Genomic DNA, 56,969 nt, shown 5'->3' with positions numbered 1-56,969 from the left:
GTCTAAGCCAAAGGCTTCCGAGTCCATCGGAAGCAATACCCCTCGGGCGCGCCGGGTCACTCAAGGTTAACACCGACCGCCAAACTGTCACATCGTCGCATTAGCGATATCCCCAGAGAACTCTGGGGAGACAGCGTCATGGCGACGATGGCAGAGACTCGGGTGTCTTCGAGACCCGATCTTGAAAAGGGTCTGGGAACAGCCGGGGGAATTGGTTTCGGCGCCGCAGTGCTCGCGGCGATCCTGTTCGTGGCATACAGCGTCTATACGGATGCGGCGGCGGCCGGCGTTCAGGCGCGCGCTGTGCTGCCGTTCGTGATGCTGTTCATCGCGCTGCTGATCGCGCTCGGCTTCGAGTTCGTCAACGGCTTCCACGACACGGCCAACGCCGTCGCCACGGTGATCTACACCAATTCGATGCCGGCCCATATCGCGGTGGTGTGGTCGGGCTTCTTCAACTTCCTCGGCGTTCTGCTGTCGACCGGCGCGGTGGCGTTCGGCATCGTCTCGCTGCTGCCGGTGGAGCTGATCCTCCAGGTGGGATCGGACGCCGGCTTCGCGATGGTCTTCTCGCTGCTGATCGCAGCGATCATCTGGAACCTCGCGACCTGGTATCTCGGCATCCCCTCCTCCAGCTCGCACACGCTGATCGGCTCGATCATCGGCGTGGGCGTCGCCAACGCCCTGCTGCACGGGCGCGGCGGCACGTCGGGCGTCGAATGGGGCCAGGCGCAGAATATCGGCTATGCGCTGCTGTTCTCGCCGCTGATCGGCTTCTTCCTGTCCGCGCTGCTCTTCTTCGTGGCGCGCGTGACGATCAAGAACAAGGCGCTCTACAGCGAGCCCAAGGACGGCCTGCCGCCGCCGTGGTGGATTCGCCTGCTGCTGGTCTTCACCTGCACGGGCGTCAGCTTCGCGCACGGATCGAACGACGGCCAGAAGGGCATGGGCCTCATCATGCTGATCCTGATCGGCACGGTGCCCACCGCCTATGCGCTCAACCGCGCGGTGCCGGCGCATTACGAAGCGCAGTTCCACACCAGCTCGCTGAACGCCCAGAAGGCGTTGACCGCCCATAACGGCGGCGTCGGCCCGGCGACGGATGCCCGCGCGGCCGTGACCAGCTTCATCGCCAACAAGACGCAGACGCCGGACACCGTCCCGTCGCTCGCCGCGCTCATCGGCGACATCGATCGTCAGGTGAGCAGCTACGGCACGATCGCGCACGTACCGGGCACGCAGTCCAAGAACATGCGCAACGACATGTATCTGGCATCCGAGGCGATCAAGCGCGTCTCCGCGAACAAGAGCGCGGGCTTCAGCGAGGCGGAAGGCAAGGCGCTGACCGACTATAAGGGCTCGCTCGACAAGGCGACGCGCTTCATCCCGACCTGGGTGAAGATCGCGGTGGCCTTCGCGCTTGGCCTCGGCACGATGATCGGCTGGAAGCGGATCGTGGTGACGGTGGGCGAGAAGATCGGCAAGTCGCACCTCACCTATGCACAGGGCGCCTCGGCCGAGCTGGTGGCGATGGCGACGATCGGGCTTGCAGACTCCTTCGGTCTGCCGGTGTCGACCACCCACGTCCTGTCCTCGGGCGTGGCGGGGACGATGGCGGCGAACCGCTCCGGCCTCCAGATGTCGACGATCCGCAATCTGGTGCTGGCTTGGGTGCTGACGCTGCCGGTGTCGATCCTGCTGGCGGGCACCCTCTATGTGATCCTGTCGCAGATTTTCTGAACCGGCGACATCGGACGAAAAGAAAGGGGCGGTGGTCGAAACCACTGCCCCTTTTTCGTGCGCCTTATTCGGCCAGCTTGCTAGTGCCCTCGATCGCGAACGTCGCGGAGGCGCCGGCCGCACCGGTGCCCGGCTGGCCACCACCGACCGTCAGCGTGTAGCCGCCGGCCGCAACCACCCGATCGCCTGCTTCCGTCACGCTCGACAGGTCGCGCGGCGAGAGATCGAAATGGACCTTCCTGCTCTCGCCCGGCGCAAGGTGGACGCGGGTGAAGCCGCGCATCGCCCGGATCGGCGCGCCCGACACCTTCGGGAAGCCGAGATAGAGCTGCACCACCTCGTCGCCCGCCACCGTGCCGGCATTGCGCACCGTCGCATCGACACCGAGCGTGCCGCCCGCCTTGAGCTTCGCCGTCGACAGCTTCGGCGCCGCATAAGCGAAGCGCGTGTAGCTGAGGCCATGGCCGAAGGCGTAAAGCGGCTTGCCCGCGAAATAGCGATAGGTCCGGCCCTTCATCGCATAATCGTCGAAGGGCGGAAGCTCGCCGACGCCGGTGTAGAAGGTCACCGGCAGGCGGCCGGACGGGTTGTTCACGCCCGCCAGCGTCTGGCCGATCGCGGCGCCGCCCTGCTCGCCCGGATACCAGGCGTCGAGGATCGCATCGACATTCGCCGCCGCCCAGTTCACCGACAGCGCCGAGCCGTTCATGAGCACCAGCGCCATCGGCTTGCCGGTCGCCTTCACCGCCTTGAGAAGGTTTTCCTCATCAGCCGGCATGTCGAGGCTGGTGCGGTCGCCACCCTGGAAACCGGGGACGTCGACCTTCATCTCCTCGCCTTCCAGCGCGGAGCTGATGCCCGCCACCGCGATCACGAGGTCGGCCGTCTTCGCCGCCGCCACAGCGCGGTTGAGCGGATCCTGCACCACCGGGTTCCACACCAGCCGCATCACCGGCCCCTTGCCCGGCGCCTGATCGATCCGGATCGCGTAGCGATGGCCCTTCTCGACGTGCATCGTCTTCATCTGCGGCTTGCGCTGCTGGGCGTCGTTTTCGACCATCAGCGTACCGTCGACCCAGAGCTTCGCATTCGGGCCGCCGATGCCGATCTCATACTCGCCGGTCTCGGGCGCAGTGATGAAGCCCGTCCAGCGCGACGACAGGGTCTCGCTGTCGAGCACCGGCGCCATGTCGCCGTCGAGATTGACGATGGCGTCCGTGCGCGTGACCTGCGGGGCGCCAGCAAAATCGGGCTTGGCCCAGAACTCGGCCTTCAGCCCCGGCTGGCCATCCAGCCCGCTGAGCGCGGTGGCCGGGATGGTGGTGGCGGCGCGCAGGAAATTGGTGCCCGGTTCGTAGACGATCTTCGCATTCGGGAAGGCGGCGCGGATGCCGTCCAGCGCCGTCACCGGATGGATCGGCTGGCCGTTATAATTGCCGAGCAGCACGTCCACCTGATCGGCCAGCGGGCCGATCACGGCGATCGTCTTCACCGAAGGCTTCACCGGCAGCACGCCGTTGTTCTTGAGCAGCACCATCGACTCGTTGGCGAGCTTCAGCGCCAGCGCGCGATGGGCGGGCGAGTTGAGCTGATCGTCCGACACCTGCGCATAGGGCACGCTGGCAGGCGGATCGAACATGCCGAGCCGCATCCGTGCGGTGAACAGCCGGCGCAGCGTGGTGTCCACCTCCTGCTGCGTCACGAGGCCCTGCGTCATGGCGTCCTGATAGAGCTGATAGAGCGCCGGGCCGCCCGGCGTGCCGGAGAAGCTGTTGCAGTCATTGTCGACGCCATGCTTCAGCGAGACGGCGGCCGCCTCGGCCAGCGTCTTTGTGAAGTGATGTCCACGCTGGATGTCGGCGATGGCGTCGCAGTCCGACACGACATAGCCGGTGAAGCCCCAGCGATCGCGGAGCTGGTCGGTCAGCAGGAAGTCGCTGGCGCAGGCCGGCTGCCCGTTGATGCGGTTGTAGGCGCACATCACCGAGGCGACCTTGCCCTCCGTCACCAGCTCGCGGAAGGCGGGGAGATAGGTGTCCTCCTGGTCATGCTTGCTGACCGTCACGTCCGCCTCGTGGCGGGTCGATTCCGGCCCGCTGTGGACGGCGAAGTGCTTGGCGGTGGCGATCACGCGGTAATAGCGCGGATCGTCGCCCTGCATCCCCTGCACGAAGGCGGTGCCCATCTTGCCGGTGAGATAGGGATCCTCGCCATAGGTCTCCTGCCCCCGCCCCCAGCGCGGATCGCGGAAGATGTTGATGTTGGGCGACCAGAAATCGAGGCCCTGATAGATATGATGCTCGCCGCCCGCGCGCTCGACGATGTTGAACTTGACGCGCGCCTCGGTGCCGATGGCGACGCCCATCTCCTTGATCGCGGCCGGATCGAAGGTGGCCGCGAGGCCCACCGGCTCGGGGAAGACGGTCGCGTAGCCGTTGCGCGCGACGCCGTGCAGCGCCTCGCTCCACCAGTTGTACGCCGGCACGCCGAGCCTCGGGATCGCGCGCGACTGGTTGCTGAGCTGCGACGCCTTCTCCTCCGGCGTCATGCGGGAAATGAGATCGTCGACCCGCTTCTCCACCGGCAGCGAGGGATCGAGCCAGGGTGCCTTCGCCACCCCCTGCGCATCGGCCGCTCCGGCACAGGCCAGCAGCGACAATGTCGTCAGGAAAGAAGACCCCAGTAACGAACGGCGCATCGCCACCTCCCCTTGTTGATATGCGTCAGGCCATCGACGAGGGAGACCGGATCGCGGTGTCGCGATCGGCGGGTGCGTTCGCCCGGTCCGTTGGGACGCCCATGGCCCCCTCTCCACACGTCTGTTAGCGTTATCATGACCTGCATAGGCCGATCCGGCCGCCGGGGGCAAGTCGCTGCGTGTCAGGGCTTCAGCCGATAGCCCGTGCGGAATATCCAGACGAGCAGCCCGAGGCACAGGCCGATGAACAGCAGGGTGAAGAGCAGGCTCTTCTCCACGCCCACGTCGCCCAGCCCGTAGAAGCTCCAGCGGAAGCCGCTGACCAGATAGACGACGGGGTTGAACAGGCTCACCGTCCTCCACGGCTGGGGCAGCATGTCGATCGAATAGAAGGCCCCGCCGAGGAAGGTGAGCGGCGTGATGACCAGCGACGGCACGATCGCGAGCTGCTCGAAATTCTCCGCCCAGATGCCGATGATGAAGCCGAACAGCGCGAAGGCGATGGCCGTCAGCACGAGGAAGGCGATCATCCAGAACGGATGCAGGATCTCCAGATGGACGAAGAAGGTAGCGGTCACGAGGATGATGAGCGCGAGGATGATCGACTTGGTCGCCGCCGCGCCGACATAAGCGAGCACCGCCTCCCCCGGCGAGATCGGCGCGGAGAGGATCTCGAACACCGTCCGCGTGAATTTCGGGAAGTAGATGGCGATGGACGCGTTGGAGATGCTCTGCGTCAGCAGCGACAGCATCACGAGCCCCGGCACGATGAACGCGCCATACCCCACACCGCCGACATGCTGCATCCGCGACCCGATCGCCCCCCCGAACACGATGAAATAGAGCGCCGTGGTGATCACCGGCGTGGCGATGCTCTGCCAGACGGTGCGCACCATGCGCGCCATCTCCGTGCGGTAGAGCGACCAGACGCCGATCGCGTTGAAGCCCCGTGCGCTCATGCCTGCTGCTCCACGAGGCCGACGAAGATGTCTTCCAGCGAACTCCGGCTGGTGTCGAGATCGGAGAAGCCGATGCCCAGTTCGTCCAGTCGCTTGAGCAGAGCCGGCATTCCATTGTCCTCCGCGTGGCTGTCGAAGCTGTAGACGAGCTTGTTGCCCCCGTCCGCCAGCTCCAGCGGCCAGTCGGCGAGCGCTGGCGGCACGGTTTCCAGCGGGTCCGGGAGCGAGAGGGTGAGCTGGCGCTTGCCGAGCTTGTGCATCAGGTCTTCGGTCCGTTCGACTAGCAGCAGGCGGCCCTTGTCGATCACGCCCACGCGGTCGGCCATCTCCTCGGCCTCCTCGATATAATGGGTGGTGAGGATGATGGTGACGCCCTTGGCGCGCATCTTGCGGACGAGCGCCCACATGTCGCGCCGGAGCGAGACGTCCACACCGGCGGTCGGCTCGTCGAGGAAGAGGATGTCGGGCTCGTGGCTCAGCGCCTTGGCGATCATCACGCGACGCTTCATGCCGCCGGACAGCTCGATCACCTTGGCGTCGCGCTTGTCCCAGAGCGACAGGTCGCGGAGCAACTGCTCCAGATAGGCGGGGTCGGCGGAGCGGCCGAACAGCCCCCGGCTCAGCCGCACCGAGTTCCACACCGTCATGAAGATATCGAGCGATATCTCCTGCGGCACCAGCCCGATCATCGAGCGCGCAGCGCGATAGTCGCGGCGGATATCATGCCCGTCGACCAGCGCCTCGCCCCCGCTCGCCGTCACCGTGCCGCACACGATGCTGATGAGCGTCGTCTTGCCGGCGCCGTTCGGCCCCAGCAGGGCGAAGATCTCGCCTTTCTCGATATCCAGATCGGTGGGCTGGAGCGCGACATGCCCCGTCCGATAGGTCTTGGCGAGCCCCTTCAACGAGATGATCGGCATGATGTCTTCCGGGCAGCGATGAACGTGACGGCGCCGAACCTAGGCGGGCTTGCAGGCCTCGAACAACCGATTTCGCGCGGATCACCGCCGACGGGCATCCGATCCCATCTTTCCAGACCTCCGCTCAGCCTTTATGGCTCGCGGCCGGAAGCGGGCATCGCCCGCCTCCATCGATCGCGACGGTGCCCCTCGGGGCTTAATAGGGAACATGGTGCGGGCTTCTCCCAACTCCATGGCTGTCCCTGCAACTGTAAGCGGCGAGCGAGACGCATGAGACCTGCCCCCACGGCAGGTCGGCCACTGGAGCCCGCTCCGGGAAGGTATGCGCCGAGCGACGACCCGTGAGCCAGGAGACCTGCCGCCGCAAGGGTCGCTCCGCCTTGATCCAGGGAGAGATCGGGGCTCGGTTTTCCGCATGAGCGACGGATAGGGCGGCTGCGGCCGCGGGGTATGCGGCGATGGCCGCCTGCCCGCCGTGCGACATGTGGAAGGCGAAGACATGCGAGACCCATCCCTGCCCCCCTTCGCGACGGCCGATCGGCATGGGGTGCGCGGCTGGTGCCCCACCGCATGGCGGCCGATGGAGGCAGGCGACGGCTGGCTGATGCGCCTCCGCCCGCCCTTCGGCCGGCTCGGCCACGCGCAGGCCCTTGCGCTGCATGACGCGGCCACCCGGTTCGGAAACGGCCGGATCGACCTCACCAATCGCGGGGCGCTCCAGCTCAGGGGCGTGACGGAAGCCCTCTGGCGGCCACTGATCGAGCAACTCGTCGCGGCCGGTCTCGTGGACCCGATCCCCGAGCGGGATGCACGGCGTGCCATTCTTCTGGTGCCTGACTGGCGGACGGGCGACGACACGCACCGGATCGCGTCCGCGCTGCTGGCGCGCATCGACGAACTGCCCGATCTGCCGGCGAAAATGGGCATAGCCATCGATGCCGGGCCTGCGCCCGCGCTGTCGGGCACGCCGGCGGACTTTCGCATCGAGCGCGGCACCGGCGGCGGGCTTATCCTGCGGGCCGAGGGGCACGCGGAGGGGCTTCCCATCGATGTGGACGGAGCGGTCGACGCGCTGGTGACGCTCGCCCACTGGTTCGTCGCGACGGGCGGGCATCGCTCCGGCCGCATGGCGCGCCACGCCACGCCCCTGCCGGGCATGGACGCGCTGGTCGCGCCGCTCCCGCCTCGCTCGCGCGCCGAGACGATCCGGGCAGCGGACGGCGCTTTCCGCGGCGCGCCCTTCGGTGAGCTGGAGGCCGGACGGCTGGCATCCTTGTTGTCGGACGGCGATGCCCGGGCCATCCGCCTGACGCCCTGGCGCGGCGTGATCCTGGAGGGCGCCCGGCCCGGCGCGGAGCCGAGCCCCGATCCAGACGACCCGCTGCTGAGGGTCGACGCCTGCCCCGGCCGGCCGGCCTGCCCGCAGGCGACCGTCGCAACCCGCGCGATCGCCCGGCGGCTGGCGCCGCATGTCGAGGGTCGCCTCCATGTCTCGGGATGCGCCAAGGGCTGCGCCTGTCCCGGCGAGGCGGACCTCGTCCTCACTGGCTGCAACGGCCGCTTCGACCTCGCGCATCACGCACGCGCCGGCGGACCGCCCTTCCGCGAGGGGCTGACACCCGACCAGATCTTCGCTCTCCTCGGAGCTTCCTGATGCCCTATGCCTATGAAACCGACGGCGCCGCCATCTACCGCCAGTCGTTCCGCACCATCCGGACGGAGGCCGATCTCAGCGACTTCTCGGGCACGGAGGAGCGGGTCGCCGTCCGCATGATCCACGCTGCCGGCATGGTGGAGCTGGCGGCGCATATCCGTTTCTCCCCCGGCTTCGCGGAGGCGGCGATCGCCGCACTGGAGGGCGGTGCGCCGATCCTCTGCGACGCGCGGATGGTGTCGGAGGGCATCACCCGCGCGCGCCTGCCTGCCGGCAATCCGATCCTCTGCACGCTGAACGACCCGCAGGTGCCCGAACTGGCACACGCGCTCGGCACCACGCGCTCCGCTGCCGCCATCGAGCTGTGGCGGCCGCATCTGGCGGGTGCACTGGCCGCGATCGGGAACGCGCCGACCGCCCTTTTCCATCTGCTCACCATGCTGGAAGACCCCGCCTGCCCGCGTCCGGCGGCGATCATCGGCTGTCCCGTGGGTTTCGTCGGCGCCGCGGAATCGAAGGACGCGCTGTGGGAGGCGCTCCCCGTCCCGAGATGCATCGTCGCCGGACGGCTCGGCGGGAGCGCGATCACCGTCGCCGCCGTCAACGCACTGGCGAGTCCCGCCGAATGAGCGTGGGCACCATCCACGGCGTCGGGCTGGGGCCGGGCGCGCAGGACCTCATGAGCGTCCGCGCGGACCGCCTCATCCGGGGCGCACGCCACATCGCCTATTTCCGCAAGGCCGGGCGGCAGGGTCATGCCCGCCGGATCGTCGAGGGCATGCTGCGTCCCGAGGCGATCGAGTTCCCCATGGACTATCCGGTGACGACGGAAATCCCCTTCAGCGATCCACGCTACGCCGCCCTGCTTTCCGCCTTCTATGCGGACTGCACGGCGCATCTCTCCGCGCTGGCCGCCACGGGCGAGGACGTGGTGGTGCTGTGCGAGGGCGATCCCTTCTTCTACGGTTCCTTCATGCACCTCCACAGCCGGCTGGCGGGCGTGGCGCCCGTCAGGGTGGTGCCCGGCATCACCGGCCTGTCCGGCGCCTGGACGGCCAGCGGCACGCCGATCGGCTGGGGGGATGACGTGCTGTCCGTCGTGATGGCGACGCTGCCCGAGGAGGAGCTTGTCCGCCGCATCCGCGACGCCGACGCGCTGGCGGTGATGAAGATCGGCCGCAACCTCCCCAAGCTCCGCCGCGCGGTGGAGGCGGCGGGGAAGCGGGATGCCGCCTGGCTGATCGAATATGCGACGATGGCGGAAGAGCGCGTGACCCCGCTGGCCGAGGCGGATGCGGTCACCGCCTATTTCTCGATCCTGCTGATCCACGGACAGGGGCGACGGCCGTGAGTGGCTGGGTCGCGGTCGCGGGGCTCGGCCCCGGCGGCGAAGCGCTGATCACGCTGGAGGTCTCCGCCGCGCTGGCGGAGGCGACCGATATCGTCGGCTACGGCCCCTATGCGGCGCGCGTGGCGCCGCGCGAGGGGCTGGCGCTCCATGCTTCGGACAATCGCGTGGAGCTGGAACGTGCGGCCTTCGCGCTCGGCCTCGCGGCAGAGGGCCGGCGTGTGGTGGTGGTATCCTCGGGCGACCCGGGGGTGTTCGCCATGGCTTCGGCCCTGTTCGAGGCGCTGGAGGCCGGCCCCGCCGGCTGGCGCGCGCTCGATATCCGCGTCCTGCCGGGCATCACCGCGATGCTCGCCGCCGCCGCGCGGGCCGGCGCGCCGCTGGGCCACGATTTCTGCGCGATCAACCTCTCGGACAATCTGAAGCCCTGGCCGCTGATCGAGCGGCGCCTGAGACTGGCGGCGCAAGCGGATTTCGCCATGGCCTTCTACAACCCCCGCTCCCGCGCCCGGCCGGAGGGGTTCGCCCGCGCCCTCTCCGTGCTGCGCGAGGAATGCGGGGATGCCCGCCTCGTCCTCTTCGCCCGCGCCGTCTCGACGCCGGAGGAGACGCTCCGCATCGTGCCGCTGGGCGAAGCGACCGCCGAGATGGCGGATATGCGCACGATGGTGATCGTCGGCTCCAGCCGCACGCGTCTGATCGAGCGGCCGGGGGCGCCGATCCTCTACACGCCGAGGTCGGCCGAATGATCCAGCCAGCCGAGCACTGCGCCGACATCATGGACGATCCGCGCCGCCGGCATCCGCGGGCGATCGATCAGCATCACGGGCAGGCCGAGCGTGCGGGCCGCGATCAGCTTCGCTTCCGCTCCACTGCCGCCTGCATTCTTGCACAGCAGCAGATCGGTCGCCTGCTCGCGCATCAGATGAAGATCGCCCTCGACAGTGAACGGCCCCCGATCGACGACGAGCGTGTGGCGCGGCAACGCCGGCGGAACCTCCGGCGCACCCACGAAGCGGAGCAGATAATGATGCTGCGGCTGGGCGGCGAAGGCCTCGACATGCATCCGCCCCAGCGCCAGCATCACGCGACGCGGCGGGCCCGCCAGCGCGCCGACGGCGGCAGCGAGGTCGGGCACGGAGGTCCAGCGATCACCCTCGGCAGGCGCCCATGCTGGCCGCGTCAGGAGGATGTGCCGCACGCCCGTCTCGCGCGCGGCCGCAGCCGCGTTGGCGCTGATCGTCGCCGCGAAGGGATGGGTCGCATCCACAAGATGCGTGATCCGCTCCCGCCGCAGGAAATCCGCCAATCCGTCCGCCCCGCCGAAGCCGCCGATACGAACCGGCACCGGCTGCGCGCGCGGCCGCTCGGTGCGCCCGGCATAGCTCAGCAGCGCGCGATCGCCCCGTTCGGCGAGGGCGGCTGCCAGCGCGCTCGCCTCCGTGGTCCCTCCCAGGATGAGGATGTTGCGAATGCCCGTGTCTCCTGACGGTCCGTGGCTCACCATCGTCGGCATCGGCGAGGACGGCGTCGACGGCCTCTCCCGCACAGCATGCGAGGCGTTGGAGCGGGCTGTGTTCGTCATGGGCGCCCCTCGCCATCTGGCGCTGTTGCCGCCTCTTACGGCCGCGCTTCACCCCTGGCCAGCGCCTTTCGAGGACGGCATCCCCGCCCTGCTGGCGCGACGCGGGCAGCCGTCGGTGATGCTCGCCTCGGGCGATCCCTTCTGGTTCGGAGCGGGCACAACCATCACGCGTCATCTCGATCGGGCGGAATGGGTCGCCCACCCCGCCCTCTCCACTTTCGCGCTCGCCGCCGCGCATCTCGGCTGGCCGCTGGCCGAAACGGAGTGCCACGGCCTCCACGCGGCCCCCCTCACGCGGCTGCGTCGGAGCTTCGCGCCGGGACGACGCGCCATCGTGCTGGTGCGCGACGGCGCGTCAGTCGGCGCGCTGGCGGACTATCTGCGGGCGGAGGGTTTCGGAGCCTCGGAACTCCATGTGATGGAGGCACTGGGCGGCCACCGCGAGCGGGTGCGCGCCGCCACGGCCGAGACGCTGGCATTCGATGATATCCCCCACCCTGTCGCCGTCGGCATCGCCTTCGCGGGCGGAGGCGATGTGATGCCGCACACATCGGGGCTGGCGGACGACTGGTTCGAGCATGATCACCAAATCTCCAAGCGCCCCGTCCGCGCGTTGACGCTCTCCGCCCTCGCGCCACGTCCCGGCGAGATGCTGTGGGATATCGGCACCGGGTCGGGATCGATCGCGATCGAATGGCTGCTCGCCCATCCCTCGACCCAAGCGATCGGCATCGAAGCCGACCCCACGCGTGCCGACCGCGCACGCTCCAATGCGACGCGGCTGGGTGTCGATCGGCTCCGGCTGATCCAGGCGCGCGCGCCGGATGGCCTCGCGGACCTGCCGAAGCCGGATGCGATCTTCATAGGCGGCGGCCTCCGCGAGGCTTTGCTCGAAACGCTCTGGACGATGTCGGCGCCCGGAACGCGGCTGGTGGCCAATGCCGTCACGCTGGAATCCGAAGCCTTGCTGGCCTCCTGGCAGACCCGCAAAGGCGGAGAGCTGCTGCGCATCGAACTGGCCACGGCGGCTCCGCTCGGGACGAGGCGCGGATGGCGATCCTCCTACCCCATCACACAGTGGAGCGTGACACTGTGATCGTCGCCGGTTTCGGCTATCGCTCGGGCGCGGACCTTGCTTCCTTGCGCGACGCGCTGGCGATGGCGTCGGCACAGACAAGGCCTGTCGACGCGCTGGCCGGCCCACGCTCCAAGGCGTCGCTTCTCGCCCGGCTGGCTGAGGCGCTCGCCCTTCCCTTGATCGTGCTTGAGCCGGAGGCGCTCGCCGGCATGGCGACGCCCACCCGCTCCGCCGCCAGCCTTGCCGCCCATGGCACCGGCAGCGTCGCCGAAGCGTCCGCGCTGGTGGCAGCCGGAGCCGGCGCACGGCTGCTCACCCCCCGTCACATCTCGCCGGATCGCCTGGCGACATGCGCGCTTGCCGAAGGATTCCCCGCATGACCGTCCATTTCATCGGCGCCGGCCCAGGCGCGCCCGACCTCCTGACGCTGCGGGGCCGGGATCTCATCGCGCAGTCGCCCGTCTGCCTCTATGCCGGATCGCTGGTGCCCGAGGCCGTGCTTGGCCATTGCCCGCCCGGCGCGCGGATCGTGAACACGGCCCCCCTGACGCTCGACGAGATCATCGCGCTCTGCCGTGAGGCCGATCACGCCGGACAGGACGTCGCGCGCCTCCATTCGGGCGACCTCTCGGTCTGGTCCGCAATGGGCGAGCAGATCCGGCGGCTCCGCGCGGAGGGTATCGCCTTCACGGTGACGCCGGGCGTCCCCTCCTTCGCGGCCGCGGCGGCGACGCTGGGCGCGGAGCTGACGCTGCCCGAGCTGGCGCAGTCCGTCGTCCTCACCCGCACGCCCGGCCGCGCCAGCACCATGCCGCCGCGGGAAACGCTCGCCGCCTTCGGCACGACCGGCGCGACGCTCGCCATCCACCTTTCCATTCACAATCTCGCGCAGGTCGTGCGCGATCTCCTGCCTGTCTATGGCGCGGAGTGCCCGGTCGCGATCGTCTGGCGCGCAAGCTGGCCCGACGAGCGGGTCGTCCGCGCCACGCTCGGCACCGTGGAGGCTGTCTGCGCCGAGGCCAGCGCGCCGGAACGCACGGCGCTGATCCTCGTCGGACACGTGCTCGGCGCGGAGGGATTTGCCGAGAGCAGCCTCTACGCGCCCGGCTACGATCGCCGGTTCCGCCCGGCGACGGCAGGCTCGCGCTTCGCCGGATCGTCGGAATGACCGGACTGGTCATCGCGGCGCCGCGATCCGGCTCGGGCAAGACGATGGTGTCGCTCGGGCTGATGCGGGCATTCACGCGCGCGGGCCTTCGGGTGCAGCCCTTCAAGACCGGCCCTGACTATATCGACACGGCCTTCCACGCCGCCGCCTGCGGACAGATGGCCTTCAACCTCGACGGATGGGCGATGGGAGGCGACATCCTCGATGCGATCGCGGGACGCGCGGGCGACGTGGACCTCGCGATCGCGGAAGGCGCCATGGGTTTGTTCGACGGCGCCGCCGCACCCGGAGAGACAGGCCGCGGCGCGACCGCCGACATCGCCGCCCATCTCGGCTGGCCCGTGCTGCTGGTGATGGACGTCTCCGGCCAGAGCCAGTCCGCCGCCGCCGTCGCGTATGGCCTGCGGAGCTTCCGCCCGGACGTCCACGTCGTGGGCGTCATCCTCAACAAGGTCGCGAGCGAACGGCATGAGCGCCTGATCCGCGGCGCGATGGAGCATGCCGGCATCGCCGTGCTGGGCGCCATTCCCCGTCTGCCCGACGTCCGGCTGCCGGAGCGGCATCTCGGGCTCATGCAGGCCGCCGAGCATCCCGATCTCGACCATTGGCTCGACCGGTTCGCAGACGTCGTGACTGCCCATGTCGATCTGCCGGCCGTCCGGGCCCTCGCGCGTCCCGGACGCCAGAAAGCCGCGCCGCCGCTCCGCTGCACGCCGCCCGGACAGCGGATCGCGCTGGCGCAGGATGTCGCCTTCTCCTTCACTTATGCGCATCTGCTGGAAGGCTGGCGCGCGGCAGGAGCGGAAATCCTGCCCTTCTCGCCATTGGCCGACGAAGCGCCGGCGCAGGATGCGGATATCGTCTGGCTGCCCGGCGGCTATCCCGAGCTTCATGCCGGCCGCATCGCCGCCGCGTCACGCTTCCTCACGGGGCTGCGCGATCATGCCATGCGCAAGCCGATCCATGGCGAGTGCGGCGGCTATATGACGCTCGGCGCCGCGCTCGTCGATGCGGGAGGTGAAGTCCATCGGATGGCGGGGCTGCTGGGGCTCGTCTCCAGCCATGCGGAGCGCCGCCTTCACCTCGGCTACAGGACGGCACGCCTTCATGCTCCGGTCGGTGCGATCCCCGGCAGCACCGTGCTGCGCGGGCATGAGTTCCGCTATGCCCGCATCGTCGAGCAGCCTGACGAGCCCCTTGCCGACGTCATCGACGCAGAGGGGCGGGCTGTCTCCGCCAGTGGCTCCCGGCGAGGCCATGTCACCGGCACCTTCTTCCACCTCGTCGCGACAGGAGGAGCCCCGGCATGATCCGGCTTGCGCTCGTCGGCATCGGTACGGGCAATCCCGATCACCTCACGCTCGCCGCGATCAAGGCGATGAATGCGGCCGACCTCATCCTGCTTCCGCGCAAGGAAGATGCGAAATCGGATCTGCTGGACCTACGCCGGACGATCTGCGCCGAACTACTGACCGGCCCCGCCCGCGTGGTGGAATTCGACATGCCCGAGCGCGCCGCGACGCTCCCCTATCTCGAAGCCGTGGATGCCTGGCACGACGCCATCGCCGCGATCTGGATGCGGGAGATCGGACGGCATCTGCCTGAGGGAGGATCGGTCGCCCTGCTCGTCTGGGGCGATCCCTCGCTCTACGACAGCAGCCTGCGTATCTCGACCCGTCTGGGGGCCGCCGAAGTCCAGGTCGTGCCGGGCATCACCAGCATCCAGGCGCTGACTGCAGCCCACGGCATCTGCCTCAACGAGCTGGCCCGGCCGGTGCTCATCACCACCGGACGGTGGCTACACGAACAAGGCTGGCCCGACGGAACGGACAGCGTCGTCGTGATGCTCGACGGGGGCTGTGCCTTTCAGCGCCTCACGGCCGAGGGGATATCGATCTGGTGGGGGGCTTATCTCGCCATGCCGCAGGAGGCGTTGATCCACGGGCCTCTTGCCACGGCGGGCCCCGAGATCGTGGCGCGCCGGGCCGAGCTTCGGCAGACGCACGGCTGGATCATGGACACCTACCTGCTACGCCGGGCGCAAGCCGCCCCTAGTCTCGACGCATCCACCTCGTAGCGAACACGCCGGCCGCCAGCACCGCGACCGCCGCCCCGATCCACGGGAGGGCGTCGACGAGCGCCTGCGTCCGCGCACGCCGCCTGAGGATCGCTTGCTCCGCCGCCTCGTCATAACCCGACGAGGGAGCCGGTTCATTCGATCCGGCATGGACTTGCGACGGCGTGTCCGACGTCGGGAAACTCTCGTCGAGGCCGATATCGAGCTTGGCGTCCTCGTTCGAGGGATCGGCCTTGAGCGCACCATGGCTGTCCGCATCCAGCGCTTCCCGGACATCGCCGAGCGCGCCATGTTCGTCCCTGTCGGTGCCGCGAGGCGAATGCTTGTCGACCATAACGACTCCTCCTGCGCTCATAACCGATGGCCAGCCAGCCCCGTTCCCGCGCCGCCACGCCGCCGGAGGAGGATATCTCACGGACTGCCGCTTTTCCGGGCCGGCTATCGCTTCTCCGCCTGATCGAGGCTGGAGGCCAGCATCGTCGCCACGATCGTCCAGTTCGGGTGCCGCACCGATCCGCCAGAGACCGCCTCGGCCTGTCCGCGATCGCAGGGTGTGGAAAGCGCAGTGCTCACAAGGCCTCGCCGTGAAACATGTCGAGCCCCTGCGATAGCTTTTTCCCGACCGGCTCAAAAGCGATCCGGGGAACTCCCCTGCGCATGGTCGCTTCTGGTCACATGACGAAGCACCAAAGCGTCGACGAAGCGCGCGCACGGCTCGCCATCGTCGATCCGCGCGCCGCCGCCCGGAGCGCGGGGCTGGTCCATGTCAGCGACGATCAGCCGGGGATCGGCCGCCGCCGATCGGGCAAGGGTTTCAGCTACAGGGATGCGGAGGGGAAGCTCATCCGCGATCCCGAGGTGCTGGCGCGCATCCGCAAGCTCGCCATTCCGCCCGCCTATACCGACGTGTGGATATGCCCCCGACCGAACGGGCATCTCCAGGCTACCGGACGCGACGCGCGGGGCCGGAAACAATATCGTTATCACCCCTCCTTCCGTGAGGTTCGCGAGAACGCGAAATATGAGCATATGCTGGAGTTCGCGGCCGCCCTTCCCTCGCTGCGCAGGCAGGTGGCCGCCGACATGGCGCGTGCCGGCCTGCCCCGCGAGAAGGTTCTCGCCACGGTCGTCCACCTGCTCGAAACAACAATGATCCGCGTCGGCAACGCGGATTACGCGCGACGGAACCGAAGCTACGGCCTGACCACGCTCAGATCGCGCCATGTGGATGTCGAGCCGGGCGGCGCAAAACTGCGGTTCGCGTTCAAGGGCAAGAGCGGCCGGTTCTGGCGCGTCACCCTGCGCAACCGGCGGCTGGCGAAGATCGTGCGGGCCATTCAGGAGCTGCCCGGCCAACATCTTTTCCAATATCTCGATGAAGAGGGTGCCCGCCACGATGTCGGCTCGGAGGATGTGAACGACTATCTGCGGGAGATCAGCGGAACATCCATCACGGCCAAGGACTTCCGCACCTGGGCCGGCACGGTTCTGGCCGCGACGGCTCTTTCCAGATGCGAGACCTGCGAGAGCCTTGTCGCCGCGAAGCAGAACATACGCGACGTGATCGCGCAGATCGCGGCCGAGCTGGGCAATACGCCGACCATATGCCGGAAATGCTACATCCATCCTCACGTCCTGGACGCCTATCTGGCGGCCGAGACGATACTGCGGGCTCCTTCCAAGAAGGCTCCGAAGGCCAAAGAGGGGATTTTCATGACGGCGGAAGAAGAAGCCGTCATCGCCTTCCTCCGGCGGAAACATGGCGCGTGATCGAACGCTAATCTACATCAAGAAGACCTCGCGGGCTTTGCGATATCAGAGGTCGATGGCCGACATCCCCACCACCTCGCAATTTGGGCTTTGCTCCACCGGCAAAGACTGCGAAGCAGCTTCTCGGGCGAATGGTTATATCAGCCGGCGGAGCATGGATGTGCCTTCATCCCTGGACAGATCATCCTTCGCTACCGACGAAGCGCCCGGCGGCATTTCCCACCCGGATCGCGACGCCGCCGCATGGCTCGCCGCGATCGTCGAGAACAGCGACGATGCCATCCTCAGCAAGAAGCTGGACGGCATCATCTCCTCCTGGAATCCCGGCGCGACGCGATTGTTCGGCTTCTCGGCCGAAGAGGCGGTTGGCCGGCCCATCACCATCATCATCCCCGAAGATCGCCTCTCCGAAGAGGCCGAGATCATCGGCAAGATCCGCAGGGGAGAGCGCGTCCGTCATTTCGAGACCGTGCGGCAGCGCAAGGACGGCCGCCTCGTCGACATCTCGCTGACGGTTTCGCCGGTGCGCGACGCGGAAGGGCGGATCATCGGCGCCTCCAAGATCGCGCGCGACATCACCGAGGCGAAGATGGCGGCCGAGCGCCAGTCCCTCATCCTGCGCGAGATGAACCACCGCATCAAAAACCTCTTCGCCCTGACGGCGGGCCTGGTGACGGTGAGCGCGCGCGGGGCCAGCGACATCGACGATTTCATCGCGGACCTGTCCGGCCGCATCGCATCGCTCGCCCGCGCCCACCAGTTGACGCTGCCCGATCTCGCCGGCGACGTGCAAAACGCCGCGACGACGCTCAAGAGCCTGCTCGGGGCCATCCTCGCCCCGCACGAGGATCGGTCGTCGTCCTCCATCCATGTCCGGGGTGAAGATGTCGCGGTCGGCCCTCGTTCGCTCCCTTCGCTCGCGCTGCTGTTCCACGAACTGGCGACCAATGCCGCCAAATATGGCGTTCTCTCTGCGTCGGGCGGCACGTTGAGCGTGAATATCGGGACCGGCAACGACATACTGTCGGTCCACTGGATCGAGGCGGGAGCGACCGGCGATCGCGTCCTACCCGTCCATGAAGGCTTCGGCAGCCATCTGGAGAAGGCCTCCGTCCGCGGCCTTCAGGGCAGCATCGAGCGCGAGTGGCGGCCCGATGGGCTCGCCGTCGCCATGCGCTTCCCGCTCGGGGCGCTGGCCAGCTAGCGGCGGTCAGCCATTGGCATGGAGGCGATCGGACAGCACCTCCATCGGCAGCACTTGGACCGGTGAGATCGACGGCTCCGGATAGCCGAGCAGGAAACCCTGCGCCTCGTCACATCCCTCGCGCCGCAGGATGCGAAGCTGGCCATCCGTCTCGATGCCTTCGGCCAGCACCGGGATCGACAGGCTCTTGCCGAGCGCCAGCACCGCGCGGATGATCGCGATCGTCTCCGGGCTCACCTCCAGCTCGGCGACGAACAGCCGATCGAGCTTGATCTTGTCGAAGGGGAAGGCCCGGAGCGTCTCCAGCGAGGAATAGCCCGTCCCGAAATCGTCGAGCGCGATGCCCACGCCCAGCGCCTTGATCTGGCGCAGCACATGAAGCGCGCGCTCCCGATTGGCCATGATCGCGCTTTCCGTCAGCTCGATCTCCAGCCGGCGCGGGGGCAGGCCCGTCTCCAACAGGATCTGGTGGAAATTGCGTGGCAGATCCGGGTGCGCGAGCTGAAGCGGCGACACGTTCACCGACACCTTCGCCTCGTTCGGCCAGAGCATGGCGTCCGCACAGGCGCGGCGCAGCACCCACTCGCCAAGCGGCAGGATCAGCCCGTTCTCCTCGGCGATGGGAATGAAGACGGCGGGCGAGATCGCTCCATGCACCGGATGCGTCCAGCGCAGCAGCGCCTCGTAGCCGGTCACCTCCTGCGTCGAGACGGAGGCCTGCACCTGATAATGGACGTCAAGCTGATCGCCGCTGAGGGCCAGCCGCAGGTCCGCCGCCAGTTCGCGCCGGCTGCGCACCGCCTCGTCGAGCGGAGCGTCGTAGAAGCAGGGCGCCAGCGCGCCTTCGCTCTTGGCGCGATACATCGCCAGATCGGCATTGTTGGCGAGCGTCTCGCCGTCCGTCGCGTCCTGAGGATAGACCGCGACACCGATGCTGGCCCCGACGGTCGCCTCGAAAGTCTCCACCGAGAACGGGGCCGTGATGGCCGCCTCGATCCGTGCGATGAAACCGAGCAGGCACGCGCGATCCTCAAAGCGCGTGATCGCGACGAACTCGTCCCCGCCGAGACGCGCGACCAACTCGTGCCGGCCCATCTCGCCCCGCAGTCGCCCGGCCACCTGCCGCAGCACCTCGTCGCCGGCCTTGTGGCCATGGACGTCGTTGATTTCCTTGAAACGGTTGAGGTCGATGGCGACGAGGCCCAGCGCCGTGCCGGTGCCGCGCAACGACGCCATCTGGCGCGCCAGCTCGCGCTGGAAGCTCAGCCGGTTGGGCAGGCCGGTCAGCGCGTCGTTCATCGCCATGTGATGAAGCTGCTGCATCGCGTCCGAACGCGTGCCCTTGTCGATCAGGGCCGCGAAGACGCCTGTGGCGATCACCACCAGCCCCACCAGCGCTGTCGCAAGGCCGAGCGCGTGCATTTCGCCCGTGTCGAGCGGCGCATCGGAGAGGTGGAGCGGAATGATCTTCACCGCCGTCATCGCCACGAAATGCAGCGAGGCGACGGCGGCCACGAACAGCGCGGTGCCCAGCGGAATGCGGTAGCGTCCCGTCCGTCCGCTATCCAGCGCCACGAGCGACGCCGCCGACAGAAGGACTGCACAGGCGCCGGCAGCCGCGACATAGGGCACGCGCCACTCGATGATGCCGTCGACCCGATAGGCCCTCATGCCCGCGAAATGCATCGCGGAGATCGCCGCCCCGATGATCCCGCCGCCGATCGAGGAGAGCAGCGGGCCGCGCCGGAAGGTCGCGACCGAGAAGCCGAGCGCCGTCCCCGCCACCGCGATGATCAGCGAGAAGATCGTCAGCACGGGATCGAGCGTCACCGGAACGCCCGCGCGATAGGCGAGCATGGCGACGAAATGGGTGCACCAGATGGTCGCCCCCGCCCCTACCGACGCGAGGAACAGCCATCCGAAACGCTGCAATCTCGCAGTCTCCTGCCCCCGGCAGAAGAGCTGGACCACCGCGAACGCCCCGACGCAACAAAGAATGACCGCCAACAATGTCAGCCATGGGTCATGATCACGCGCGATGCACAAGGCTACGTCGAGCAAAGGGAAGTCCTAGTTCGGGGGCGTTGAATACGCTTGCGCCGGGCAACGCAGCGCCCCCTCCCTGCGGTCTTCCCGTAAATTTTTGATAAACCCCGACGATCTGCGGATAGCAGTCAGAGCCTCGCCGGTATGGGCGAGCCCGGGTCCGTCTCCAGCAGGCGACGCACGGTGTCGAGCGAGCGGCTCGACAGGGTGACCCAGCTCCGCCGGCCGTCGCAGATGTCGGGTGAACGGTTGAGCAACCCCGCCTCAACCATCCGCGACACCATGCGCAGCCCGGAGCTGGGCGCCCCCCCGGCGGCGAGCGAAGCCGCCGTCACCGACACGCGCCGCCCCTCCGCGGTCGCGACATAGAGGTCGAGCAGGACGTACCAGGGCAGATCGAGCCCGAACTCCCGCCCGAGAAGCTCCTCGCGTCGCCGCCGTGCCTTGAGCGTCCTGCGGGCCAAATCGACCTCCGATGCCGGAAAACCCTGAACGGCCCCCTCGCCGCTCACGGGACGATCCGACAACATGGTCCCGAACATCGCCGCGATCGTGCCGAGGTCCTCGGCCATGTTCTCGCTGCGAGGCGTGATAACGCTTTCTGACATGTGCAAAATCCATTGCCTGTATCGGGTGGCGGCCAACGAACACGCGCCCCACCCATGGGAAGGAAAGGAAATCCAGTTCAGTCGCGCCGGTCGTTCACAACAGCCCCTCCGCCTTGAAACTCAGCCACCCCGATCGGGTCACAACCAGATGATCCTTGATCGGCACGTCCACCTCCGCCGCGATCGCCTTGAGGCGTCGCGTCAGATCCAGATCGGCCTTGCTCGGCCGCGGATCGCCGCTCGGATGGCTGTGCACGAGGATCATCGCCGCCGCCTTCAGCTCGAAGGCCCTGCGGAAAATCTCCCGCGGATAGGCCGGCGCTTCCCGAATGGTGCCCATGCCCAGCATCTCGTCGCGGATCAGCCAGAGCCGCGCGTCGAGATAGAGCACGCGGAACAGCTCGCGCGGCTCATGCGCCATGGTCATGGTGAGATAGTCGATGAGCGCGTCGCCCTGCTCCAGCGGCGGCCCCCGCATCGCGGTCTGCCGGACCGCGTAGCGCATCGTCGAGCGTGCCGCCTCCAGCACCTGGGCCGCCTCCGGCTCGTCCTCCAGCATCCCCGCCAGCAGGGAGGGGTCGGCCGCCAGAACGTCCCCTACGCTCTCGAAACGGATCAGGAGCCGGTCGGCGATCCGGTCCGCTCGTTCTCCGCAGGCCCCGCGGACAAGCTGCGCGATGAGCCGCGCGCCTTCAAGGTCGCGCCGTGCCGCAGAGAAACGACGATGATCAGCACCACGATCCCCCACGACCACACCTGCTCCGCGTAGGCGTAGGCCAGATTGTCGGGGGCCAGCGCCTCCGCCGTCATGCAGATGATCGAGAGCATCTGGAGCCCCGCCGCCCAGATCGGCCAGAACCGACGGCTCGCTCGCGCTAGCGCGACGAAGGCCAGCAGCGTCGCCAAATCGATCGTCAGCAAGTCCAGCCGCACCCCCTGGAAGCGGATACGAAGCGGGCTGCTGACGACCGTCAGGACTGTGGCGAGAATACATAAAGCCGCACCCAATCGCTCGATGGTGCCGCCCCTCCAGATCGCCGCGATCAACGCGACCAGGAGGAGCGTGTCGAAGATGAGGGCGATGACCATGCGGGAGGAAGGCCATGTCCCTCCCGCCGGGTCAAGATCGCCCCGATGGTATCAGGCCGCGACCCGCAGGTTGCCGTCGAACGCCATCTGATCCGGGCAACCGTCGCCGCTGCCGAAGCCGGTCGGCATGCGCAGCTCGCGCGCCATGTCGGCGAAAGCCGCGTGCGCCGCCAGGAACTCGGTACGCGCCAGCACCGTGGCCGAAAGCGCCGCCGTCATCCGCTCCAGCGCGGAGTGGCAGATCGCCGCCGGCAGCCCCGCATCGATCCGGGCCCGCGAGGTGCGGCCGATCAGCGAGCACTGAAGCTCGATCGCCTCGTCAAAGGCGCGTTCGTTGGTGACGACCATCTCGGCGACATCCGAGGCGGAGGAAAAAAGCGCTTGCCGTTTGATCACGAGTTCTCTCCCGGGCGGACGCCCGGGAGCGCCGCCATCATGAATGGATAAGCTTGATGAAACGAGCGGCGCTCTCGAGGACGGCGAGCCCGATGCTGATCAGGCCCAGCCCTACAACCCCGCACAGGATCGCCGCGATCACGACTGCGATCACGATTTCCGCCATGCTCAGGTCATTCTCCGGTCTCCCCGTCGTGGGGAACGGCCAGCCCTTGATCTTCCGCGACAATCTGACGGGCGGGATATAGAGCGCCAGCTCCTCCTGCATCCGATTGCCGCGATCCGTCTCCTGCTGCCGAACCCATGTCGTGTCCGGCTCGGCATGGCGCGGCGAAGGCGGAATGTCCGCATATGGCGGCTCGTATACGAGCGGCTCGTATGTACTTTCCTCGAAGGCGGAGAGCTGGCGGGCGGCCTCCTTCCGGCCGGTAGCGCCCAGTATGCGGACGGCGCGCGTGACGCGCGTGTCCACCGCATAGGGGCTGATCCCCAGGATGCGAGCAATCTCCTTCGACTCGAATCCGCGCGCGACCAGTCGCAAAGCCTCGCGCTGGGGCTCGGTAAGACGGTCAAATGCAGCGTCGCTCATGGATCGACATTAGTGGCCGAGACGGATGTCTAATCAAGAGGAGGATTCGCATTCCCCCCATCTGATTGCGCGGCAAAGCGACAGCCGCCCACCAATACAGCGGACTCATCGCCAGACGAGGCGCGTTTCATGCCGCCTCTCCTCGCGCGAAACCCGCCCTTCTCTCTTCCGGTCATCCTCATGTCTTGCCCGCATGCCCGGCCGTACGATCATTCGTATACGAACCGGCTGGACGTCAGATTCGATCATCGTGACCGATTTAAACGATTGGACAGGCCGCCGGAGGCGCACAACCATCCCCGCCGAAACGAGGGAGACATCGGAGGAGAGGATATCATGAACGTCGAAGCCAGGTGCCCGGTGGGCAACACGGTTCGCGGGAACGCCGTACTCTTCGAAATGACCAACCGCCTGTGGTGGCCGAACCAGCTCGACATCTCGGTTCTCCACCAGAACCCGCCCGCCGGCGATCCGATGGGCCAAGGCTACGACTATGCCAGGGAATTCGAGACCCTCGACCTCGCCACGGTCAAGCAGGACATCGTCGCGCTGATGACCGAGTCGCAGGACTGGTGGCCTGCTGACTTCGGACATTACGGCCCCCTCTTCATCCGCATGGCGTGGCATGCGGCGGGCACCTATCGCATCGGCGACGGCCGTGGCGGCGCGGGCACCGGCCAACAGCGCTTCGCCCCGCTCAACAGCTGGCCCGACAACGCCAACCTCGACAAGGCACGCATTCTCCTCTGGCCGATCAAGCAGAAATACGGCCGGAAGCTCTCCTGGGCGGATCTGCTGGTGCTGGCCGGCAATTGCGCGCTGGAATCGATGGGCTTCAAGACCGCAGGCTTCGGCGGCGGCCGTCCCGACGTCTGGGAGCCGGAGAACGACACCTATTGGGGCCCCGAGCGCGAATGGCTGGGCGACGAGCGCTACAGCGGCGAGCGCGACCTCGCGCACCCGCTGGCAGCGGTCCAGATGGGCCTGATCTATGTCAATCCGGAGGGGCCGAACGGCAATCCCGATCCGTTGAAAGCGGCGGTCGACATCCGCGAGACCTTCGCGCGCATGGCGATGAACGACGAGGAGACGGTCGCGCTGATCGCCGGCGGCCACACCTTCGGCAAGACGCACGGCGCCGCAGACCCGTCGCAATATGTCGGGCCGGAACCCGAAGGCGCGGGCATCGAGATGCAGGGCCTTGGCTGGCGGAACAGTCATGGCTCGGGCAATGCCGGCGACACCATCACCAGCGGCATCGAGGTGATCTGGACGCAGGAGCCGACCAAATGGTCCAACCTCTTCTTCAAAAACCTGTTCGAGCATGAGTGGGAGCTGACCAAGAGCCCCGCCGGCGCGCACCAGTGGGTCGCCAAGGACGCGCCTGAGGACGTTCCCGACGCGCATGACTCCACGAAGAAGCATCGCCCGACGATGCTGACGACCGATCTCGCGCTGCGCCTCGATCCGATCTACGGCCCGATCTCGCGCCGCTTCTATGAGGATCAGGACCTGTTCGCCCATGCCTTCGCGGAGGCATGGTACAAGCTCACCCATCGCGACATGGGGCCGCATATCCGTCTTCTCGGGCCGGAAGTGCCGGCCGAGCCGCGCCTCTGGCAGGACCCGCTGCCCAAGGCGGAAGGCGCCCCTCTCGGCGAGACGGACATCGCCGAACTCAAGCAGGCCATCCTCGCATCCGGCCTGCCCGTCTCGCGACTGGTGGCGACGGCCTGGGCTTCGGCCTCGACCTTCCGCGGTTCGGACAAGCGCGGCGGCGCCAACGGCGCCCGCATCCGCCTCGCGCCGCAGAAGGACTGGCCCGTCAACGAGCCGGCCGCGCTGGCCGGCGCGCTGGCGACGCTCGATAATATCCGCAACGCATCCGGCAAGAATATCAGCCTCGCGGACATGATCGTGCTCGGCGGCTGCGCGGCGGTCGAGGCAGCGGCGAAGAAGGCCGGTCATGACGTGACCGTCCCCTTCACGCCCGGCCGCGTCGATGCCACCCAGGAGCAGACCGACCCCGAATCCTTCGAGCCGCTGGAGCCCACGATCGACGGGTTCCGCAACTATGTCGGCGAGGAATCGAGCATCTCGCCCGAGGAACTGCTAGTCAATCGCGCCAATCTGCTGACTCTGACAGCGCCGGAGATGACGGTGCTGATCGCCGGGCTCCGCGTGCTGGGCGCCAATGTCGGCGGATCGAAGCACGGCGTCTTCACCGACCGGCCGGAGACGCTGAGCAACGATTTCCTCGTCAACCTGCTCAAGACCAGCACGGCCATGAAGTGGGAAGCGAAGGACGACGGCACCTTCGCTGCCTCGGATCGCAAGGGCGGCGACACGAAGTGGACCGGCACGCGTGTCGATCTCATCTTCGGTTCGAACTCGCAGCTTCGCGCACTGGCGGAAGCCTATGCGACGGCGGATGCGGAGCGCGCCTTCGTCGACGCTTTCGTGGCGGCATGGGCGAAGGTGATGAACCTCGACCGCTTCGACGTCGCCTGACGGCGAAGGACGGCGAAGGACGGCGAAGGACGGCGAAGGACGGCGAAGGACGGCTCCCGGCATCGGCCGGGGCCGTCTATCGCGTAAAGAGGATATCGGCGGCCCGGCACATTCGCTATCCGGCCCGGACGGAGTGACGGTGCGGGAGAAGCGGATGGCCTATGCGTGCAAGACGATGGCGTCGCCGGTCGGCACGCTGACGCTTGTCGCCAGCGATGCCGGCCTCGTCGCGATCCTGTGGGAGAATGACGATCCCCGGCGCGTGCCACTGCCCGAGCTGGTCGAGGAGCCGGACAATGCCCTCCTCTGCGAGACGCAAAGCCAACTCGGCGAATATTTCACGGGCGGACGGACGCAGTTCACGGTGCCGCTCGATTTTCATGGCACGGATTTCCAGAAGAGCGTGTGGGCCGCGCTGCTCCAGATCCCCTTCGGGGAGACCCGCAGCTATGCGGAGATCGCCCGTGCCATCGGCAATCCGGCGGCGATCCGGGCGGTCGGCGCTGCGAACGGCCGAAACCCCATCTCGATCATCGCGCCCTGCCATCGCGTGATCGGATCGAACGGGGCGCTGACGGGCTTCGCGGGCGGCCTGCCTGCCAAGCAACATCTGCTCGCGCTGGAGAACCCGCAGCGCTCCTTGCTCTGACGGACAGGCGCCGGCCCCTGGAAGGGAGCCGGCGCCCGATTCCTCAGGCCGCGAGCGTCGCGTTGTCGATCACGAAGCGATACTTCACGTCGCTCTTCTGCATCCGGTCATAGGCTTCGTCGATCTGCTGGATGCGGATCATCTCGATGTCCGAGACGATGCCCTTCTCCGCGCAGAAATCGAGCATCTCCTGCGTCTCCGCGATGCCGCCGATCAGCGAGCCCGCGATGGCGCGGCGCTTGAAGATCAGCGCAGCGACATTGGGCGAGGGGTGCGCATGTTCCGGCACGCCGACCAGCGTCATCGTCCCATCGCGCTTCAGGAGCCCCGTAAAGGCATCCAGATCGTGGCTCGCGGCGACTGTGTTGAGGATGAAGTCGAAGCTGTTGGCGTGGGCCTGCATCTCCTCCGCGTTGCGTGAGACGACCACCTCGTCCGCGCCGAGCGCCTTGGCGTCCGCGCGCTTGCTGTCCGACGTGGTGAAGGCGACGACATGCGCGCCGAGCGCATGGGCGAGCTTCACACCCATATGGCCGAGGCCGCCGATGCCGACGATACCGACCTTCTTGCCCGGCCCCGCCTTCCAGTGGCGCAGCGGCGACCAGGTGGTGATGCCCGCGCACAGCAGCGGCGCCGCAGCAGCGAGTTGCTCCTGCGGATGGCTGATCTTCAGCACGAACTTGTCGGAGACGACGATCCGCTGCGAATAGCCGCCGAGCGTGTGGCCCGGCGCATCCGGCGTCGCGCCGTTATAGGTGCCGACGAGGCCGTTCTCGCAATATTGCTCCTCGCCGTCCGCACAGGACGGGCAATGCTGGCAGCTATCCACCAGACAACCGACGCCGACGGTATCGCCGACCTTGAACTTGGTGACCTCGGCGCCGACCGCGCTCACATGACCGACAATCTCGTGGCCCGGCACGCAGGGATAGAGCGTGCCGCCCCACTCGGACCGGACGGTGTGAAGGTCCGAATGACAGACGCCGCAATAGGCGATCTCGATCTGGACATCATGGGGACCGGGGGCGCGACGCTCGATATCGATCGACTCAAGAGGACGATCGGCGGCATGCGCGCCGTAAGCTTTCGTGACCATCTGGATTTCCTTACGGAGAGGGGAACGCCAAGTTGGCGTCTCCCCAAGGCTCCTGCAAGCCGTCCGGAGGCGGTTTATTCGCGACGGAAAGGCAGCTTTTCCGCCGCGTCGGCGCCCGGCCAGAAAAAAGGCAGATTGAAAGAAGTATTTTTGGCTAGGGTGGCGGCCGACACGCCAGCCGGCTCGGCCGAATGCAGCCGGAATGCGCCGTCACAGGGAGGGAATCACATGCGTACCGCCGCCCGGCATCCTCGTATCGCGCGCCTGCTCGCGTTCCTGGTCGCGGGGGCGGCTCCGGCGCATGGGGCAACGCTGACCGATCCGGCGATGGTGGACGGGCGCGGGCCGTATAATCTCTCCATTCTCGAAGGCGGCATCGGCGCGAGCTTCACGCTGAGCGGCGAGGCGATGGCGGCAGCCAGCGGCGGCATCTGGTCCCTCTCCGCCTGGGTGTCGCCCGAGACGGCCCAAGAGGGCTTCGTCCCGCTCGTGGCGATCGGCGATCCGGCCAGCGCCTGTCGTTGCATCGGGCTGGAGGATGGCCGGCTCGTCCTCCGCTCGGCAGGTGGGGCGGTGAAGGCGCAAGCGAACATTCCTGCCGGGCGATGGACGGCGATCGGCCTCATCTCGGATAGCCGGACAGTCAGCCTGTTCGTCGATGGCCGCAAGGTGGCAAGCCGCGCCATGACGACGCCCGCCGTCACCCCGACGCTCTCCATCGCGCCCACCATGGCCGGCACAGCCCATTTCGGCGGCCGCGTGGCGGGCCTCGTCGTCTCCCCTGCCCTTACTTCCGCTGCGGCCTTCGCGGAGGCGGCGCGCCATCGCCCCGATCCCTCGCTGATCGCCTTCGCCAAGCCCGGTCAGGGCTGGGAGTGGCAGGAGAAGGCGTGGCGCGGCATGTTCCAGCCGCAGGACCCGGCGACGCTCCCCACAGGCAAGACCCTGCCCGCAGCGCCCGTCGCCGTGCCGCCCACCGGCACCGCCCCGCTCACCGAATTGGGCGCCGGGCGTTGGCAAATCGGCGGGTGGAAGCTCGGAATCGGGCCGGATGTCCATGCCAGCGGCGCCACGATCAGCAGCGACGGCTTCGACGATGCGAAATGGTATGCCGCCACCGTCCCCGGCACGGTGCTGACCACGCTGGTCGACCGCGGCGTCTATCCCGATCCGTCCTACGGCCTGAACAATCTCGCCATCCCGGAGAAGCTCTCCCGGCAGGATTACTGGTATCGTGCGAGCTTCGACCTGCCCGCCGATTTCGCGCCCGTCCATCGCCAGATGCTGTTCAAGGGCATCAATTACGCCGCTGAAATCTGGGTGAACGGCCGCTCGCTCGGCGCGATGACCGGCGCCTTCATCCGGGGCGAGTTCGATGTCTCGGCCCTTCTCCACGCGGGGCGCAATGCTGTGGCCGTCCACATCCTGCCGCCACTGCACCCCGGCATCGCGCACGAGGAGTCGATCGCCGCCGGCCCCGGCCTCAATGGCGGCCAGCTCGCGCTCGACGGCCCCACCTTCGTCGCGACCGAGGGGTGGGACTGGATACCCGGTGTCCGCGATCGCAACATGGGCCTGTGGCAGCCTGTAGAGCTGCACCAGACGGGCGCCGTCCACATCGGCGATCCGCAGGTGGTGACGAAGCTCCCTCTCCCCGCGACCGATCATGCCGCCGTCACCATCACCGTGCCGATCCGGAATGATGGCGCGACGCCGGTTGCAACCACCGTCACCGCCAGCTTCGAGGGCGTCAGCGTCTCGAAGCTGGTGATGGCTGCGCCGGGCAGCAGCGAGGTGCGCTTAACGCCTACCGACTTCGCCCAGCTCGACGTCGCCCATCCGAAGCTCTGGTGGCCGAACGGCTATGGCCCGCAGAATCTCTATACGCTGAAGGTGACGGCCACCGCCGGCACCGCGCCCTCGGACGAGAAGAGCCTGCGTTTCGGCATGCGGGAGCTGACCTACGGCCTCTCGCTGTTCGACGGCAAGGGCAAGCTCCGCCGCGTCGAGGTCGATCCCACGCTGGCGCACGAACGTGGCGAGGCGCTGATTGCGCTGGCCCATGAGGACATCAAGCAGACCCCCGACGGCTGGGCGGAATCGCTCACGCCCGCCGGCGAGACCTCACCCGCCGTCCGCGCCATCCCGCAGCAGATGCGCGAGCCGCACATGACAATCTTCGTCAACGGCGTGCCCATCGCGGCACGCGGCGGCAACTGGGGCATGGACGACTTCATGAAGCGCGTCTCCCGCGCCCGTCTGGAACCCTATTTCCGGCTCCACAAGGAAGCCAACGTCAACATCATCCGCAACTGGGTGGGCCAGAATACCGAGGACAGCTTTTACGATCTCGCCGACGAATATGGCATGCTGATCCTCAACGATTTCTGGGAGTCCACGCAGGATTCCCAGAACGAGGCGGAGGACCCGCAGCTCTTCCTCAAGAATGCGGCGGACGTCATCGCGCGCTATCGCAACCATCCCTCGATCGCGGTCTGGTTCGGCCGCAACGAAGGCGTGCCGCAGCCGATCATCAACGAGGGGCTGAACGATCTCGTCCTCAAGCTCGACGGCACGCGCTACTACACCGGCAGCTCGAACAGGATCGGCCTTCAGGGGAGCGGCCCCTATAGCTGGCAGAACCCGGTCGGCTATTTCACCGATCTCGACACCGGCTTCTCGGTGGAGGACGGCACGCCCTCGCTCGCCACGCTGGAAGCGATCAAGGCAATGGTGCCGCCGGCCGATCGCTGGCCGATCAGCGACACGCTCGCCTATCATGACTGGCATATCGGCGGGAACGGCGACGTTCGCAGCTTCATGAAGATCCTCGACGCGCAGTTCGGCGAGGCGACCAGTCTCGAGGATTTCGAGCGCAAGGCGCAGATGCTCAACTATGTCGACTATCGCGCGATCTTCGAAGGCTTCAACGCCGGGCTATGGACGAGGAACAGCGGCCGCCTGCTGTGGATGACCCACCCCGCCTGGCCGTCCAACCACTGGCAGATCTACAGCTCGGACTATGACACGTCGGCCGCCTATTACGGCACCAAAGCGGGCTCCGAGCCGATCCACGTCCAGATGAACCTGCCCGACTATGCGCTGGCCGTCACCAACACCACGCGCGAGCCGGCCGATGGCCTGACGCTCAAGGCCCATGTGGTGGACATCGCCAACCGCACGCTGCTCGACCGCAGCGAGAGCGTCTCCGCCCCCGCCAACAAGACCACGACGCTGAAGCCACTGGCGATCCAGCCCCTGCTCGACGCCCATGGCCTCGTGCTGGTCGAGCTGATCCTGAACGACGCGAAGGGCAAGGCCATCAGCCGCAACGTCTATTGGCAGGGCAAGGACGACGCCTCCTATCGCCAGCTCAACAACCTCGCGGCGCAACCTCTCATCGCTACCGCGAAGAGGGACGGCGACGGCATCACCATCGAGATCGCCAACCGCAATACCTCGCCCGTGCTCGCCACCAAGCTCACGCTGGTGGACGCCAGGGGCGAGCGCGTGCTGCCCGCCTTCTACGAAGACAATTATATCAGCCTGCTGCCCGGCGAGAGCCGCACCGTCACCATCCGCACGATGGATGGGGCGAAGCCCACCGGCACGCCTGCTGCCGTTCAGCTCCGGGGCTGGAACGTGCAGCCGGCCAGCATCCCGATCGGTTGACGGCTCACCTCACTCCGCGCGGGCGAGGACTGTCATCCGGATGGGAGCGCGGATCGTGAAGCCGAGCGTCTCATAGAGCGTGATGGCGCCGGTGTTGCTGGCATAGACATGGAGGAAGGGCGTTTCGCCGCGCTCCAGTATGCGTTCGGCCACCGCGCGCATCAGGCCACCGGCATAGCCCTTGCCGCGATGGTTAGGGTGGGTGCAGACCCCGCTCACCTCGGTGAAGCCGTCCGGCCGCATCCGCTCGCCCGCCATGGCGATCAGCCGCCCGTCCTGCTTCACGCCGACGAACTCGCCGAGGCGGTGGGTATGGTGACTGAAGGGACCGGGCTCGGTGAGGAGGGCGAGCGCCAGCATCTCCGGTGCATCCTCCTCGGTCAGCGGCACCATCTCGAACGACCGCGGCGCGGGCCGGATCGCCTCGGCCGTCATCTGGAACAGCGGCGCGGTGCGCAGCACCGTCGTGCCGGGTGGCGTCGGCATCTCACCGGCCTCGACGATCCAGACCGGCTTGTCGTCCGTCAGCAACGCCACAAGCGCCGCCTGACTTCCGGGAGACGCATCCGCCATCGCGGCGAAGGGGCCGTAGTTGGGCGCCACCCGCAGCGCGCCTTCCTTATGCTGCGCCAGTGCCGCCTGCCGCGTGGTGAAGGCGCTCCATACGGGGCGGTCGAGCGGATGCCGGAGTGTCATCCCGTCCTCCTAGGCTTCAAGCGACCTGGGGAGCAACCTCGACGGGGAAGCGTGGCCCTGCGAGCACAGATGCGCCCGGAACGATCCCACCGCCTTGACATCATACCGACCGCAACCCATCCCCGGAATACCGCCGCTGACAAGGCGGACAAGCATTGGGGGATGAGGCATGGCCTTTCATCGCCGTGCAGTCGAAGCGCAGCCGATCTGCGTTTCCCGTCGTTCCAGCCGACCTGCGCGGATGCTCGCGCGTTGCCCCGAGCTTACCCCCGATCTCTCGTTGCTGCCGATGCCCGCGAGGCGCCCTCACGCCCTTCGCGAGCCCGGCATGTCCCGCCCGCCTGAGCGGCTCGGATCAGGCGAACCACAGAAGAACCCAGGGGAACACTCATGAAGACGATGCATCGCCGGAATGCCCGGACGACCGCGCTTCTGCTTCTGTCGGGCACCGCGCTCGGCTGGTCCGGCGCGGCGCTCGCGCAGGATCAGGCCCCTCCGGCCGCCGCCCCCGCCGCGCAGCAGGGCGACACGGCCGCCGCCGCCACGCCCGACCAGTCGCAGGTGATCGTGGTCACGGGCAACCCCAACCGCCTCGGCCTGCGCAAGCTGGACGCGAGCTACTCCATCTCCACCGCGACGGCCGAACAGATCCGCGAGGTCCAGCCGATCTCGACCGCCGATCTGCTCAAGATCGTTCCCGGCGTCTGGACGGAGACCTCGGGCGGCGAGACGGGCGCCAACGTCTTCATCCGCGGCTTCCCTTCGACCGGCGACGCGCCCTTCCTCACCATCGAGATGAACGGCTCGCCGATCTTCGCGCCCTCGTCGCTCTCCTTCCTGGAGAACAGCTCGCTGTTCCGCATCGACGACACGGTGGACCATGTCGAGGTGCTGCGCGGCGGCCCGAGCCCGATCTTCGCCAACGGCCAGCCCGGCGCCACCACCAACTTCATCCTGAAGGAAGGCACCGCCGATCCGCACCTCTCGATGCGCGTCACCTACGGCACCGAGGGGATGTATCGCGGCGACGTCGTGGCGCAGGGGCCGATCACCGACGACACCACCTATATGATCGGCGGTTTCTATCGCTACTCGAAGGGTCTGCGCCATACCGGCTTCACCGGCGATCTCGGCGGGCAGGTGACGGGCAGCATCACCCACAAGGTCGATAACGGCAAGGTGACGCTCTACGCGCGCTATCTCGACGACAAGAACGCCTTCTACACGCCGATGCCGCTGCTTGAGACGAACGGCAAGTTCCACACCTTCCCCGGCTTCGACGCACGCGATGACACGCTCGTCGGCAAGGAGATCGAGGATACGCAGATCGAGGTCGGCCCCAGCATCAACGGCGGGCCGACGCAGAAGAAGAGCATCGATCTCTCCAAAGGCCGCGGTGCGCGCATCTACACGCTGGGCAGCACCTTCAGCTATGATTTCGGCTTCTTCCAGCTCCAGAACGCCGTCAACTTCACCAAGGGGCAGGCGAACACCTACGCCGTCTTCACCGGGAGCAACCCGCAGACGGTCGCGCAATATCTGGCCGGCGCCGGCGGCCCCGGCACGGTCACCTATGCCGACAGCGGCCTCGCGCTGACTCCGGATCAGGAAACGATCCAGGCCGGCATCTGGGCCGTCGAGAAGCATATCAAGAGCTTCACGGACGAGCTTAAGCTCTCCAGGGAATTGTTCGAGGGCAATACGCTGACGCTCGGCGGCTATTACGCTCATGTCACCGATCATGACGTGTGGAATTTGGGCAATAACGTGCTGCTCGCGCTCGAACCGCAGGCGCGTGTGTTGAACGCCGCGCTGGATGACGGCACCATCCTCACCCGCGATGGCTTCACCTCGCCCACCAACACCGCGATCAACAATTATTATCGCAGCAACAACATCGCCGGTTACGCCAGCGACGAATGGAAGATCGGCAAGCTCCGCCTCGATGCCGGTGTGCGCGTGGAGCACACCAAGATCCACGGCCTGCTGGAAAACAGCACCAGCGGCGTCGATCTCGATGGCAACCCGCTGACCGCCTACAACAACAACGCCACCGTCCTGAACGGCACCTTCGAGACGATCAATTACCACAAGACCCAGGTATCGTGGACGGCCGGTGCCGACTTCGCCTTCACCAATCATCTGAATGGCTTCCTGCGCGCCAATGGCGGCGCGCTGCTGCCCCAGTTCGACGATCTGCGCGGCAACGCCGCCGATCCCGAGAACATCAAGCCGCAAAAGGTGAAGCAATATGAAGTCGGCCTGAAGACCTCGACCCATTATTACGACGTCTTCCTTACCGGCTTCTACAACCGCTTCCACAACCTGCTCTTCCAGGACATCGTGCTGGATGCCAACGGCAATCCGATCAACCGGGTGCTGTTCGGCGGCTCGCGCGCCTATGGCCTCGAGTTCGAAGGCGCGATCCGTCCGGTCGAGGGGCTCCAGATCGGCACGCGCGGGGTGATCCAGAACGGCAAGCTCAAGGATTTCGGCGCCAATACGGGCAATGATGTCGCCCGCCAGCCCAAATTCCTGATTGCGGTGATGCCGTCCTACACCTTCCGCACCTCCTGGGGGCAGGCGCGCGTCTTCGGCACCTACACCCATGTCGGCAACCGCTATGCCGACATCCAGAACCAGCAGCCGCTCGGGAAATATGACACGGTGGATCTCGGCGCCTCGATCGATCTCAACAACCGCTTCTCGATCCAGGCAACTGTCGAGAACGTCACCAACAAGCTGGCGCTGACCGAAGGCAATATCCGCGCCGCGGGTTCGGGCAACACCAACGGCTTCTTCCTCGGCCGCCCGATCTTCGGCCGCCACGCCACGATCACGGCCGCCTACAAGTTCTGAGCATCGCGCCGGCCGGGAGGCATGCTCCCGGCCGGGCCTTGCTGGCCGATGTCCACCGTCATGCGTTATGCTATCTGCCGGCCGAACTCTCGTGGACGGACAGGATCATGGCTTCTCTCGACGATACGATCATCGACACGCCGGAAGGGCCGATGACCTGGGCTCAATGGAAAAAGAAGAATCCGGTCCAGCTCCCGTCGCGGCGGACCAAGGGCAAGGACCTGCCCAACAAGGTGAAGCGCACCACCGACGAGCGCTGATCCCCGCCGCTGTTCCTAGCGCCAGAAGCGCTTCACATCGATGAGCGTCTCATAAGCATCCTCGGCCCGGTCGAGCAGGCGCGCCTGCTCCCGCCGGTCCAGTTCGGACAGCTTCGCCTCAAGGCCCAGCCGGGCCAGCACCGCAGCGCCCGTGGCGTGATCGTTGAGGTCGCCCAGATGGTCCTGCAACTCCTCGAGCGCGTCCAGAAACGCCTTGCGCCGCCGTCCGGCCTTGCGGTCGACATAGAGACCGCCGAAGAATTCCGAGGCATAGCGCAGCTTCTTGGCCTCGATCCGCACGCGATGGCGGTGCTCGTCGTCCAGCTCCGCGAGCTTGCGGCCGCGACGCTTGAGGCGCTTGCGATGCAGATCGAGCACATCACCGGCGAAGAACGCCGCAGGCTGATGGAGCAGGTCCGGGTCCGCCGGACGGACGCGCCAGTCGCCGAGCGCCAGCCATTCGGCGAGATCGATCATCAGCAGCCGGGCACGCGGCGACATCAGCGCGGCACGGACCTGCTCCAACATCCGCGCCCGCTCTTCGACGAGCCGCCGGCACACATCCTTCTCCTCGATGCGCGGGATGAGCACGTCGACATTGCGAACCTCGCCCAGCCCTGCCGCCAGCCAGCGCAATTCTTCCTTCAGCCGCGGGACACGGCCGTCCGTCGCCAGCAGGCGCTTGTGCAGCGAAAAGGCCGAGCGCAATCGCCGCAGGCCCACCCGCGCCTGATGCAGCGGTTCTTTGTCGCCCGTTTCGAGAAGAAGCGCCTCGTTCAGCCGGAATTGCCGCATACAGGCCCGCGCGATCGCCTGGAACGCGGCTTGCGCATCGAAATCCGGTTCGAGGCGGACCGTTTCCGCCTTCACCGACTTCTCCACGCGACCGGACGCGAGATCATAACCGCGCTCGGACTTGGAGCGCACGCCGAGACGAAGCGGCACCTCCGCGTCGATCTCCCGCGCAAGATCGAACAAGGCCTTGGCCGGCCCCTCTTCCAGCTCCAGCTCGACTTCGCAGAGCGGCGCCCGTCGATCGCCGGCGCGAATTTCGCCGCGATCCACCGCCAGTTCGATCCGGCTGCTACCCTGGGCGACCGCGCGAGCCGTCCGGCGAACCTCGGTGACGAACAGCGGCGCGAGACGCGCGATCGCATCCTCCCCCAGAAGCTGGGTCAACGGCCCGCTGGTCTCGTCCAGCACGGGCAGATCGCCGTCTATCGACCGCTCCCATTCGGGCCGGACGAACAGGCCGGCAGCAGCCTCGCTGTCCGCCTTCACGGTCTGTATCCGCCCCTTCCCCTTGCGGCGCACCCTCAGCGAATAGCCGGCGTCGAGCAGATGCAGGTCCGGCGTGTCGAAATAGGTCGAGAAGAGATGATCGGTCTTCCCCGAGCCATCCGCGAGAAGCGGAAGCGCGTTCAATCGTTCCCGATCCTCGAACGCGACTTCGAGCTTGAGTTCGATTTCGAGCGGGTCCGCCATGCTCATCTCCGCCCGGTTCGATCGCGTTGCACGCCCCGACCGGCCCATGCCCCAAGCTGCCACCAAGGCGGCGGCGCGGCAAGTCCACGCTCCGGGGAGGCACCAGCCCTCCCGTTACGGCACGACAAGCGCTGCGGCGCCCTATGCCGCGGAAGCCGGCCCTGACTATACACTCGTTCGGAGCAGAAGCCGTTGAGGAAGAGGCGGTGCGGTTCGTGGGGATGAGAGGGAAGTTCCGACCGGAGGGCCACCTCGGCATACCGGAATTGTCGCCCGGAGAGGCGCATGTCTGGATCGCGCGACTGGATGCGCTGTGCGGCCATGCCGAAGCCGCCACCGGCATTCTCGACGAGACGGAGCGTGCACGCGCGGCGAACTTCCGTTTCGATCGAGACCGCCTGCTCTACATGCTCGGTCGCATGACGCTGCGGCGGCTCCTGTCCGCCTATCTGGGCACCGAACCCGCCGACGTGCCGCTTCGGGTGGGCCCTTATGGAAAGCCCGAACTCGGGAGCCCTTTCGATACAGCCCCCTTGCACTTCAACGTCTCGCACTCGGGCGATCTGGCGCTCTATGCCATCACGCGGGACGGCCCGGTCGGGATCGACGTCGAGCAGATACGCCCGATTGCCGATCTCCAGGGCGTCGCGGAGCTGGTGTTGAGCCCACGAGAGAAAGCCGCCTTCTCGGCGCTCCGAATGGGGGATCGGCAGGCCTTCTTCCACGAGGCCTGGGCACGCAAGGAGGCCTATCTGAAGGCGCTGGGGGACGGGCTGATGCGCCCGCCGACATCGATCGAGTTCGGGGCGCTGCTCGGCGAACGCGGCGAGACGATCCGGGACCGGGAGGATGAAGCCGCCTCCGATCGCTGGCGCGTGGCGGCATGGCAGCCGGAAGAGGGATATTGGGCATCGCTGGTTACGACGATCTTCACCAGAAACACGGCCATCCTGGATATCGCCCGGTAATCCTACAATGAAATGGCACATTCGCGCCGGATAATCCTCGTCTCGTCCAAAACAGACCAGTCGCTCCTCTGGAGCACGCCTCCTCATGATATGCCCTGTCTCCGGTAACCATTGGGGTTGCCCGATCCTGAGATACGGCACGTCTTCCTTGGGGAAAGGACAACACAGATGAGCAACGCGCTTGCTGACAGCAATACCGTGATTGGGCGCACCGCGATGGTGGCCGGCGAAGTGCTGCTTCCCGGCGCCAGCAGCCTGATCCGTGGCGATATCGGCACCGGTGTCGGCACCTTCGTCGCGGCGGGCGCGGCCGCCGCCATTCTGGCGCCGTCCATGCCGCTGATGGCCGCGCTTGCCGCCATCGGCCTTCGCGTCAATTCCTACAAGATCGCCACGACCGGCACCAATCTGCTGACTTCGGTGGCGGATGCCCTGCCCCATAAGCCGGCCGCGACGCCCGCCAAGGCGGCCTGACACCCGCGCCGCCTGACAGGGCTATCTGCCCTGATCAGGCGGCCTCTCCCTCTCTTCGCCAATGGCAGGCCCGCCTGCCGAACCGCCAGCTGTCGCCGGCGGCCGTACCGTTGCGTCCCAGGTGCTTCGGCGACGACCGGCCCAGCCTGATCCCAGCCCTCAGCGGGAGCGTCGCGCGCTGCCATGGAACCGACAGGCGAACCTCGACTGGCCGAAGCCCTGCGCAAGGCCTCGACGCAGATCCGCGCCTTGCGGGACGAGAATGATGCGCTCGCCGCACGGGGGCCGATCGCGGTCATCGGCATGGGATGCCGTTTTCCGGGCGGAGCGACCGACCCGGAGCGCTTCTGGCAACTCCTCGAGGACGGGCGCGACGCCGTCGCCGAAATCCCGCGCGATCGCTTCGATCTCGATCGCTGGTGGGATGTCGATCCCGATGCGGTGGGCCGCTTCTATGTTCGCGAGGCGGCGCTGCTGGACGATGTTCGCCGCTTCGACGCCGCCTTCTTCGGCATCACCCCCACGGAAGCCGAGGCGATGGACCCGCAGCAGCGCCTGCTTCTGGAGGTCAGCTGGGAGGCGTTCGAGGACGCCCGGCTCGATCCGAAACGGCTCGCGGGCAGCCGCACCGGCCTGTTCCTCGGCCTTTCCAACTACGACTATATCCAGGCCCACATCCATTCCGGCGATCCCGCGCGGATAACACCGCAGGCCGGCAGCGGGGTGATGTTCAGCACGGCAGCGGGACGGCTCTCCTATTTCTACGATCTGCGCGGACCGTGCGTGACGCTCGACACCGCCTGTTCCTCGTCGCTGGTCGCGCTGAACGCGGCTATCAAGGCGCTGCGGCGACAGGAATGCGACACCGCGCTCGCAGGCGGCGTGAGCCTGCTCCTCTCTCCGGACAGCATGGTGGCGTTGTGCAAGGTCCGCGCCCTCGCTGCCGACGGGCGCAGCCGTGCCTTTGACGAGCACGCATCGGGCTATGGCCGAGGCGAGGGTTGTGGCCTCGTCCTCCTCAAGCGGCTCGACTATGCGATCCGTGACGGCGATCCTGTCCATGCAGTCCTGGCCGGCTCCGCGGTCAATCATGACGGGCGCAGCAACGGGCTGACCGCGCCCAACGGCCTTGCCCAGCAGGCAGTCATCCGAGCTGCGTTGGAGGACGCTCGCCTCGCCCCTGACGCGATCGACTATATCGAGGCGCACGGCACCGGCACGCCTCTCGGCGATCCGATCGAGTTCGGCGCGCTCGACGCCGTGTTCGGCCGCCGACCGATGGAGCGCGCGCTGCGGCTCGGCTCGGTCAAGACCAACATAGGGCATACCGAGGCGGCCGCCGGCATCGCGGGGGTGATGAAGGTCATCCTCGCGATGCGTCACGGGATCATCCCGGCGAGCCTCCATTTCGAGACGCCCAACCGCCATATCGACTGGGAGGCCTCCTCCATCGCGGTGACGGGTTCGGCCTCGCCCTGGAATGCGGGCGAGCGGCTCCGCGTGGCAGGGGTCAGTTCCTTCGGGCTGAGCGGCACCAACGCACACATCGTCGTGACCGCGCCGCCCGTCACAGCCCATCCGGCGGCCGAAGCCCGCCCGATGCTCGCCCTGCCGATCTCGGCGGCGACCCCCAAGGCGCTCGCAGCCTCCGCCGACCGGTGGCGCGCCCGGATCGAAACCGCCGGCGATGCGGAACTGGCCGATCTCTGCGCCGTCGCTGCACGGCGGAGTCCGCTTCGCGAGCGCATGGTCGCCATCGGGCCATCGCGGGAGGCCCTCGCCGAGGCCCTGCGCAGCGGAGCGGCGCACGAAGCCCCATCCCATGCGACATCCCCGTCGCGCGGGCTGGTGTTCCTCTTTTCAGGCCAGGGCGCGCATCATGTCGGCATGGGGCGGGCGCTCCATGCCTCCGAACCCGTCTTCCGGTCAGCATTCGACCGGTGCGAGGCGGTCGTCGGCGACGGGCTCGGCCAGCCGCTGACCGAGCTTCTGGGCGACGCCTCGGCGCTGTCGCGGACGGAGGTGGCCCAGCCCCTGCTCTTCTCGCTGCAATGGTCGCTGGCCGAGCTGTGGGCGAGCCGGAGCGTGCGGCCGGACGCCGTCGTCGGCCACAGCGTCGGCGAGTTCGCGGCCGCTGCGATCGCCGGCATCTTCGAACCCGAAGAGGCGCTGTGGCTGGTGCTGGAGCGTGGCCGGCGGATGCAAGCCCTTCCGGCGGGTGGCGCGATGGCGGCGGTGTTCGCCTCGACCCAGACGGTCGCGCCGTTCCTGTCTTCCCATGCGGGACGTGTCGCCATTGCGGCGATCAACGGCACGGGATCCGTCACCCTCTCAGGCGAGGAGGAAGCGCTCGCCGCCGTGCTGACGAACCTCGCCGAGCGGTCGATCGGGGCGCCTCGACTGGACGTTTCGCACGCTTTCCATTCGCCGCTGATGGCGCCGATGGTCCCGCTCTTCCGCACCGCTTGCGAGGGTGTGCGGGCCCGGCCGGCCGGACTGCCCTTCTATTCCACGGTGAGCGGCGGCCGCCGGCCAGCCCATGCCTTGCTCGACGCCGATTATTGGTGCGCGCAGATCGAGGCACCCGTCCGCTTCGCCGATGCCATCGAGGCGCTCAAGGCCGATGGATATGGCCGTTTCCTCGAAATCGGGCCGGGCGACATCCTCTCCGCGCTCGCGCGGCACGGCGGCGCGCTGACGGTCAGCTCGCTTCGGCGAGGCGTCGAGCGTTCCTACGGCGTCGAACTCAAGATGAGCCAGCTCTTCACCGAATTGGGGACGCTGGGCGACATCGAGGCTTATCTGGCAAAACACGCCACCCGCCGGACGGCCGCTATCGCACCCGAGGCTCCGGCCTTCCTGACCGTGCCGCCCGATCTGACCATTTCGGCGGGGTCGCCGGTCGAGCCCGTCCTGCCGTCACCCGACGCCGGCTCGCTGTTCCAGCAACAGCTCAAGGCCATGGCGGAGATGTCCGCCCAGCATCTCCGCAGTCTCACCGAACTCAGCCGACAGCAGCTCGCGACAGCGGGCGGAGCCGTTCTCCCCGCCGCCGCTCCGCAACCGGCACCGGCACAGGCTCAGCCGGTGCGGCCACGCGCGCCGACGCCCGTACCCGTCGCCGCGATCCGGGGGATTCATCTCGCCGGCGCGCGGCTGACGCCCGAGCAGCAGGCCTTCGTGGAGACCCTGGTGCAACGCCATGTCTCGCGAACCCGCCGCTCCAGAGCACGCCATCCCACTTCGAGCAGCAGGCGATGCTGGGAATCGAGCCCGACAGCCTCGGCCGGTGCGATATCGAAAAAGGCCGCGTCGAAAGCATGCGGAAAAGGCGCATCCAGAAAGCCGCCCACCCTGTCCCAGCCGGGCGAGCAGCCTTGCGGCGCGGCGCGGAATCCCGTCCTGCCGCGCTTCATCATGTCCCAGAACGCCTCCGGGTCGTCGCAACCGCCGGGATAGCGGCAGGCGGCAGAGACGATCGCCACGGCATCCGCATCCCGAAGGGTGTCGCGCGCGGCGTCATAGGTCGATGATGGATGACAGTTCATGACCCCCGACCGGAAAAACATCAGCCGGGTTCGTGTATTGTTATCGACAGCTACTGTGCAGCGCCGACATTCGTCATAATGGAGAGAAATCGACAAATGCGCCAGACTATAGGCGCTTTTTATTCATCCAAAACGGACCTCGCGTTAGAAAGGCCATTACGCTGAGACTATCGCCCCACCAAAATCGATCGATGGAGCATCAATAAAGCACGAACACCGCCAGCAATCCGCCCAGCACCAGCACCAGAACGATCAGGATCAGATCCGTTCTGGAAAAGCGGGGCCGATGCCCGTCGCTATATTCCGCGTGCCGGTAGGTTTCCCACGCGGATGGCTCGGTTGCATCCTCGTCTTCATGCGACATGGTCGACCGGGCGTGAGTCTGGAGATAGCGCCTGATGTCGATCAGGTTGCTCTCAATGTCCGCATCTTCTGGCGATTTGCGCTCGCGCACGGTCTCTCTGGTCCCTTCTGCGGCCATCCAAGCTACTCCGCCGCGCGTGGAAGTCGAGAGGCGTGCGACGGAAATTGGCCGGGGCGAGAGCCGAATGAGAGGAGGCGCCGGCGATCAGTAGATGTCGCGCCGGTAGCGCCCCTCGGCCGCCAGAAGCTCCAGCCGCTCGTCGCCCAAAGCCTCGCGCAGAGCGGCATCCACCGCCGGGGCCATGCCCGCGAGACTGCCGCAAACCATGATGACCGCGCCCGCCTCGATCCATTCGACGATCGCTTCGCCATGTCGCTCGACGAGATGCTGGACGTAACGCGCCTCCCCCGCATCGCGGGACCAGGCCTGATCGAGACGCGTCAGCACGCCCCTGGCCTGAAGCATGGCGAGTTCCTCCGCATGGAGCCCGTCATGCGCGCGGTTGCGCTCACCATGGATCATCCAGACCTTGCCGCCACCCGTTCGTGCCCGCTCGCGAAGATGTGCGAGGAGCCCCGCCATGCCGGTGCCGTTGCCGATCAGGATAAGCGGCGTGGCAGCGTCCTCCGGCCCGGCAAAACCGGGATTGTCCAGGACGCGGAGCTGCACAATCGCCCCCTCGCCCAGCGATTCCGTCAGGAAGCCTGAGGCCACGCCCATGCGCCCGTCGGCGAAGACATGGCGGCGGATAAGCAGCTCAACCCGTCCGCTCTCCGCCAGCGAGGCAATCGAATATTCGCGATGCGCCAGCGGACGGAGCGCCGTCAGCAGCTCGCCATCCGCCTCACCGGCCAGCGGCAGAATGGCGCCCGCGAGATCCGCGCGCTCTTCTTCGGTCGCGGAAATGCCCATCTTCCTAAGCCATTCATCGACATAGGCGCGATCATGGCGTGGCACGACCTCCGCGATCGCGCCCGGACGCCATTCACAGCGGACCGCAGGATCGATGGGTTCGAGCAACAGGCGATAGACGCCCTCGCCAACGCTGCCCGGATTGAGCCGCTCACGCTCCACCAGCCGCCAGTCCTGATAGGCGGCCGGCTCCCAGTCCGGCACCTCGGGGTGCGCGCCCAGCACGGCGAGTTGCTGCTGCCAGTGGCGCTGGGCATCAGCATCGTCGCCGTCCATGGCGATCAGATCGAACAGCCGCCGACCGCCGCTCTCGTGAAGCCACGCGTCGACCGCATGACCAAAGGCGCAGAAATCGGGATATTCCCGATCCCCCAGCGCGAGCACCGCATAGTCCAGCGCCGTTGCCGCGACAGGCGTGGCCATCGTCCGCCGGACGAAAGCACGGCAATCGTCCGGCGCTTCACCCTCGCCATAAGTGCTGACCACGAAGAAAGCCCGGCGGACCTCCCCGAGTTCGGCCGGGTCGAGCCGCGCCATCGGCACCAGCCGCGCACCGCCCAGCATCGCCGCCGTCCGCCGTGCCAGCCGCTCCGCCGTGCCCGACTGGCTCGCATAGACGACGAGCGCGTCTCCCGCCTGCTGCCCCGCGAGGGTTTCCTCCTCGGCCGGGATCGCCCGCTTGCGGCGGCGGCGCGAGAGATAGAGCAGCAGCCCCGTCACCGTGAACAGGGGCATGGTAAGGCTGGTCGTGAACATCACGATCCGCCCCGGCCAGCCGAAGAAGGCGCCACGGTGGATCTCGAACATGCTGGTGAGGATCGTCCGTCCAAGACGGCGGGTGGCGTAGCGATCCACCGACAGCGGCTTCCCCGTGGCGCCGTCGATCGAGACGAGATCATCGGCCCGATTGTGCCGCGCTCCATAAGGCAGGGCACGGAACTGCACGGCCGCGCCCTTCTTGGGCAGGATCATCAGCACGCGCTCATAGGTGAAGCCCGCCGTCGCCTGATCGAAGCCCTGCCAGGCGAGATCGAAGGACGGCTTGCCCTTGGCCTTCACCTTCTCCACCCGCTCGCCGCCCAGCATCGACTGGAGCCCGGAGCGATACCAGTCATAGGACCACCACAGGCCGGTCAGCGCGCTCGTCAGGTAGAAGATCAGCACCCAGCCGCCGATGACCGCGTGCAGCTCGCGGTAGAGGTTGCGCCCGGTCTTGCGCCCGTCGAGCACCAGCCAGGCGCGCCAGTTCAGCGGCCGGCGCGGCCAGCGCATATAGAGGCCGGACAGCGCGAAATAGATCAGCGAGAAGGCCGCGAAACCCGTGATCTGGCGGCCGAAGCCATTGCCGTTGCCGGGCAACGCCATCCAGCGATGGAGGTGGTTGATCGTGTCGAACAGCGCCCCCGCGGGCAGCGGCCCGAGGATCCGCCCTGTGCCGCGATCCACCAGAAACGTGTCGCGGCCCTCATCCTCCTCGGAGGAGAAACTGATCCGCGCAGGCACGGTCGGGTCTTGATCCACCAGCAGGCGGACGACCTTGCCGCCATGCTCGGCGACGGCGCGGTGCATCAGATCGGCCGGCGCCAGAGGCTGCTGATCGGGTGCTAACCCGACATGGCCGACCAGCGCCCCCTGTATCTCGTCCTGGAACGCCATCGAGGCGCCCGTCACGCCCATGACGGCGAGCACGAGCCCGGCCGTGATGCCGAGCAGCCAGTGAAGCTGGAAGATGAGCCATCGCGCCGTGATGGGCGCCTTCGTCGATTCCTTCATGCGCCACCAATGTTGCGAATCGATATCAATAGCAATAGGTGACCCGCACGACTCCGCGAGTGAGTCGCGGAAAGGGCTTTCATGACGATGTTTCTTCTCGCCGCCGCAGTGGCCGCCGCTCCTGCGGCCGCGGCCGCCGATGCTCCCGCCGCCGACGATCCGCGCATCGAGCGCAGCCTCGACGAGGAGATCGTCGTCACCGGCCAGCATGAAGCGCCGTTCCGCGCCGAGGTCGTGCAAGTCGGCGCTTTCCGCAACCAGTCGATCATGGATACGCCGGCCAGCATCGCCGTGGTGACACGCTCGCTGCTCGACTCGCAGGGTGCGCAGGGGCTGGAGGAGGCGCTCCGCAACACGCCGGGCGTGACCCAGCAGGCGACCAGCCCCACCACCAGCAACAATTTCGTCTCGCGCGGCGTGCTGATGAACGCGCGCACCAATTATCGCCTCAATGGCGCGCTCCAGATCATCAACCTCGGCCCCATCCCGATCGAGAACAAGCAGCGCGTCGAGCTGCTCAAGGGCGTCTCCGCGCTCTATTACGGGATCAGCACGCCGTCGGGCATCGTCAACGTCGTCACCAAGCGTGCAGGCGCCCAGTCCGTCACCAGCCTCTATGTGAATGGCGATGACGAGGGCGGCGTCGGCGGCGGCTTCGACATCGGCCGGCAGTTCGGCGCGGACAAACAGTTCGGCGCGCGCATCAACGCCTATGGCGCGCATATCGAGACGCCGATCGACGGGGTGCGCGGCTATCGCTACGTCGTGAGCGGCGCGTTCGACTGGCGGGCGACCGATCGCCTCTCGTTCAAGCTCGACGTCGAGAATTATCGCCGCGCCACCGACGAGCCCGGCGGCATCACGCTGCCGGCGGCGGTGAACGGCCACATCACGCTGCCGGCTATCCCCAATCCGCACAATCGCTATGCGCCGGTCAATTCGCCCTATCGCACCTGGGTGACCAATGCGCTCGGCCGGGCGGACTATGCGCTCTCGGACGACTGGTCGATCCGCGCCGAGGCCGGCTATGCCCGCACCCGTCGCCAGCGGATGATCGCCAATATCGGCAAGGTCAATCTCGATACCGGCGCCGGCACGATCGTCGCCACCTACACGCCCGATCAGGAATATTCGAACCTCTACTGGCGCACAGAGATCGCCGGCAAGATCGACACCTTCGGCATCAAGCACGACCTGTTGTTCGGCTATGCGCGCAACCGGCAGATACAGGAGGATCAGCACCAGCAGAGCTATGCGGCCGTCGCGCAGAATCTCTACGATCCGCTCGACATCCCGCTGAGCGCGCTCCGCCCGACCACCAACCGCTTTTTGGCCGGCACCACCAACGTCGATACCGGTCTCTACGCGCTCGACCTCGCGCACATCACCGACCGCGTGCTGGTGATCGGCGGCGTCCGCCATGTCGATTATGAGACCAAGACGAGCGGAACCGACTACAGCATCAAGACCTGGACGCCGACCGGCGGCCTCGTCGTTCGGCCGACCAAGAAGACCAGCCTCTATTTCACCTATATCGAAGGCCTCGAAAGCGCCGGCACCGCGCCCGACGGCACCGCCAATGCCGGCGACGTGCTCGCGCCGATCAAGAGCCGGCAGATCGAGGTCGGCGCGCGGGCGGAGTTCCTCGGCGCGTTGCTGTCGGTGGCGTGGTTCCACATCAATCGCGGGCTGACCTACACCGATCTTGCCACCAACATCTTCCTGGTGAACGGCCGCGAGATCAACAAGGGCGTCGAGGCGAGCGTGCAGGGCAACCTCACCAAGAGCCTGTCCGTCGTGCTCTCCGGCCAGTATCTGACCGCGATCCAGAAGCAGACCGGCAATGCCGATCAGGACGGCAAGTTCATCGACAGCACGCCGCGCTGGTCGGGCTCGGCCTTCGCGGAATATCACCCGCCGATCCTGCCGGCACTCGGGCTCAATGCGGGTGTCTACTACACCAGCAAGCGCTACACCGACGCGCTCGATCAGGGCGTGCTGCCCGCCTATGCGACGCTCAGCCTCGGCACGAGCTACAAGATGCCGACGGCGGACGGCCATGCGATCACCTTCCGGGTGAACGCCGATAACGTCACCGACAAGCGCTACTGGGCAACCGGCGGCACGACGCTCTATGTCGGCCTGGCGCGTACCGTCCGGGCGTCCGCGACATTCGACTTCTGACCGGGGAGCGGCGCGTCAGCCTCCGGGCTGGTAGCGCCGCTCGACATGAGCCTGAAGCTCGTCCGGCCAGAAATAGACGGGGCGCAGATTGCCGGTCGCATAGCGCTCGGCCTGATCGTCGAAGTGGCGGGAGGCGGGATCGCCGCTCTCTCCGCCCGCCGTCACCGCCCAGCCTTCCACGCGCGGCCCGAACTCGACGATCGCGACGAAGCTGTTGCCGCTCGTGCCGTAATAGCGCTTCGTGTTCGGATAAGGCCGCGCACCGAACGACGCGAGCGAACCCCATTGCGCCGAGGTGAAGGCGACGGGGATGCTCGGCTTCGCATCGTCGAAATGGGGCACGATGCTGTCATCCAGCCGCTGGAAGCGGTTGATCCGGCCCCACGGCACCTTCCAGCCGCCGAAGTCGCGCGTCAGCCGATCCACCGCCTGCTGGAGCGCCGCCAGCTTCGCCTCGGGCGAGACGCGGGTAGCGATATAGTCTGGGACGTTGATCCGCTCCTGCTTGGCGAAGGGGCCGACCTCGGTCCACAGCGTGTCGCCCCAGAAGACGGCGAGCGAGGTGGCCTCGGAATCGATCGCCCAGCGATCGTCCCAGCCGCGCAGCAGCGCGATCGGGCCACCGAGTGACGCGCGACGCGGGTCGTTCGCCGGCAGCGCATCATAGGCCTCTGCCAGCATCGGCAGGAGGCGCGCGAAGGCGGGCAGATAGCTGTCGAACGCCGCCATGCGCAGGCTGTCATGGGTGAAGCCATGCTGGCTGGTCAGCAGCCGCGTTGCGTGGCGACCGCGGTCATTCTCGCCGACCTGATCCATGTAGCGCGGGAAGTCCGCCTTCTTCGGGCTGTCCGGCCCGGCGGCTCCCCATGGCTCATTGTTGGTATTGAAGGCCCAGCCGGTCGAAGGGTTCACCGCCTGCGGCAGCGAGGCGAGGCTGTGCAGCCCTTTCCAGTCGGTTGCCGGGTCCGCACCGTCGACGGGATGCGTATAGTCGAAGCGATCGGCACGGATCGGCACGAACTGCGGGTGGAGATAGGCGATCTCGCCCTTCTGGTCGGCGAAGAGCGTGTCGTTGGAGCTGTTCGCCTGAAGCGCGGCGATCTTCATGTAGGAGGCGAGATCGCTCTGCTTGGTGCGCAGGAAGCTCTGCTCCAGCGCCGCGGTCGGCCGCCACATCAGCGCCTCGGCGATCCACTTGCCGCCCTCGCTCCGGACGATCGGACCGTGGTGCGTGCGGTAGAGGGTGAAGCTCCGCTCGCCCATCGAGCCGTCCGGCTTGCGATAGGCGATCCGCACCTGCGAGGTCTGGACCGGGCGCAGCTCCTGCCCGTAGCGATAGAAGGGCTTGCCGTCCTTCGTCACGATCGTCTCTGCAAACTCATCAACATTGTCGACGCCGGACGAGGTGTGCATCCAGCCCGTCTTCTCGTTCCAGCCCTGATAGATGAAGAACTGCCCCCAGGTGACCGCGCCATAGGCATTGAGCCCCTCGCCGCTCGTCATCTGAAGCTCGGAGCGGAAATAGAAGCTCGTGTGCGGATTGATGAGGAGCAGGGCATGGCCGTTGACCGTATCCTTGGGCGCGATGGCGATGCCGTTGGAGCCCTTGGGCTCGCGCGGGCGGGCGCCGGTTTCTTCCGCCGTCGGCGGCGTCGGGGTGGCGCCGTAGAAGCTCTGGACGCCGGAGAGCGGAATGCGCTCGATATCGCCGCCGATGCTCCCCTCCGAGAAGCTCAGCGCCATCCACGGTTCGAAGCGGGTCAGCACCTTGGGATGCACGCCCGGATGGGTCGCGAGATAGAAGTTGAGCCCGTCCGCCCACGCATCCATCAGCTTGCGCAGCCAGTCCGGGCTCTCGCGATACTGCCGCTGGAGTTCGGCCGGGTCGACATAGAGGCGCTGGCGGAGATCCTGCCAGATCGCCTTCTCCCCCTCGGCCTCGGCGGTGCGGCCGAGCGCGGTCAGATAGTTCGCCTCGATCCGGGAGAAATCATCCTCCGCCTGCGCATAGATCATGCCGAACACTGCATCCGCATCGGTGCGCCCCGCAACATGCGCGATGCCCCAATCGTCGCGGGCGATGGTGACGGCGGCGGCTTCCGTCTTCCAGCGCGCCTGCTCGGCGGGCGTCGCGGCGTGGAGGGTCGCGGGGAAAAGAGTAGCGAGCAGAAAGCTTTTCGCGGCGAGGCGGGTCGGTCTATCCATGCGACCAAGGGCTACCGACAGCCCGGCCTGCCCGCAAGGAGCCTTCCCGACCATGAAATGGATCGCCGTCGCCGCCGCCTCGTTGCTCATGACCGGACCGGCCGCTGCCGAAACGATCCTGCTCAAGCCCGCGCAGGTCTTCGACGGGGTGGAGGCGAAGCCGCATCCCGGCTGGCAGGTGCTGGTCGAGAGCGACAAGATCGCGGCGGTCGGCCCTTCTCTCCCCGTCCCTGCCGGCGCGCGGGTGATCGAGCTGCCGGGCGAGACTTTGCTCCCCGGCCTGATCGAGGGGCACAGCCACCTCTTCCTCCATCCCTATAACGAGCGGTCGTGGGACGATCAGGTGCTGCACGAGCCGCTGGCGCTGCGCACCGCCCGTGCCGTCGTCCACGCGCGCGACACGCTGATGGCGGGCTTCACCAGCGAGCGCGATCTCGGCACCGAGGGCGCGGGCTTCGCCGATGTGGGCCTGAAGCAGGCGATCGATCAAGGCATCGTGCCCGGCCCGCGCCTGCTGGTCGCGACCAAGGCGATCGTGGCGGAGGGCGCCTATGGCCCCAAGGGCTTCGAGCCCGGCCTCCATGTCCCGCAGGGCGCGCAGGAGGTGAGCGGCGTCGATGACATCGTCCGCGCCGTCCGTGACCAGATCGCCGCGGGCGCGGACATCGTGAAGCTCTACGCCGATTATCATTACCAGGGCGGCGAAGGCAGTAAGCCCACCCTCTCCGAGGCGGAGATGACCGCGGCCACCGCCACCGCGCACGACGCCGGCCGTATCGTCGCCGTCCACGCCGCCACCGCCGAGGGGATGCGCCGCGCGGTCGCTGCGGGGGTGGACACGATCGAGCATGGCTATGGCGGCACGCCCGCCATCTTCAAGGCGATGCACGACAAGGGGATCGCGCTCTGCACCACGCTGGCGGCATCCGACGCGACCTCGCATTATCGCGGCTGGAACGGTCAGGAGCCCGCGCCCGAGGCCGTGCAGCAGAACCGCCGCTCCTTCCGCATGGCGATGGCGGCGGGCGTGCCAATCTGCGTCGGCGGCGACGTCGGCGTGTTCGCACACGGCACCAACGTCCGCGAGATGGAGCTGATGCAGGCGGATGGAATGCCGGCCGCCCAGGTCCTGATGGCCGCGACCTCGGGGAACGCGCGCATCTTCCACATCGACGGCAAGGTCGGCAGCGTGAAGCCCGGCCTGCTCGCCGATCTGGTGGCCGTGGACGGCGATCCGACGCGCGACGTCGCCGTGCTGCGCGCCGTAAAGTTCGTGATGAAGGGTGGCGTGGTGGTGAAGGGCCTCTAGCCCATCATCACCTTGACGAACTCGTCCAGCGGCGCGCTTTCGGGCCAGACCGGCACGCCGTCCGGCACGATCAGCCACGGCTGCTTCCGCTTCGTCCAGATATGGGCGACGACATCAAGCCGGTGGGAGTCGTCCAGCGTCCCCGCCCGGATCACCGCGATGCCGGGGCGGCGCGTGTTCGTGTTGTAGAGGCGCGTGTGGCAGATGCCGCACATGCGCTGGTGCGAGGTGCGGTCGCCGGTGGTGCGATCATAGAACACCACCGGGCCGGTCATATGCACCGCCTCTTCGGGAACCAGCGCCTGCTGGCTGAACGCGCTGCCGCTCCACGTCTGGCAGTCGAGACAATGGCAGGCATAGGTCGGCGGCAGGCGATCGATCGAGAGCGTGTAGCGCACCGCTCCGCAGCGGCACCCGCCCTCGATCGACATGAGATCAGGCCGCCTTCTTGAGGTGGCGGCGGCCGAGCAGCTCCGCGATCTGCACGGCGTTGAGCGCGGCGCCCTTGCGGAGATTGTCGGACACGCACCAGATCACGAGGCCGTTCTCGACGGTCGGGTCTTCGCGAACGCGGCTAACGAAGGTGGCAAACTCGCCCACGCACTCGACCGGCGTGGTGTAGCCGCCATCCTCGCGCTTATCGATCAGCATCACGCCCGGCGCCTCGCGCAGGATGTCCTGCGCTTCCTTCGCCGAAATCTCGTTCTCGAACTCGATGTTGATCGCCTCCGAGTGGCCGACGAACACCGGCACACGCACGCAGGTGGCGACCACCTTCACCTTGGGATCGAGGATCTTCTTGGTCTCGACGACCATCTTCCACTCTTCCTTGGTGAAGCCGTCATCGAGGAAGCTGTCTATGTGCGGGATCACGTTGAAGGCGATCTGCTTGGTGAACTTCTTGGGCTCGGCCGCGTCGCCGACGAAGATGTTGCGGCTCTGCTCGAACAGCTCGTCCATGCCCGCCTTGCCCGCGCCGGATACCGACTGGTAGGTCGAGACGACGACGCGCTTGATCTTGGCGGCATCGTGCAGCGGCTTCAGCGCGACGACCATCTGCGCGGTCGAGCAGTTGGGGTTCGCGATGATGTTCTTGCGGGTGTAGCCGTCGATCGCCTCGGGGTTCACCTCGGGCACGATCAGCGGCACGTCCGGGTCCATGCGGTAGAGCGACGAGTTGTCGATCACCGTGCAGCCGGCCGCCGCCGCGATGGGGGCGTATTTCTTCGTCGCCTCGGAGCCGATCGCGAACAGCGCGATGTCCCAGCCGGTCCAGTCGAAATGCTCTATGTTTTTGATCGTGAGCATTTTGCCTGTCTCACCGAACTCCACCTGATCGCCGGTCGAGCGCGAGGAGGCCAGCACTGCAATCTCGGCAATCGGGAATTCGCGCTCGGCGAGAATGGCGAGCATCTCACGCCCGACATTGCCCGTGGCTCCCGCGACGACAACCCGATAACCCATCTTGCGACTCCGTTACGTTAAGAAATTGCGTGGGCGGCATAGCGCCGAGACATATTTTGTCCAGCGCCGCTCGCTATGGTAAAACTTGAGCGCGGCAAAGATGCCGTACACGATCGCCGACGGCGATGCCGTCCCCGACCGATGGAGAGATGATAGAACATCTGAGGAGAGTAGTCATGGTGGCAGTATCGGCTCAGCCCCCAGCATCCGCCCCGGCGATACCGATCCGGCGGATATCCTCCGAAGATATTCGTTTCGCATTGAAGGAAGGCTGGGCCGACTTCCGCGAGAAGCGCGGCGACATCGTGGTGATCGCGATCATCTACCCGCTGTTCAGCCTTTCGGTCGCCTTCGCCTCGCTGGGCGGCGTGCCGCTGGTGCTGTTCTTCCCGATGGCGGCGGGGCTCTCGCTGGTCGGGCCGCTGGTGGCAGTCGGCTTCTACGAGCTGGCGCGCAGGCGAGAGGCCGGGCTGGATTCAAGCTGGCAGCATTTCTTCGACATCCGCCACAGCCCGTCTTTCGGATCGCTGATCGGCGTGGCGGTGCTGATGATCATGCTGTTCGGATCGTGGGTGTGGGTCGGCGGCGCGATCCATGATGCGTTCCTCGGCACCGTGCCGCCGAAGTCGGTCGGGCAGTTCCTGCATCAGCTCTTCGGGACAGCGGCCGGGTGGCAGATGATGATCATCGGCAATCTCGTCGGCTTCGCCTATGCGCTGGTGGCCTTGGGATTGACGTGGACCTCGATCCCGATGCTGGTCGATCGCCCGGTCGACGGCGCGACGGCGATCTCCACCTCGTTCCGCGCGGTGATGGCCAATCCGGGGATGGCGGCGCGCTGGGGCCTGATCGTCGCGGCGCTGCTGGTGGCGGGGTCGATCCCGGCCTTCATCGGGCTGGCGGTGGTGATCCCGTGGCTCGGCTATGCGACGTGGCACCTCTACACGCGGGTCGTCGATCGCGGCGCGCTGCCTCCCATCCCGATCCGCTGAACGGGAGGCAGCGGCGCACACTCAATCGGCTTTGCCCAGCACCTTTTCGTCGAGGAACGTCTCGATCGTCTTCTGGACGTGCGCCTGACGGCCCTCGCCCGCGATATGATGCGTCTGGCCGACATAGAGCATCATGTCGAAGGGCGTGTCCGTCTCCTGCAGCCGGTTGATGAGCGCGGCCGAGTTCTCGAACACGACATTGTCGTCCGAGAGGCCGTGCATCAGCAGCATCGGCGTCCTGATCGACGGCGCATCGGCCACCGCGTCGGAGGAGTCATAGGTCTTCGGATCGGTCGCCGGGTTGCCGAGATAGCGCTCGGTATAGTGGGTGTCGTACATCTCCCACTTCGTCACCGGCGCGCCCGAGACGCCCGCCGCGTAGAGACCGGTCGGCGTCTTCTCCAGCATCTTGAGCGTCATGTAGCCGCCATAGGACCAGCCGAAGATCGCGATCTTCTTCGGGTCCACGAAGTTCTGGCTCTGGAGCCAGCGCGCGCCCGTCGCCTGATCCGCGACCTCGACCGTACCCATCGCGTGATAGATCTGGTCCTCGAACGCCGTGCCGCGATTGGCCGAACCACGATTGTCGATCTGGAAATAGATCCAGCCCTTCGACACCCAATATTGCGCCATCGGGCTCATCCACGAGCGCTTCACCTGCTGCGCGCCGGGGCCGCCGTAATGCTCGAAGAACACCGGGTAGCGCTTGCCCGCCTCCAGCTTCGGCGTGATCATCTCGTAATAGAGCGTGCTGCCGTCCTCGGCCTTGAGCGTGCCATACTCGACCGGCCGATGCGCCGCGAGATAAGGCGCGTAGGGGTGCTTCGCGTCGAGCCTGTTCTCCTCGATCCACGACAGGCGCTTGCCGGTCGCGTCCGCGAGATAGACCTGCGGCGGCTGGCTGGGCGAGGAGCGCGAGACGAGCATGTGCGTGCCCGCCTGATCCATCACCGCGTCGTTCCAGTAGCCGCTCTCGGTCAAGCGCTTCGGCTCGCCGGGGTTGAGATAGTCGATCGTGTAGATCTGGCTCTCGAGCACGCTGTCCTTGTTGGCGGCGAAGAACAGGCGGTGGTGCGCCTCGTCGACCCCGATCAGGCCGGTGTGGCTGGACTGGCCGTTGGTCTCGACCATCCAGTCGCCCTTGGTGAGCCGGGTCCACTGGCCGTTCGCGAAACGATAGAGATGCATGAAGCCCGAACGCTGCGAGCCCCAGATCAGACTGCCATCCTTGAGCGGACGGAAATCGTCGGTGAGCTTGATCCACGTCTTCGACGTCTCGGCGAACAGCACCTTCGCGGCACCCGTCGCCGGATCGACCGCGAGCATGTCGAGCGTCTTCTGGTCGCGGCTCTCGCGCTGGACGTAGAGCGTCTTGCCGGCCGCCGACCAGTCGACGCGGGCGATGTAGGTGTCGGGATCGGAGCCGAGATCGACCTTCACCCGATGCGAGCCATCGGCCGACATCACCGACAGCGAGGCGATCACGTTGGGCGTGCCGGCAGCGGGATAGCGCTGGTCGAAGGTCTTGGTGCCGTCGGCGCCGATGGCGGCGCGGGTGACGGTCTTCACCGGCGCTTCGTCATAGCATTCGACCGCGACATGCGCGTCGCCCGGCGACCACCAGGTGCCGGTGTCGCGATCCATCTCTTCCTGCGCGACGAACTCGGCGGTGCCGCAGGTGACGGTGCCCCCACCCTCCTTCGTCAGTGCCTTTTCGGTGCCGGTCTTGAGGTCGATCGCGAACAGGTTCTGGTCGCGCACGAAGCTGACATAGCCACCGCCCGCCGAGACATGGGCGTCGATCTCCGACTGAGGCGTGTCGGTCAGGCGGCGGACGCTGCCATCGAGCTTCGCCAGATAGAGGTCGCCGTCGATCGGCACGAGGATGCTCTTGCCGTCCGGCGCCCAGGCATAATCGACGATGCCCTTGGTGCCGCCGACGCGGGCGCGCTCGCGGCGCATCTTCTCGGCTTCGGAGAGTTCGGCGCCGGTGCCGATCTTCTTGCTGTCGACCAGCATCCGCTCGGCGCCGGTCTTCGTATCGACCGCCCAGAGGTCATAGCGCTCGCGCTCGTCGGCGCGGGGCTTGAGCAGCGTCGCGAGCTTGCCGTCGGGCGACAGCTTCACGCCGCGCGGCGTCGGGCCGGACAGCGAGGGGCTCGCGAAGATGCGGTCGATGGTCAGCGGCTTCTGCGGAACCGAGGGAAGCGGAGCGGCAAAGGCGGCGGTGGTGGCGAGGAGCGATACGCTCGCGAGAAAAGGCAGACGCATATGCACTGTGTAGCCAGCCTTCATCGCCGGGCAAGCACCGCTCGGCGGAAAATCACTATGCTTGCGGCCAGCTTTCCCCGTTCCTCGTCCGGGGCTAGCATCCTGTCAAAGCCAACGGTTCCTATGAAAGGGATGTGCTGTGTCGTTCCGAATTCGCCGCACCCTTGCGCCCCTCGCCTTCGCCCTCCTCGCCAGCCAGCCTCTGCTCGCAGTCCCCGCTCCCACGCCCGCGGGCGCGACCGGCTTCAGGCTCGGCACGCTCCAGCTCTTCACGCTGCGCGACATGAACAATGTCGTGCCTAATGACGGCAGCGTCTTCGGCGTCGGCGTGCCTACGCCGGAGGTCTCGAAGGTGCTCCAGCAGGCGCACGCGCCGACCGACAAGATCAGCCTCTCAGTGGACGCGCTGCTGGTACGGATGCCGGGTCATGTCGTGCTGCTCGACACCGGCCTCGGCCCGAAGGTGGGCGGATCGCTGATGGCAAGCCTCGCCGCCGCGCATGTCAGGCCCGAGGAGGTGACCGACATCCTCATCACCCACAGCCATGGCGATCATGTCGGCGGGCTCGCGACCAGCGACGGTGCGCTTGCTTTCCCCAAGGCGACCATCCGCATGTCGGCAGCCGAATGGAGCTACATGCAAGCCAAGGGCAGCAAGGGGCTGGTCGAAACGATCCGCGCGAAGGTGCAGCCCTTCAAGCCCGGCACCGAAGTGGTTCCCGGCATCACTTCCGTGCCGCTTCCGGGGCATACGCCGGGGCACAGCGGCTATGAGATCCGCTCGGGCAGCGCCCACCTGCTCGACATCGGCGATAGCGCGCATAGCTCGATCATCTCGCTCGCCAAACCCGACTGGACGATCGAGTATGACGGGGACTCCGCACAGGGCCGCACCGCCCGCAAGGCTCTGCTCGCCAAGCTCGCCGCCAGCCATGAGCGCATCTTCGCGCCGCATTTCCCCTATCCGGGCGTCGGCTTCGTGGAGAAGAGTGGCGACGGCTATCGCTGGGCGCCGGCGCTTCCCTGACGCCGCCGCATAAGGAAAGGGCGCCGGCAGCCTCAAGCCGCCGACGCCCTCCCGGAAACGTCGCGATGGACGCGCGAGGCTTAGGCCTGCGCCTTCTCGCGGGTGTCCTTGCGCTCGGCGATACGGGCCGACTTGCCGGTGCGGCCGCGCAGATAATAGAGCTTCGCGCGACGCACGACGCCGCGGCGCACAACCTCGATCGAATCGACGTTGGGCGAGTAAAGCGGGAAGACGCGCTCGACACCCTCGCCGAACGAGATCTTGCGGACGGTGAAGCTGCTGCCCATGCCCTTGTTGGAGCGGGCGATGCAGACGCCCTCGAACGCCTGGACGCGCGAACGGTCGCCTTCGACAACCTTCACGCCGACGCGCAGCGTGTCGCCCGGACGGAATTCGGGGATCTTCTTCGTCTCATTGAACTGCGCGATGGCTTCCGCCTCGAGCTGCTGGATGAGGTTCATGACTTGTCGTCCTCGTCTTTTCGCCGCGCGCCAGAGGGCGACTGGACCGGAACGCCACCGTGGCGCTCCCAAAGGTCCGGCCGCCTTAGCCGTGTGATGGTCTCGGCCTCGGCATGACGCCAGGCCTTGATCCTCGCATGATCCCCCGATCGCAGCACTTCAGGGATCGTGCGCCCTTCCCACTCAGCGGGTCGGGTATAATGCGGATATTCGAGAAGCCCCGTTTCAAAGCTCTCTTCATCTCCGCTCGAAGCGGCGCCCATTACGCCGGGGAGCAGCCGAACGCAAGCGTCCAGCAGCGTCAGCGCGGCCATTTCACCGCCCGAGAGGATATAATCGCCGATCGAGACCTCCTCGATCTCGCGCGCGTCGAACAGCCGCTGGTCGATCCCCTCGAAGCGGCCGCAGAGGATGATCGCCCCCGGCCCCTCGGCGAGCTGGCGGACACGGGCCTGCGTCAGCGGCGCGCCGCGCGGCGTCATCGCCAGCACCGGCACCCCCGGATGGCGGGCGATGGTGGCATCGAGCGCGGAGGCTAGCACGTCGGCGCGCATCACCATGCCGGCACCGCCGCCCGCGGGCGTATCGTCCACCGAGCGATGCTTGTCGGTCGCGAAGTCGCGGATCTGCAACGCCTCCAGCGCCCACTTCCCCTCGGCGAGCGCGCGGCCAGCGAGGCTGACGCCCAGCGGCCCCGGAAACATCTCCGGATAGAGGGTGAGGATCGACGCCTGAAAGCTCATCGGCGGCGCGTCCAGCGGATGAGCATGGTCGCCCACAGCACGCCGATCAGCCACAGGATGCCGTAGCCGAGGAAGAAGCGCACCACCGGCTCATAGGAGATCATGTCCTGCGGCAGG

Annotated in this window: 48 protein-coding genes, 1 pseudogene and 1 riboswitch (1 of these 50 only partly in view); of the genes and pseudogenes, 24 read left to right on the top strand and 25 right to left on the bottom strand. The window is 67.2% G+C overall.

Annotated features, from left to right (window positions below; genetic code table 11):
• The first annotated feature begins 138 nt into the window (after positions 1–138).
• Positions 139–1,740, top strand: coding sequence for an inorganic phosphate transporter (locus ST3T6A_RS0111450; RefSeq protein ID WP_026359641.1), 1,602 nt, complete (start codon positions 139–141; stop codon positions 1,738–1,740).
• Positions 1,741–1,804: 64 nt separating this feature from the next.
• Here the strand turns inward: ST3T6A_RS0111450 and ST3T6A_RS0111445 are convergent, their stop codons facing one another.
• From ST3T6A_RS0111445 to ST3T6A_RS0111435, 3 genes are all read right to left on the bottom strand, one after another.
• Positions 1,805–4,438, bottom strand: coding sequence for a glycoside hydrolase family 3 C-terminal domain-containing protein (locus ST3T6A_RS0111445; protein ID WP_157602784.1), 2,634 nt, complete (start codon positions 4,436–4,438; stop codon positions 1,805–1,807).
• 182 nt (positions 4,439–4,620) lie between these two features.
• Positions 4,621–5,397, bottom strand: coding sequence for an ABC transporter permease (locus ST3T6A_RS0111440; protein WP_019833063.1), 777 nt, complete (start codon positions 5,395–5,397; stop codon positions 4,621–4,623).
• Entirely contained in the window at positions 5,394–6,320 is a 927-nt protein-coding gene (locus ST3T6A_RS0111435) for an ABC transporter ATP-binding protein (protein WP_026359639.1), read from the bottom strand. Before ST3T6A_RS0111435 ends, ST3T6A_RS0111440 begins: the two co-directional genes overlap by 4 nt.
• A 160-nt stretch (positions 6,321–6,480) precedes the next feature.
• Positions 6,481–6,694, top strand: a riboswitch (cobalamin riboswitch).
• Positions 6,695–6,897: 203 nt separating this feature from the next.
• On the opposite strand from ST3T6A_RS0111435, the gene ST3T6A_RS0111430 reads away from it, so the two are divergent.
• From ST3T6A_RS0111430 to cobJ, 4 genes are read left to right on the top strand one after another with little or no spacing between them, the layout of a single operon-like run.
• Positions 6,898–7,971: a hypothetical protein gene (locus ST3T6A_RS0111430; RefSeq protein WP_019833061.1), complete on the top strand. Its 1,074-nt coding sequence runs from the start codon at positions 6,898–6,900 to the stop codon at positions 7,969–7,971.
• Positions 7,971–8,600: a precorrin-8X methylmutase gene (locus ST3T6A_RS0111425; protein WP_019833060.1), complete on the top strand. Its 630-nt coding sequence runs from the start codon at positions 7,971–7,973 to the stop codon at positions 8,598–8,600. The genes ST3T6A_RS0111430 and ST3T6A_RS0111425 overlap by 1 nt, the downstream gene beginning before the upstream one ends.
• Positions 8,597–9,322 (top strand): precorrin-2 C(20)-methyltransferase, encoded by a 726-nt coding sequence (gene cobI, locus ST3T6A_RS0111420; RefSeq protein WP_019833059.1) that lies wholly within the window; start codon positions 8,597–8,599, stop codon positions 9,320–9,322. The genes ST3T6A_RS0111425 and cobI overlap by 4 nt, the downstream gene beginning before the upstream one ends.
• Positions 9,319–10,068, top strand: coding sequence for a precorrin-3B C(17)-methyltransferase (gene cobJ / locus ST3T6A_RS0111415; RefSeq protein WP_019833058.1), 750 nt, complete (start codon positions 9,319–9,321; stop codon positions 10,066–10,068). Before cobI ends, cobJ begins: the two co-directional genes overlap by 4 nt.
• Here the strand turns inward: cobJ and ST3T6A_RS0111410 are convergent.
• The gene (locus tag ST3T6A_RS0111410; RefSeq protein ID WP_026359769.1) at positions 10,044–10,793 is read right to left on the bottom strand and encodes a cobalt-precorrin-6A reductase; all 750 of its coding nucleotides are present in this window, start codon (positions 10,791–10,793) and stop codon (positions 10,044–10,046) included. The two genes, cobJ and ST3T6A_RS0111410, sit on opposite strands and share 25 nt — an antisense overlap.
• Here ST3T6A_RS0111410 and ST3T6A_RS0111405 point away from each other — a divergent pair.
• The 5 genes from ST3T6A_RS0111405 to cobF are packed head-to-tail and all read left to right on the top strand — an operon-like array spanning position 10,792 to position 15,227.
• The gene (locus ST3T6A_RS0111405) at positions 10,792–12,000 is read left to right on the top strand and encodes a bifunctional cobalt-precorrin-7 (C(5))-methyltransferase/cobalt-precorrin-6B (C(15))-methyltransferase (RefSeq protein WP_026359638.1); all 1,209 of its coding nucleotides are present in this window, start codon (positions 10,792–10,794) and stop codon (positions 11,998–12,000) included. The two genes, ST3T6A_RS0111410 and ST3T6A_RS0111405, sit on opposite strands and share 2 nt — an antisense overlap.
• On the top strand, positions 11,997–12,362 hold the full coding sequence (locus ST3T6A_RS0111400; RefSeq protein ID WP_019833055.1) for a cobalamin biosynthesis protein: 366 nt from the start codon (positions 11,997–11,999) through the stop codon (positions 12,360–12,362). Before ST3T6A_RS0111405 ends, ST3T6A_RS0111400 begins: the two co-directional genes overlap by 4 nt.
• Entirely contained in the window at positions 12,359–13,150 is a 792-nt protein-coding gene (gene cobM / locus ST3T6A_RS0111395) for a precorrin-4 C(11)-methyltransferase (RefSeq protein ID WP_019833054.1), read from the top strand. Before ST3T6A_RS0111400 ends, cobM begins: the two co-directional genes overlap by 4 nt.
• Positions 13,147–14,460 (top strand): cobyrinate a,c-diamide synthase, encoded by a 1,314-nt coding sequence (locus tag ST3T6A_RS0111390; protein ID WP_019833053.1) that lies wholly within the window; start codon positions 13,147–13,149, stop codon positions 14,458–14,460. The genes cobM and ST3T6A_RS0111390 overlap by 4 nt, the downstream gene beginning before the upstream one ends.
• Positions 14,457–15,227 (top strand): precorrin-6A synthase (deacetylating), encoded by a 771-nt coding sequence (gene cobF / locus ST3T6A_RS0111385; protein WP_019833052.1) that lies wholly within the window; start codon positions 14,457–14,459, stop codon positions 15,225–15,227. Before ST3T6A_RS0111390 ends, cobF begins: the two co-directional genes overlap by 4 nt.
• Here the strand turns inward: cobF and ST3T6A_RS19995 are convergent.
• Positions 15,202–15,561, bottom strand: coding sequence for a hypothetical protein (locus ST3T6A_RS19995; RefSeq protein WP_019833051.1), 360 nt, complete (start codon positions 15,559–15,561; stop codon positions 15,202–15,204). The two genes, cobF and ST3T6A_RS19995, sit on opposite strands and share 26 nt — an antisense overlap.
• A gap of 104 nt (positions 15,562–15,665) precedes the next feature.
• Entirely contained in the window at positions 15,666–15,800 is a 135-nt protein-coding gene (locus ST3T6A_RS22150; protein WP_268869715.1) for a hypothetical protein, read from the bottom strand.
• A 102-nt stretch (positions 15,801–15,902) separates the two neighbouring features.
• Between ST3T6A_RS22150 and ST3T6A_RS0111375 the strand changes: the two genes are divergently transcribed.
• Both ST3T6A_RS0111375 and ST3T6A_RS0111370 read left to right on the top strand, forming a co-directional pair.
• The gene (locus ST3T6A_RS0111375) at positions 15,903–16,997 is read left to right on the top strand and encodes a DNA topoisomerase IB (protein ID WP_019833050.1); all 1,095 of its coding nucleotides are present in this window, start codon (positions 15,903–15,905) and stop codon (positions 16,995–16,997) included.
• Positions 16,998–17,151: 154 nt separating this feature from the next.
• Positions 17,152–18,201, top strand: coding sequence for a sensor histidine kinase (locus tag ST3T6A_RS0111370; RefSeq protein WP_019833049.1), 1,050 nt, complete (start codon positions 17,152–17,154; stop codon positions 18,199–18,201).
• 6 nt (positions 18,202–18,207) lie between these two features.
• On the opposite strand, the gene ST3T6A_RS19990 is transcribed toward ST3T6A_RS0111370, so the two are convergent.
• From ST3T6A_RS19990 to ST3T6A_RS20855, 6 genes are all read right to left on the bottom strand, one after another.
• Positions 18,208–20,133 carry a putative bifunctional diguanylate cyclase/phosphodiesterase gene (locus tag ST3T6A_RS19990; RefSeq protein WP_019833048.1) on the bottom strand — a complete coding sequence of 642 codons (1,926 nt, stop codon included), beginning with the start codon at positions 20,131–20,133 and terminating at the stop codon, positions 18,208–18,210.
• Between the two features lie 242 nt (positions 20,134–20,375).
• Positions 20,376–20,855, bottom strand: coding sequence for a MarR family transcriptional regulator (locus ST3T6A_RS20860; RefSeq protein WP_019833047.1), 480 nt, complete (start codon positions 20,853–20,855; stop codon positions 20,376–20,378).
• A gap of 94 nt (positions 20,856–20,949) precedes the next feature.
• Positions 20,950–21,414 (bottom strand): JAB domain-containing protein, encoded by a 465-nt coding sequence (locus ST3T6A_RS21710; protein ID WP_019833046.1) that lies wholly within the window; start codon positions 21,412–21,414, stop codon positions 20,950–20,952.
• Positions 21,415–21,470: 56 nt separating this feature from the next.
• Positions 21,471–21,944, bottom strand: a complete 474-nt coding sequence (locus tag ST3T6A_RS21705; protein WP_019833045.1) for a hypothetical protein — start codon at positions 21,942–21,944, stop codon at positions 21,471–21,473.
• Between the two features lie 51 nt (positions 21,945–21,995).
• On the bottom strand, positions 21,996–22,340 hold the full coding sequence (locus ST3T6A_RS19975; protein ID WP_019833044.1) for a hypothetical protein: 345 nt from the start codon (positions 22,338–22,340) through the stop codon (positions 21,996–21,998).
• A gap of 37 nt (positions 22,341–22,377) precedes the next feature.
• Complete coding sequence (locus ST3T6A_RS20855; RefSeq protein WP_019833043.1) at positions 22,378–22,929, bottom strand: helix-turn-helix domain-containing protein; 552 nt, start codon at positions 22,927–22,929, stop codon at positions 22,378–22,380.
• A 336-nt stretch (positions 22,930–23,265) separates the two neighbouring features.
• Between ST3T6A_RS20855 and katG the strand changes: the two genes are divergently transcribed.
• Both katG and ST3T6A_RS0111330 read left to right on the top strand, forming a co-directional pair.
• The gene (katG, locus tag ST3T6A_RS0111335; RefSeq protein ID WP_019833042.1) at positions 23,266–25,440 is read left to right on the top strand and encodes a catalase/peroxidase HPI; all 2,175 of its coding nucleotides are present in this window, start codon (positions 23,266–23,268) and stop codon (positions 25,438–25,440) included.
• Between the two features lie 154 nt (positions 25,441–25,594).
• Complete coding sequence (locus tag ST3T6A_RS0111330; protein ID WP_019833041.1) at positions 25,595–26,089, top strand: methylated-DNA--[protein]-cysteine S-methyltransferase; 495 nt, start codon at positions 25,595–25,597, stop codon at positions 26,087–26,089.
• Between the two features lie 43 nt (positions 26,090–26,132).
• Here the strand turns inward: ST3T6A_RS0111330 and ST3T6A_RS0111325 are convergent, their stop codons facing one another.
• The gene (locus ST3T6A_RS0111325) at positions 26,133–27,185 is read right to left on the bottom strand and encodes an NAD(P)-dependent alcohol dehydrogenase (RefSeq protein WP_019833040.1); all 1,053 of its coding nucleotides are present in this window, start codon (positions 27,183–27,185) and stop codon (positions 26,133–26,135) included.
• A 228-nt stretch (positions 27,186–27,413) separates the two neighbouring features.
• On the opposite strand from ST3T6A_RS0111325, the gene ST3T6A_RS0111320 reads away from it, so the two are divergent.
• A complete protein-coding gene (locus ST3T6A_RS0111320; protein ID WP_019833039.1) occupies positions 27,414–30,857 on the top strand; it encodes a glycoside hydrolase family 2 in 3,444 nt (1,147 codons plus the stop codon).
• A gap of 9 nt (positions 30,858–30,866) precedes the next feature.
• Here ST3T6A_RS0111320 and ST3T6A_RS0111315 read toward each other — a convergent pair whose 3' ends face one another.
• Entirely contained in the window at positions 30,867–31,553 is a 687-nt protein-coding gene (locus ST3T6A_RS0111315) for a GNAT family N-acetyltransferase (RefSeq protein ID WP_019833038.1), read from the bottom strand.
• A 390-nt stretch (positions 31,554–31,943) separates the two neighbouring features.
• On the opposite strand from ST3T6A_RS0111315, the gene ST3T6A_RS0111310 reads away from it, so the two are divergent.
• Together ST3T6A_RS0111310 and ST3T6A_RS21810 are read left to right on the top strand one after the other, a co-directional pair.
• Complete coding sequence (locus tag ST3T6A_RS0111310) at positions 31,944–34,412, top strand: TonB-dependent receptor (RefSeq protein ID WP_019833037.1); 2,469 nt, start codon at positions 31,944–31,946, stop codon at positions 34,410–34,412.
• 107 nt (positions 34,413–34,519) lie between these two features.
• Complete coding sequence (locus tag ST3T6A_RS21810) at positions 34,520–34,672, top strand: hypothetical protein (protein WP_167103511.1); 153 nt, start codon at positions 34,520–34,522, stop codon at positions 34,670–34,672.
• Between the two features lie 15 nt (positions 34,673–34,687).
• On the opposite strand, the gene ST3T6A_RS0111300 is transcribed toward ST3T6A_RS21810, so the two are convergent.
• Entirely contained in the window at positions 34,688–36,157 is a 1,470-nt protein-coding gene (locus ST3T6A_RS0111300) for a CYTH and CHAD domain-containing protein (RefSeq protein WP_026359636.1), read from the bottom strand.
• Positions 36,158–36,378: 221 nt separating this feature from the next.
• On the opposite strand from ST3T6A_RS0111300, the gene ST3T6A_RS19960 reads away from it, so the two are divergent.
• From ST3T6A_RS19960 to ST3T6A_RS19955, 3 genes and pseudogenes are all read left to right on the top strand, one after another.
• On the top strand, positions 36,379–37,125 hold the full coding sequence (locus tag ST3T6A_RS19960; RefSeq protein WP_162140530.1) for a 4'-phosphopantetheinyl transferase family protein: 747 nt from the start codon (positions 36,379–36,381) through the stop codon (positions 37,123–37,125).
• A 168-nt stretch (positions 37,126–37,293) separates the two neighbouring features.
• Positions 37,294–37,599, top strand: coding sequence for a DUF6072 family protein (locus tag ST3T6A_RS0111290; protein ID WP_019833033.1), 306 nt, complete (start codon positions 37,294–37,296; stop codon positions 37,597–37,599).
• A 183-nt stretch (positions 37,600–37,782) separates the two neighbouring features.
• A pseudogene (locus tag ST3T6A_RS19955) lies at positions 37,783–40,263 on the top strand (type I polyketide synthase); the annotation flags it as partial.
• Between the two features lie 473 nt (positions 40,264–40,736).
• Here the strand turns inward: ST3T6A_RS19955 and ST3T6A_RS22235 are convergent.
• The 3 genes from ST3T6A_RS22235 to ST3T6A_RS0111275 all read right to left on the bottom strand — a co-directional run bounded on the left by ST3T6A_RS22235 (position 40,737) and on the right by ST3T6A_RS0111275 (position 44,196).
• Positions 40,737–41,147: a beta-ketoacyl synthase N-terminal-like domain-containing protein gene (locus tag ST3T6A_RS22235; RefSeq protein ID WP_443024275.1), complete on the bottom strand. Its 411-nt coding sequence runs from the start codon at positions 41,145–41,147 to the stop codon at positions 40,737–40,739.
• Between the two features lie 199 nt (positions 41,148–41,346).
• A complete protein-coding gene (locus ST3T6A_RS0111280; RefSeq protein ID WP_019833032.1) occupies positions 41,347–41,628 on the bottom strand; it encodes a hypothetical protein in 282 nt (93 codons plus the stop codon).
• A gap of 87 nt (positions 41,629–41,715) precedes the next feature.
• Complete coding sequence (locus ST3T6A_RS0111275; protein ID WP_019833031.1) at positions 41,716–44,196, bottom strand: sulfite reductase flavoprotein subunit alpha; 2,481 nt, start codon at positions 44,194–44,196, stop codon at positions 41,716–41,718.
• Between the two features lie 81 nt (positions 44,197–44,277).
• Between ST3T6A_RS0111275 and ST3T6A_RS0111270 the strand changes: the two genes are divergently transcribed.
• The gene (locus ST3T6A_RS0111270) at positions 44,278–46,380 is read left to right on the top strand and encodes a TonB-dependent receptor (protein ID WP_019833030.1); all 2,103 of its coding nucleotides are present in this window, start codon (positions 44,278–44,280) and stop codon (positions 46,378–46,380) included.
• A gap of 15 nt (positions 46,381–46,395) precedes the next feature.
• Here the strand turns inward: ST3T6A_RS0111270 and ST3T6A_RS0111265 are convergent, their stop codons facing one another.
• Positions 46,396–48,585 carry a penicillin acylase family protein gene (locus ST3T6A_RS0111265; protein ID WP_019833029.1) on the bottom strand — a complete coding sequence of 730 codons (2,190 nt, stop codon included), beginning with the start codon at positions 48,583–48,585 and terminating at the stop codon, positions 46,396–46,398.
• Positions 48,586–48,637: 52 nt separating this feature from the next.
• Between ST3T6A_RS0111265 and ST3T6A_RS0111260 the strand changes: the two genes are divergently transcribed.
• A complete protein-coding gene (locus tag ST3T6A_RS0111260; protein WP_019833028.1) occupies positions 48,638–49,894 on the top strand; it encodes an amidohydrolase family protein in 1,257 nt (418 codons plus the stop codon).
• Here the strand turns inward: ST3T6A_RS0111260 and ST3T6A_RS0111255 are convergent.
• Both ST3T6A_RS0111255 and ST3T6A_RS0111250 read right to left on the bottom strand, forming a co-directional pair.
• Positions 49,891–50,325 carry a GFA family protein gene (locus ST3T6A_RS0111255; protein WP_019833027.1) on the bottom strand — a complete coding sequence of 145 codons (435 nt, stop codon included), beginning with the start codon at positions 50,323–50,325 and terminating at the stop codon, positions 49,891–49,893. The two genes, ST3T6A_RS0111260 and ST3T6A_RS0111255, sit on opposite strands and share 4 nt — an antisense overlap.
• 4 nt (positions 50,326–50,329) lie before the next feature.
• Positions 50,330–51,358, bottom strand: a complete 1,029-nt coding sequence (locus tag ST3T6A_RS0111250) for an aspartate-semialdehyde dehydrogenase (RefSeq protein ID WP_019833026.1) — start codon at positions 51,356–51,358, stop codon at positions 50,330–50,332.
• A 260-nt stretch (positions 51,359–51,618) separates the two neighbouring features.
• On the opposite strand from ST3T6A_RS0111250, the gene ST3T6A_RS0111245 reads away from it, so the two are divergent.
• On the top strand, positions 51,619–52,350 hold the full coding sequence (locus tag ST3T6A_RS0111245) for a DUF2189 domain-containing protein (protein ID WP_019833025.1): 732 nt from the start codon (positions 51,619–51,621) through the stop codon (positions 52,348–52,350).
• 21 nt (positions 52,351–52,371) lie between these two features.
• Here the strand turns inward: ST3T6A_RS0111245 and ST3T6A_RS0111240 are convergent, their stop codons facing one another.
• Entirely contained in the window at positions 52,372–54,621 is a 2,250-nt protein-coding gene (locus tag ST3T6A_RS0111240) for a S9 family peptidase (RefSeq protein ID WP_019833024.1), read from the bottom strand.
• 139 nt (positions 54,622–54,760) lie between these two features.
• Between ST3T6A_RS0111240 and ST3T6A_RS0111235 the strand changes: the two genes are divergently transcribed.
• Entirely contained in the window at positions 54,761–55,648 is an 888-nt protein-coding gene (locus ST3T6A_RS0111235) for an MBL fold metallo-hydrolase (RefSeq protein WP_019833023.1), read from the top strand.
• Positions 55,649–55,728: 80 nt separating this feature from the next.
• Here ST3T6A_RS0111235 and rplS read toward each other — a convergent pair whose 3' ends face one another.
• The 3 genes in view from rplS to ST3T6A_RS0111220 are tightly spaced (each overlapping or abutting the next) and all read right to left on the bottom strand, a layout consistent with a single transcriptional unit that may run on beyond the window.
• Positions 55,729–56,109 (bottom strand): 50S ribosomal protein L19, encoded by a 381-nt coding sequence (gene rplS, locus ST3T6A_RS0111230; RefSeq protein ID WP_019833022.1) that lies wholly within the window; start codon positions 56,107–56,109, stop codon positions 55,729–55,731.
• Positions 56,106–56,852, bottom strand: a complete 747-nt coding sequence (trmD, locus tag ST3T6A_RS0111225; protein ID WP_026359633.1) for a tRNA (guanosine(37)-N1)-methyltransferase TrmD — start codon at positions 56,850–56,852, stop codon at positions 56,106–56,108. The genes rplS and trmD overlap by 4 nt, the downstream gene beginning before the upstream one ends.
• Positions 56,849–56,969 carry the 3' end of a hypothetical protein gene (locus tag ST3T6A_RS0111220; RefSeq protein WP_019833020.1) on the bottom strand. Its footprint extends 194 nt past the window's final position, so only the last 121 of its 315 coding nucleotides appear in the window; the start codon falls outside the window, past its right edge — the gene reads right to left on this strand; its stop codon occupies positions 56,849–56,851. The genes trmD and ST3T6A_RS0111220 overlap by 4 nt, the downstream gene beginning before the upstream one ends.

This window comes from Sphingomonas sp. PR090111-T3T-6A, from assembly GCF_000383095.1.
Lineage (GTDB): Bacteria > Pseudomonadota > Alphaproteobacteria > Sphingomonadales > Sphingomonadaceae > Solisphingomonas.
This window is presented reverse-complemented; position numbering and strand designations above follow the sequence as displayed.

Excerpts from the sequence above, each read along its gene's own strand:
- ST3T6A_RS0111240 (WP_019833024.1), bottom strand. The coding sequence starts at position 54,621 with ATGCGTCTGCCTTTTCTCGCGAGCGTATCGCTCCTCGCCACCACCGCC.
- ST3T6A_RS21810 (WP_167103511.1), top strand. The coding sequence starts at position 34,520 with ATGGCTTCTCTCGACGATACGATCATCGACACGCCGGAAGGGCCGATG.
- cobF (WP_019833052.1), top strand. The coding sequence starts at position 14,457 with ATGATCCGGCTTGCGCTCGTCGGCATCGGTACGGGCAATCCCGATCAC.
- katG (WP_019833042.1), top strand. The coding sequence starts at position 23,266 with ATGAACGTCGAAGCCAGGTGCCCGGTGGGCAACACGGTTCGCGGGAAC.
- ST3T6A_RS0111260 (WP_019833028.1), top strand. The coding sequence starts at position 48,638 with ATGAAATGGATCGCCGTCGCCGCCGCCTCGTTGCTCATGACCGGACCG.
- ST3T6A_RS0111370 (WP_019833049.1), top strand. The coding sequence starts at position 17,152 with ATGGATGTGCCTTCATCCCTGGACAGATCATCCTTCGCTACCGACGAA.
- ST3T6A_RS0111275 (WP_019833031.1), bottom strand. The coding sequence starts at position 44,196 with ATGAAGGAATCGACGAAGGCGCCCATCACGGCGCGATGGCTCATCTTC.
- rplS (WP_019833022.1), bottom strand. The coding sequence starts at position 56,109 with ATGAACCTCATCCAGCAGCTCGAGGCGGAAGCCATCGCGCAGTTCAAT.
- cobI (WP_019833059.1), top strand. The coding sequence starts at position 8,597 with ATGAGCGTGGGCACCATCCACGGCGTCGGGCTGGGGCCGGGCGCGCAG.
- ST3T6A_RS0111255 (WP_019833027.1), bottom strand. The coding sequence starts at position 50,325 with ATGTCGATCGAGGGCGGGTGCCGCTGCGGAGCGGTGCGCTACACGCTC.
- ST3T6A_RS0111300 (WP_026359636.1), bottom strand. The coding sequence starts at position 36,157 with ATGGCGGACCCGCTCGAAATCGAACTCAAGCTCGAAGTCGCGTTCGAG.
- ST3T6A_RS0111375 (WP_019833050.1), top strand. The coding sequence starts at position 15,903 with ATGACGAAGCACCAAAGCGTCGACGAAGCGCGCGCACGGCTCGCCATC.
- ST3T6A_RS0111430 (WP_019833061.1), top strand. The coding sequence starts at position 6,898 with ATGGAGGCAGGCGACGGCTGGCTGATGCGCCTCCGCCCGCCCTTCGGC.
- ST3T6A_RS0111330 (WP_019833041.1), top strand. The coding sequence starts at position 25,595 with ATGGCCTATGCGTGCAAGACGATGGCGTCGCCGGTCGGCACGCTGACG.
- ST3T6A_RS20855 (WP_019833043.1), bottom strand. The coding sequence starts at position 22,929 with ATGAGCGACGCTGCATTTGACCGTCTTACCGAGCCCCAGCGCGAGGCT.
- ST3T6A_RS0111425 (WP_019833060.1), top strand. The coding sequence starts at position 7,971 with ATGCCCTATGCCTATGAAACCGACGGCGCCGCCATCTACCGCCAGTCG.
- ST3T6A_RS20860 (WP_019833047.1), bottom strand. The coding sequence starts at position 20,855 with ATGTCAGAAAGCGTTATCACGCCTCGCAGCGAGAACATGGCCGAGGAC.
- ST3T6A_RS19960 (WP_162140530.1), top strand. The coding sequence starts at position 36,379 with ATGAGAGGGAAGTTCCGACCGGAGGGCCACCTCGGCATACCGGAATTG.
- ST3T6A_RS0111325 (WP_019833040.1), bottom strand. The coding sequence starts at position 27,185 with ATGGTCACGAAAGCTTACGGCGCGCATGCCGCCGATCGTCCTCTTGAG.
- ST3T6A_RS0111390 (WP_019833053.1), top strand. The coding sequence starts at position 13,147 with ATGACCGGACTGGTCATCGCGGCGCCGCGATCCGGCTCGGGCAAGACG.
- ST3T6A_RS0111265 (WP_019833029.1), bottom strand. The coding sequence starts at position 48,585 with ATGGATAGACCGACCCGCCTCGCCGCGAAAAGCTTTCTGCTCGCTACT.
- ST3T6A_RS19995 (WP_019833051.1), bottom strand. The coding sequence starts at position 15,561 with ATGGTCGACAAGCATTCGCCTCGCGGCACCGACAGGGACGAACATGGC.
- ST3T6A_RS0111280 (WP_019833032.1), bottom strand. The coding sequence starts at position 41,628 with ATGGCCGCAGAAGGGACCAGAGAGACCGTGCGCGAGCGCAAATCGCCA.
- ST3T6A_RS0111450 (WP_026359641.1), top strand. The coding sequence starts at position 139 with ATGGCGACGATGGCAGAGACTCGGGTGTCTTCGAGACCCGATCTTGAA.
- ST3T6A_RS0111250 (WP_019833026.1), bottom strand. The coding sequence starts at position 51,358 with ATGGGTTATCGGGTTGTCGTCGCGGGAGCCACGGGCAATGTCGGGCGT.
- ST3T6A_RS0111290 (WP_019833033.1), top strand. The coding sequence starts at position 37,294 with ATGAGCAACGCGCTTGCTGACAGCAATACCGTGATTGGGCGCACCGCG.
- ST3T6A_RS0111445 (WP_157602784.1), bottom strand. The coding sequence starts at position 4,438 with ATGCGCCGTTCGTTACTGGGGTCTTCTTTCCTGACGACATTGTCGCTG.
- ST3T6A_RS0111270 (WP_019833030.1), top strand. The coding sequence starts at position 44,278 with ATGACGATGTTTCTTCTCGCCGCCGCAGTGGCCGCCGCTCCTGCGGCC.
- ST3T6A_RS0111310 (WP_019833037.1), top strand. The coding sequence starts at position 31,944 with ATGAAGACGATGCATCGCCGGAATGCCCGGACGACCGCGCTTCTGCTT.
- ST3T6A_RS0111405 (WP_026359638.1), top strand. The coding sequence starts at position 10,792 with ATGCCCGTGTCTCCTGACGGTCCGTGGCTCACCATCGTCGGCATCGGC.
- ST3T6A_RS0111320 (WP_019833039.1), top strand. The coding sequence starts at position 27,414 with ATGCGTACCGCCGCCCGGCATCCTCGTATCGCGCGCCTGCTCGCGTTC.
- cobM (WP_019833054.1), top strand. The coding sequence starts at position 12,359 with ATGACCGTCCATTTCATCGGCGCCGGCCCAGGCGCGCCCGACCTCCTG.
- ST3T6A_RS21705 (WP_019833045.1), bottom strand. The coding sequence starts at position 21,944 with ATGGTCATCGCCCTCATCTTCGACACGCTCCTCCTGGTCGCGTTGATC.
- trmD (WP_026359633.1), bottom strand. The coding sequence starts at position 56,852 with ATGAGCTTTCAGGCGTCGATCCTCACCCTCTATCCGGAGATGTTTCCG.
- ST3T6A_RS21710 (WP_019833046.1), bottom strand. The coding sequence starts at position 21,414 with ATGCTGGAGGACGAGCCGGAGGCGGCCCAGGTGCTGGAGGCGGCACGC.
- ST3T6A_RS0111440 (WP_019833063.1), bottom strand. The coding sequence starts at position 5,397 with ATGAGCGCACGGGGCTTCAACGCGATCGGCGTCTGGTCGCTCTACCGC.
- ST3T6A_RS0111315 (WP_019833038.1), bottom strand. The coding sequence starts at position 31,553 with ATGACACTCCGGCATCCGCTCGACCGCCCCGTATGGAGCGCCTTCACC.
- ST3T6A_RS22235 (WP_443024275.1), bottom strand. The coding sequence starts at position 41,147 with ATGAACTGTCATCCATCATCGACCTATGACGCCGCGCGCGACACCCTT.